The sequence below is a fragment of the Nevskia sp. genome (assembly GCF_051860985.1).
Lineage (GTDB): Bacteria > Pseudomonadota > Gammaproteobacteria > Nevskiales > Nevskiaceae > Nevskia.
Map to the genome: position 1 here is coordinate 56,689 of NZ_JBIMKV010000016.1, position 50,064 is coordinate 106,752.

The 50,064-nt window shown below is 69.4% G+C and carries 52 protein-coding genes; 21 read left to right on the forward strand and 31 right to left on the reverse strand.

The window, feature by feature from the left end; translation table 11 throughout:
- Window positions 1-54: 54 nt before the first annotated feature.
- A complete protein-coding gene (gene tgt / locus ACTIGJ_RS15385; RefSeq protein ID WP_439641211.1) occupies window positions 55-1,245 on the reverse strand; it encodes a tRNA guanosine(34) transglycosylase Tgt in 1,191 nt (396 codons plus the stop codon).
- 90 nt (window positions 1,246-1,335) lie between these two features.
- Between tgt and ACTIGJ_RS15390 the strand changes: the two genes are divergently transcribed.
- From ACTIGJ_RS15390 to ACTIGJ_RS15405, 4 genes are read left to right on the forward strand one after another with little or no spacing between them, the layout of a single operon-like run.
- Complete coding sequence (locus tag ACTIGJ_RS15390) at window positions 1,336-1,950, forward strand: glutathione S-transferase family protein (RefSeq protein WP_439641212.1); 615 nt, start codon at window positions 1,336-1,338, stop codon at window positions 1,948-1,950.
- 4 nt (window positions 1,951-1,954) lie between these two features.
- A complete protein-coding gene (locus tag ACTIGJ_RS15395; RefSeq protein WP_439641213.1) occupies window positions 1,955-2,368 on the forward strand; it encodes a hypothetical protein in 414 nt (137 codons plus the stop codon).
- Entirely contained in the window at window positions 2,365-2,595 is a 231-nt protein-coding gene (locus ACTIGJ_RS15400) for a cysteine-rich CWC family protein (RefSeq protein WP_439641214.1), read from the forward strand. Before ACTIGJ_RS15395 ends, ACTIGJ_RS15400 begins: the two co-directional genes overlap by 4 nt.
- On the forward strand, window positions 2,592-3,026 hold the full coding sequence (locus ACTIGJ_RS15405) for a hypothetical protein (protein ID WP_439641215.1): 435 nt from the start codon (window positions 2,592-2,594) through the stop codon (window positions 3,024-3,026). Before ACTIGJ_RS15400 ends, ACTIGJ_RS15405 begins: the two co-directional genes overlap by 4 nt.
- Here ACTIGJ_RS15405 and ACTIGJ_RS15410 read toward each other — a convergent pair.
- The gene (locus ACTIGJ_RS15410) at window positions 2,993-3,370 is read right to left on the reverse strand and encodes a limonene-1,2-epoxide hydrolase family protein (protein WP_439641216.1); all 378 of its coding nucleotides are present in this window, start codon (window positions 3,368-3,370) and stop codon (window positions 2,993-2,995) included. The two genes, ACTIGJ_RS15405 and ACTIGJ_RS15410, sit on opposite strands and share 34 nt — an antisense overlap.
- A gap of 137 nt (window positions 3,371-3,507) precedes the next feature.
- Between ACTIGJ_RS15410 and ACTIGJ_RS15415 the strand changes: the two genes are divergently transcribed.
- The 3 genes from ACTIGJ_RS15415 (at window position 3,508) to ACTIGJ_RS15425 (ending at window position 4,890) form a co-directional block, all read left to right on the forward strand.
- Window positions 3,508-4,113, forward strand: a complete 606-nt coding sequence (locus ACTIGJ_RS15415) for a DUF6940 family protein (RefSeq protein ID WP_439641217.1) — start codon at window positions 3,508-3,510, stop codon at window positions 4,111-4,113.
- A 73-nt stretch (window positions 4,114-4,186) separates the two neighbouring features.
- Window positions 4,187-4,453: a DUF1272 domain-containing protein gene (locus tag ACTIGJ_RS15420; RefSeq protein ID WP_439641218.1), complete on the forward strand. Its 267-nt coding sequence runs from the start codon at window positions 4,187-4,189 to the stop codon at window positions 4,451-4,453.
- The gene (locus ACTIGJ_RS15425) at window positions 4,450-4,890 is read left to right on the forward strand and encodes a cupin domain-containing protein (protein ID WP_439641219.1); all 441 of its coding nucleotides are present in this window, start codon (window positions 4,450-4,452) and stop codon (window positions 4,888-4,890) included. The genes ACTIGJ_RS15420 and ACTIGJ_RS15425 overlap by 4 nt, the downstream gene beginning before the upstream one ends.
- Window positions 4,891-4,900: 10 nt before the next feature.
- Here the strand turns inward: ACTIGJ_RS15425 and ACTIGJ_RS15430 are convergent, their stop codons facing one another.
- Genes ACTIGJ_RS15430 through ACTIGJ_RS15445 form a run of 4 tightly spaced genes read right to left on the reverse strand, consistent with a single transcriptional unit; the run spans window position 4,901 to window position 9,064 of the window.
- Entirely contained in the window at window positions 4,901-5,635 is a 735-nt protein-coding gene (locus tag ACTIGJ_RS15430; RefSeq protein ID WP_439641220.1) for a type III pantothenate kinase, read from the reverse strand.
- A complete protein-coding gene (locus ACTIGJ_RS15435) occupies window positions 5,632-6,627 on the reverse strand; it encodes a biotin--[acetyl-CoA-carboxylase] ligase (RefSeq protein WP_439641221.1) in 996 nt (331 codons plus the stop codon). Before ACTIGJ_RS15435 ends, ACTIGJ_RS15430 begins: the two co-directional genes overlap by 4 nt.
- On the reverse strand, window positions 6,624-7,283 hold the full coding sequence (gene plsY / locus ACTIGJ_RS15440; RefSeq protein ID WP_439641222.1) for a glycerol-3-phosphate 1-O-acyltransferase PlsY: 660 nt from the start codon (window positions 7,281-7,283) through the stop codon (window positions 6,624-6,626). The genes ACTIGJ_RS15435 and plsY overlap by 4 nt, the downstream gene beginning before the upstream one ends.
- Window positions 7,284-7,285: 2 nt before the next feature.
- Window positions 7,286-9,064, reverse strand: coding sequence for a M61 family metallopeptidase (locus ACTIGJ_RS15445; RefSeq protein WP_439641223.1), 1,779 nt, complete (start codon window positions 9,062-9,064; stop codon window positions 7,286-7,288).
- A 197-nt stretch (window positions 9,065-9,261) separates the two neighbouring features.
- On the opposite strand from ACTIGJ_RS15445, the gene ACTIGJ_RS15450 reads away from it, so the two are divergent.
- Window positions 9,262-11,460 (forward strand): PhoX family protein, encoded by a 2,199-nt coding sequence (locus ACTIGJ_RS15450; RefSeq protein WP_439641224.1) that lies wholly within the window; start codon window positions 9,262-9,264, stop codon window positions 11,458-11,460.
- A 159-nt stretch (window positions 11,461-11,619) separates the two neighbouring features.
- Here the strand turns inward: ACTIGJ_RS15450 and ACTIGJ_RS15455 are convergent, their stop codons facing one another.
- Complete coding sequence (locus tag ACTIGJ_RS15455) at window positions 11,620-12,525, reverse strand: DUF4394 domain-containing protein (protein ID WP_439641225.1); 906 nt, start codon at window positions 12,523-12,525, stop codon at window positions 11,620-11,622.
- Between the two features lie 174 nt (window positions 12,526-12,699).
- On the opposite strand from ACTIGJ_RS15455, the gene ACTIGJ_RS15460 reads away from it, so the two are divergent.
- Window positions 12,700-13,605, forward strand: a complete 906-nt coding sequence (locus ACTIGJ_RS15460; protein WP_439641226.1) for an alpha/beta hydrolase — start codon at window positions 12,700-12,702, stop codon at window positions 13,603-13,605.
- Window positions 13,606-13,609: 4 nt separating this feature from the next.
- On the opposite strand, the gene ACTIGJ_RS15465 is transcribed toward ACTIGJ_RS15460, so the two are convergent.
- The 3 genes from ACTIGJ_RS15465 to zigA all read right to left on the reverse strand — a co-directional run bounded on the left by ACTIGJ_RS15465 (window position 13,610) and on the right by zigA (window position 16,439).
- Entirely contained in the window at window positions 13,610-14,521 is a 912-nt protein-coding gene (locus ACTIGJ_RS15465) for an ROK family protein (protein WP_439641264.1), read from the reverse strand.
- Window positions 14,522-14,580: 59 nt separating this feature from the next.
- Entirely contained in the window at window positions 14,581-15,093 is a 513-nt protein-coding gene (locus ACTIGJ_RS15470) for a Fur family transcriptional regulator (RefSeq protein ID WP_439641227.1), read from the reverse strand.
- 89 nt (window positions 15,094-15,182) lie between these two features.
- A complete protein-coding gene (gene zigA / locus ACTIGJ_RS15475) occupies window positions 15,183-16,439 on the reverse strand; it encodes a zinc metallochaperone GTPase ZigA (protein ID WP_439641228.1) in 1,257 nt (418 codons plus the stop codon).
- A gap of 166 nt (window positions 16,440-16,605) precedes the next feature.
- Between zigA and ACTIGJ_RS15480 the strand changes: the two genes are divergently transcribed.
- The 3 genes from ACTIGJ_RS15480 to ACTIGJ_RS15490 are packed head-to-tail and all read left to right on the forward strand — an operon-like array spanning window position 16,606 to window position 19,519.
- Window positions 16,606-17,265, forward strand: a complete 660-nt coding sequence (locus ACTIGJ_RS15480; RefSeq protein WP_439641229.1) for an ABC transporter ATP-binding protein — start codon at window positions 16,606-16,608, stop codon at window positions 17,263-17,265.
- Entirely contained in the window at window positions 17,262-18,506 is a 1,245-nt protein-coding gene (locus ACTIGJ_RS15485) for an FtsX-like permease family protein (protein ID WP_439641230.1), read from the forward strand. Before ACTIGJ_RS15480 ends, ACTIGJ_RS15485 begins: the two co-directional genes overlap by 4 nt.
- The gene (locus tag ACTIGJ_RS15490) at window positions 18,506-19,519 is read left to right on the forward strand and encodes a DUF3299 domain-containing protein (RefSeq protein ID WP_439641231.1); all 1,014 of its coding nucleotides are present in this window, start codon (window positions 18,506-18,508) and stop codon (window positions 19,517-19,519) included. Before ACTIGJ_RS15485 ends, ACTIGJ_RS15490 begins: the two co-directional genes overlap by 1 nt.
- Here the strand turns inward: ACTIGJ_RS15490 and ACTIGJ_RS15495 are convergent.
- Complete coding sequence (locus ACTIGJ_RS15495) at window positions 19,516-20,406, reverse strand: alpha/beta fold hydrolase (RefSeq protein ID WP_439641232.1); 891 nt, start codon at window positions 20,404-20,406, stop codon at window positions 19,516-19,518. The genes ACTIGJ_RS15490 and ACTIGJ_RS15495 overlap by 4 nt on opposite strands.
- 129 nt (window positions 20,407-20,535) lie before the next feature.
- Between ACTIGJ_RS15495 and ACTIGJ_RS15500 the strand changes: the two genes are divergently transcribed.
- The 7 genes from ACTIGJ_RS15500 (at window position 20,536) to ACTIGJ_RS15530 (ending at window position 27,445) form a co-directional block, all read left to right on the forward strand.
- Window positions 20,536-20,937, forward strand: coding sequence for a DUF2237 family protein (locus ACTIGJ_RS15500; protein ID WP_439641233.1), 402 nt, complete (start codon window positions 20,536-20,538; stop codon window positions 20,935-20,937).
- Between the two features lie 253 nt (window positions 20,938-21,190).
- Window positions 21,191-21,766, forward strand: a complete 576-nt coding sequence (locus tag ACTIGJ_RS15505; RefSeq protein ID WP_439641234.1) for a GspH/FimT family pseudopilin — start codon at window positions 21,191-21,193, stop codon at window positions 21,764-21,766.
- Window positions 21,744-22,196, forward strand: a complete 453-nt coding sequence (gene pilV, locus ACTIGJ_RS15510; RefSeq protein ID WP_439641235.1) for a type IV pilus modification protein PilV — start codon at window positions 21,744-21,746, stop codon at window positions 22,194-22,196. Before ACTIGJ_RS15505 ends, pilV begins: the two co-directional genes overlap by 23 nt.
- Window positions 22,193-23,275 carry a PilW family protein gene (locus ACTIGJ_RS15515; protein WP_439641236.1) on the forward strand — a complete coding sequence of 361 codons (1,083 nt, stop codon included), beginning with the start codon at window positions 22,193-22,195 and terminating at the stop codon, window positions 23,273-23,275. The genes pilV and ACTIGJ_RS15515 overlap by 4 nt, the downstream gene beginning before the upstream one ends.
- Window positions 23,272-23,856: a pilus assembly PilX family protein gene (locus ACTIGJ_RS15520; RefSeq protein ID WP_439641237.1), complete on the forward strand. Its 585-nt coding sequence runs from the start codon at window positions 23,272-23,274 to the stop codon at window positions 23,854-23,856. Before ACTIGJ_RS15515 ends, ACTIGJ_RS15520 begins: the two co-directional genes overlap by 4 nt.
- 23 nt (window positions 23,857-23,879) lie before the next feature.
- Window positions 23,880-27,041 carry a pilus assembly protein gene (locus ACTIGJ_RS15525; protein ID WP_439641238.1) on the forward strand — a complete coding sequence of 1,054 codons (3,162 nt, stop codon included), beginning with the start codon at window positions 23,880-23,882 and terminating at the stop codon, window positions 27,039-27,041.
- A complete protein-coding gene (locus ACTIGJ_RS15530) occupies window positions 27,038-27,445 on the forward strand; it encodes a type IV pilin protein (protein WP_439641239.1) in 408 nt (135 codons plus the stop codon). The genes ACTIGJ_RS15525 and ACTIGJ_RS15530 overlap by 4 nt, the downstream gene beginning before the upstream one ends.
- A gap of 26 nt (window positions 27,446-27,471) precedes the next feature.
- Here the strand turns inward: ACTIGJ_RS15530 and ACTIGJ_RS15535 are convergent, their stop codons facing one another.
- Complete coding sequence (locus ACTIGJ_RS15535) at window positions 27,472-30,816, reverse strand: penicillin acylase family protein (RefSeq protein WP_439641240.1); 3,345 nt, start codon at window positions 30,814-30,816, stop codon at window positions 27,472-27,474.
- A 162-nt stretch (window positions 30,817-30,978) separates the two neighbouring features.
- On the opposite strand from ACTIGJ_RS15535, the gene ACTIGJ_RS15540 reads away from it, so the two are divergent.
- Complete coding sequence (locus ACTIGJ_RS15540; RefSeq protein ID WP_439641241.1) at window positions 30,979-31,479, forward strand: hypothetical protein; 501 nt, start codon at window positions 30,979-30,981, stop codon at window positions 31,477-31,479.
- Between the two features lie 25 nt (window positions 31,480-31,504).
- Here the strand turns inward: ACTIGJ_RS15540 and glmU are convergent, their stop codons facing one another.
- The 18 genes from glmU to ACTIGJ_RS15630 form a co-directional block, all read right to left on the reverse strand.
- Complete coding sequence (gene glmU, locus ACTIGJ_RS15545) at window positions 31,505-32,881, reverse strand: bifunctional UDP-N-acetylglucosamine diphosphorylase/glucosamine-1-phosphate N-acetyltransferase GlmU (protein WP_439641242.1); 1,377 nt, start codon at window positions 32,879-32,881, stop codon at window positions 31,505-31,507.
- Window positions 32,882-33,020: 139 nt separating this feature from the next.
- Window positions 33,021-34,583 carry a SulP family inorganic anion transporter gene (locus ACTIGJ_RS15550; RefSeq protein WP_439641243.1) on the reverse strand — a complete coding sequence of 521 codons (1,563 nt, stop codon included), beginning with the start codon at window positions 34,581-34,583 and terminating at the stop codon, window positions 33,021-33,023.
- Window positions 34,580-35,308, reverse strand: a complete 729-nt coding sequence (locus ACTIGJ_RS15555; RefSeq protein WP_439641244.1) for a carbonic anhydrase — start codon at window positions 35,306-35,308, stop codon at window positions 34,580-34,582. Before ACTIGJ_RS15555 ends, ACTIGJ_RS15550 begins: the two co-directional genes overlap by 4 nt.
- Window positions 35,309-35,485: 177 nt before the next feature.
- Window positions 35,486-35,914: a hypothetical protein gene (locus ACTIGJ_RS15560; protein ID WP_439641245.1), complete on the reverse strand. Its 429-nt coding sequence runs from the start codon at window positions 35,912-35,914 to the stop codon at window positions 35,486-35,488.
- Between the two features lie 301 nt (window positions 35,915-36,215).
- Window positions 36,216-36,635: a F0F1 ATP synthase subunit epsilon gene (locus ACTIGJ_RS15565; protein WP_439641246.1), complete on the reverse strand. Its 420-nt coding sequence runs from the start codon at window positions 36,633-36,635 to the stop codon at window positions 36,216-36,218.
- Window positions 36,636-36,676: 41 nt separating this feature from the next.
- Entirely contained in the window at window positions 36,677-38,074 is a 1,398-nt protein-coding gene (atpD, locus tag ACTIGJ_RS15570; RefSeq protein ID WP_439641247.1) for a F0F1 ATP synthase subunit beta, read from the reverse strand.
- Window positions 38,075-38,124: 50 nt separating this feature from the next.
- Complete coding sequence (gene atpG / locus ACTIGJ_RS15575; RefSeq protein ID WP_439641248.1) at window positions 38,125-38,988, reverse strand: F0F1 ATP synthase subunit gamma; 864 nt, start codon at window positions 38,986-38,988, stop codon at window positions 38,125-38,127.
- Window positions 38,989-39,017: 29 nt separating this feature from the next.
- Window positions 39,018-40,571 (reverse strand): F0F1 ATP synthase subunit alpha, encoded by a 1,554-nt coding sequence (gene atpA / locus ACTIGJ_RS15580; protein WP_439641249.1) that lies wholly within the window; start codon window positions 40,569-40,571, stop codon window positions 39,018-39,020.
- 69 nt (window positions 40,572-40,640) lie between these two features.
- A complete protein-coding gene (locus ACTIGJ_RS15585; RefSeq protein ID WP_439641250.1) occupies window positions 40,641-41,177 on the reverse strand; it encodes a F0F1 ATP synthase subunit delta in 537 nt (178 codons plus the stop codon).
- Window positions 41,177-41,650 carry a F0F1 ATP synthase subunit B gene (locus ACTIGJ_RS15590; protein WP_439641251.1) on the reverse strand — a complete coding sequence of 158 codons (474 nt, stop codon included), beginning with the start codon at window positions 41,648-41,650 and terminating at the stop codon, window positions 41,177-41,179. Before ACTIGJ_RS15590 ends, ACTIGJ_RS15585 begins: the two co-directional genes overlap by 1 nt.
- Window positions 41,651-41,701: 51 nt before the next feature.
- Window positions 41,702-41,977, reverse strand: coding sequence for a F0F1 ATP synthase subunit C (atpE, locus tag ACTIGJ_RS15595; RefSeq protein WP_439641252.1), 276 nt, complete (start codon window positions 41,975-41,977; stop codon window positions 41,702-41,704).
- 85 nt (window positions 41,978-42,062) lie between these two features.
- Window positions 42,063-42,875, reverse strand: a complete 813-nt coding sequence (gene atpB, locus ACTIGJ_RS15600) for a F0F1 ATP synthase subunit A (RefSeq protein WP_439641253.1) — start codon at window positions 42,873-42,875, stop codon at window positions 42,063-42,065.
- Window positions 42,875-43,222, reverse strand: coding sequence for an ATP synthase subunit I (locus ACTIGJ_RS15605; protein WP_439641254.1), 348 nt, complete (start codon window positions 43,220-43,222; stop codon window positions 42,875-42,877). The genes atpB and ACTIGJ_RS15605 overlap by 1 nt, the downstream gene beginning before the upstream one ends.
- Before the next feature lie 403 nt (window positions 43,223-43,625).
- Window positions 43,626-44,411, reverse strand: coding sequence for an SDR family NAD(P)-dependent oxidoreductase (locus ACTIGJ_RS15610; protein WP_439641255.1), 786 nt, complete (start codon window positions 44,409-44,411; stop codon window positions 43,626-43,628).
- 136 nt (window positions 44,412-44,547) lie between these two features.
- Window positions 44,548-45,393 carry a ParB/RepB/Spo0J family partition protein gene (locus ACTIGJ_RS15615; RefSeq protein ID WP_439641256.1) on the reverse strand — a complete coding sequence of 282 codons (846 nt, stop codon included), beginning with the start codon at window positions 45,391-45,393 and terminating at the stop codon, window positions 44,548-44,550.
- Window positions 45,394-46,185 carry a ParA family protein gene (locus ACTIGJ_RS15620; RefSeq protein WP_439641257.1) on the reverse strand — a complete coding sequence of 264 codons (792 nt, stop codon included), beginning with the start codon at window positions 46,183-46,185 and terminating at the stop codon, window positions 45,394-45,396. It lies immediately after the preceding gene.
- 42 nt (window positions 46,186-46,227) lie between these two features.
- A complete protein-coding gene (gene rsmG, locus ACTIGJ_RS15625) occupies window positions 46,228-46,875 on the reverse strand; it encodes a 16S rRNA (guanine(527)-N(7))-methyltransferase RsmG (protein ID WP_439641258.1) in 648 nt (215 codons plus the stop codon).
- Window positions 46,876-46,998: 123 nt separating this feature from the next.
- A complete protein-coding gene (locus ACTIGJ_RS15630; protein ID WP_439641259.1) occupies window positions 46,999-47,454 on the reverse strand; it encodes a CoA-binding protein in 456 nt (151 codons plus the stop codon).
- Between the two features lie 125 nt (window positions 47,455-47,579).
- On the opposite strand from ACTIGJ_RS15630, the gene ACTIGJ_RS15635 reads away from it, so the two are divergent.
- A complete protein-coding gene (locus tag ACTIGJ_RS15635; RefSeq protein WP_439641260.1) occupies window positions 47,580-47,951 on the forward strand; it encodes a VOC family protein in 372 nt (123 codons plus the stop codon).
- Between the two features lie 11 nt (window positions 47,952-47,962).
- Here ACTIGJ_RS15635 and ACTIGJ_RS15640 read toward each other — a convergent pair whose 3' ends face one another.
- Window positions 47,963-49,894, reverse strand: a complete 1,932-nt coding sequence (locus tag ACTIGJ_RS15640; protein WP_439641261.1) for an alpha/beta fold hydrolase — start codon at window positions 49,892-49,894, stop codon at window positions 47,963-47,965.
- Between the last annotated feature and the right edge of the window lie 170 nt (window positions 49,895-50,064).

Here is a 50,064-nt window from a genome sequence, read left to right on the forward strand (position 1 = left end):
GGGTACCTGTTACCGACCCCGATGCAGCCGGCAAAGTTCAGCCCGGCTGCCCGCTCACGGCGCGGCCGCCGCTTCCGCCGCGCGCCGCGACTGGCCTTCCGGCCCGGCGAGAAACGCCGCCGAAAAGGCCGCGAAGCGGCCGGCCTCGATCGCCGCGCGGATCCGCTTCATCAGGTTCAGGTAGTAGTGCAGGTTGTGGATGGTGTTCAGCCGCGCGCCGAGGATCTCGTCGCAGCGGTCGAGATGGTGCAGGTAGGCGCGCGAATACTGCGTGCAGGTCTCGCAGTCGCAGGCCGGATCGAGCGGCCCCGGATCATTGCGGTGCCGGGCGTTGCGCAGCTTGATCACCCCCTCGGAGGTGAACAGGTGGCCGTTGCGGGCGTTGCGGGTCGGCATCACGCAGTCGAACAGGTCGATGCCGCGACCGACCGCCTGCACCAGATCGCGCGGCGTGCCGACGCCCATCAGGTAGTGCGGATGGTTCGCCGGCAGGGTCGGACCGATGGCATCAAGCACCTTCAGGCGCTCCGGTTCCGGCTCGCCGACCGACAGGCCGCCGACCGCATAGCCGTCGAAGCCGATCTCGGTCAGCCGCTGCAAGGATTCGGCGCGCAGGTCGACATGCATGCCGCCCTGGACGATGCCGAACAGCGCGCCGCGCGGCCCGGCTTCCGGCAGCGGCGTGCCGTCCGGCGGTGGCGGTGCGCCCTCCGGCGTCCAGGCCAGATGCTGGGTCTTGCAGCGCGCCGCCCAGCGCGCCGACAGTTCCATCGACTTGCGGGCCTCGTCCGGTGTCGCCGGGTACGGTGTGCATTCGTCGAACTGCATGATGATGTCGCTGCCCAAGCCGTGCTGGATCTCGATCGACTTCTCCGGCGACAGGAACACCTTGTCGCCATTGATCGGCGACGCGAAATGGACGCCCGCCTCGGTCAGCTTGCGCAGCTCGGCCAGGCTCCAGACCTGGAAGCCGCCGGAGTCGGTCAGGATCGGGCCGTTCCAGTTCATGAAGCGGTGCAGGCCGCCGAGCGCGCGGATCGTGTCGTGACCGGGCCTGAGCCACAGGTGGAAGGTGTTGCCGAGGATGATCTGGCTACCTGCCGCGCGCAGTTCGCCCGGCGTCATCGCCTTGACCGTGCCATAGGTGCCGACCGGCATGAACTGCGGCGTCTCGATGCTGCCGCGCGGGAAGTGCACGCGGCCGCGCCGGGCGTGGCCATCGGTGGCAAGGAGTTCGAAGCGCATGAAATCGGTCGGCCGCAGGAAAGACCGCAATTATCCGGTATCCGGCGGCTATGATCCGCGCACTTCCCTGACCGCCCGGAACGCCCTCAGATGATCCGCCTGCACAACCATCCGTTCTCGACCTTCGGCCGCCGAGTCAAGATCGCGCTGCTGGAAAAGAACATTCCGTTCGAGGAAATCGTCGTCGATCTCGCCCGGCGCCAGCAGCGCACGCCGGAGTATCTGGCGCTGAACCCGTACAGCCGGGTGCCGACCCTGGAAGACGATGGCTTCGTGCTCTACGAATCCTCGGCCATCCTGATGTACCTGGAGGACGAGCATCCGGAACCGGCGCTGATCCCGGCCGGCAATCGCGGCCGCGCCGAGGTCGACATGCACCTGCGGCTCTGCGACGCCCAGATGGCGGCGCCGGCCGGCACGGTGATCTTCCAGAAGCGCTTCTTCCCGGAAGCCCGCTGGAACCTGGAGGCGATCGCCAAGGCCTCGGCCGAGATCGCGAAGCATCTGGCCATCCTCGACCGCCAGCTCGACGGCGTCGATTTCCTGGTCCACGACCGCTACACGCTGGCCGACATCGCCTACATCCCGTTCCTGCACTTCCTGCCGCTGATGGTCGACCCGGCCACCGTGCCGGCCAATGTCGCGCGCTGGGCCGCCGAGCTGCTGGCGCGGGCGTCGAGCCTCGAAACCGTGCCGGCGCAGTAAGGCGATGCGCCTGCCAACTACCGATCATGTGCCGGCCGCCACCGTGCGCTTCTGGGCGCTGCTCGACACCGGCGTGCTGTCGCTGGCGCTGCCGTTCACCGCGCCGCTGTTCGTTGGCGCGCTGTACGCACTGAACGGCCTGCTCGGCGGCGCCTCGACACCGCCGCCGCTGGACCCGCTGGCGCTGTTCTTCGTCAACCTCAGCGGCGTCATGGTGCTGGTCTGGATCGCCGCCCGGCTGCTGCATCCGGTCGGCGTGCTGGCGCTGATCGACACCGTCGGCCGGCTGCTGGTGTCGGCGCTGATCGCCTACTACGTGCTCGTCGAAGGCGCGATTCCGGTGCTGTGGCTGTTCGTCGGCACCGAACTGGCCGGCGCCATCGCCCAGGGCCGCGCCGTGCTGCGGCGGCCGTCATGAGCAGCAGCGGCGGCGCACCCGGCATCCCACTGGCGAATCACCAGTGCCCGCTGTGCGGCGGGCCGAACGGCTGCGCGCCGGCCGCCTGCGGTCGTTTCGACGTGGCCTGCTGGTGCAAGGACCTGCAGATTCCGCCGGCCACGCTGGCGCGCGTGCCGGAAGACCAGCGCGGCCTCGCCTGCCTGTGCGCGGCCTGCGCCGGGGCGACGGCAGGGGTCCGCGCATGATCGCCGTCATCGCCGGTCTGCTGTCGGCCGCAGCCCTGATCGCGATCAGCCGTGCGCTGCGCGCCGAACGCTGGCTGTACGCGCTGAGCCTGCTGGTACTGCCGGCGCTGTACGCCGGCTTCGCGCTGCTGGCGGATGCGCCGGACATCGCGGTTCATGAGTTGCGCCTCGGCCTGCCGTACCTGCTCGGCGGCGTGGTGCTGGCGCTGCTCGGCCGGCGGCATCCGGTTGCGGTCACGGCGCTGGTCGCCGCGCTGTGGCTGCTGCACGGCGGCTATGACGCGATCCACCCGCAGTGGTTCGTCAACCCCGGCATGCCGTCCTGGTATCCGCTGTACTGCGCCAGCGTCGATGTCGCGATCGGCGTCTATCTCAGCTGGCTGGCGCTGCGGCTGGCTCAGCCGCCCCGGAACGGCGTGACGTCGAAGTAGTCGCGCCACTCGGCGATCTTGCCGTTGCGGATCTTGAACACGCCCATCAGCGGGATCGTGAACAGGGTGACGCCGGCCGAATTCTTCAGGTAGTCGATGCGCTCGGTCATCACCGTATCGCCGTGAGCGACGACGCCGAGCATGTCGACACCGATGGTCGCTAGATCCATCTGGCTACCCATCGCCGCGAAGAAGGCGACGGCCTCGTCCGGCCCAGTGGTCTTCGACAGGCCGACGTTCTCGTACGCGCAGTCGGCCGCGAACCAGCGATGCACGCAGGTCTTGAAGGTATCGGGCTGCTGCCATTCGGCGATGAAGGCGGTGACGATCTCGGTCGGGGTCATGGCGCGGAATCTCTAGAGCGGTCTGCCGGGCTGGCGCAGCGATCGTAGCGAGCCCGCCGCACCGGCAGCCAGACGGGCCAGCACCCGCCGGCGGATGCGATCATCGCGGCCCCCGCCTTCCCTGCCCGCTGCGACCGATGCCCGCTGTTCTCCACCAGCCGCTGTCCGCCGCGCCCGGCCTCCACCTGCGCATCGTCGATGACCACGGCCGGCCGCTGAGCGTCGACGCCGTGCTGGCGCGCTGGCGCACCGCCGACGATGACAGCCTGCGCCGCCGCTGGACCGACACGCTGAGGGGCCTGCCGTACAAGGCCTGCTTTCTGGAAGTGCCGGCACTGCAGCCGGCAATGCTGGCGCAGCCGTTCGAATGCGTGGCGCTCGATGCCCCGCAGCTGGCGGCCGTGCGCGGCCCGGCCGATCGCGACAGCTTCCGGCGCGCCTTCGTGATCGACGACGGCACGCCGTTCGCGCATTTCGACAACCTCGGCGGCGACGCGCTGCTGATCGCGCCACGCCCGCTGGCCGATGGCCGCGACTACCGCCACCTGCTGGAATTCCTGCGCCGCGCGCCGGCCGCCGATGCCGAGGCGCTGTGGCAGCGCATCGCCGCGCTGTTGCCGGCGCGGCTGGCCGCCGGGCCGGTCTGGCTCAGCACCGCCGGGCTCGGCGTCAACTGGCTGCACGTACGCCTGGACCAGCGGCCGAAGTACTTCCAGCACCGGCCCTACGCGCAGCTCGGCTGAGCCGCCGATTGCCGCGCCGCACGGGCGCTTGCGATGATCGCCAGCCCGATGCGCGCCTGACCGGAGCCTGACCATGCTGAGCCTCAGACCGAACTGCGAATGCTGCGACCGCGACCTGCCGGCGGACACCGCCGACGCCCGCATCTGCTCGTTCGAATGCACCTTCTGCGCCGACTGCGCGACCACGGTGCTGGCCGGCCGCTGCCCGAACTGCGGCGGCGAACTGCTGGCCCGGCCGCGTCGCCCGGCCGATCGGCTGGCGCGCTGGCCGGCGTCGACCGAGCGGGTCTTCAAGCCGGCCGGCTGCGCCGCCGCAGCCGCATCGGGCGTGCAGCCATGAGCGGCGCGCGAATCGCCGCCGTCGCGCTCCTCGCGCTGCCACTGCTGGCCGGGGCCGCCGACGCGCCGCGTCCGCAGCCGATCCTGCCGGCCGAACTGAACTGGACGGCGTCGAAGCTGATTCCCGGCCTGCAGTCAGCCTGGCTGATCGGCACCGAGCAGGGCAACGGCCCGTACTTGATGCGCGTCGAACTGGCCGCCGGCACGCGGATCTTCGCGCACCGCCACCCGGACACCCGGGCCACCACGGTGCTGCGCGGCACGCTGTACGTCGGCTTCGGCGAAGCGGCGAACGACGCGGCGCTGGTAGCGATTCCCGAAGGCGCGGTCTATGTCGCGCCGGCGGAGATGCCGCACTTCCTGTGGGCCAAGGACGGACCGGTGCTGTACCAGGAGAACGGCATCGCGCCGACCGGCACCGTGCCGGTCAAGCGCTGAGCCGACGGCTTCAGGCCGGCCCGGCCGCCGCCAGCGCCGCCAGCCCTTCGAGCACCAGGTCTGGGCGCAGCTGCCAGCCACCGTCGAGATGCGGCGCCAGCGTTTCGGCGTCGCCGCCGATCAGGTAGCGCGGGCCCGGATGGCGTGCCGCCAGCCGGTCGAGCAGGCCGGCGCAAGCATGCAGCGCGCCCTGCCGCACACAGGCGTCGGTGTCGCGGCCAAGCCCGCGAGTGAACTGCTGCGACGGACCCGATGCCGCGAAACGGGTCGCGCCGAGCACGGCGGTCTGGGCCGTGACCAGACCCGGCGCGATCACGCCGCCGAGATGCTGGCCGCGCGCGTCGACGGCATCGAAGGTCAGCGCGGTGCCGGCGCTGGCCACACTACTCGCCGCGCGTTCGCGGCCCCAGATCGCCAGCAGCGCCAGCCAGCGGTCGACACCGAGCCGGCTGGCATCTCCGTAGGCGAGGCGCAGGCCGGCCAGCCCGTCGACCGGCCGCGCGAACTGCGTGGTCAGCCGGTGGCGCACGCCGAGTGCCGCCGCCAGCCGCTCGCCGGCCGCGTCGCCGGTGACGTTGGCGATCCAGGCCTCGTGCAGGCCGTCCGGCAGCGGCAGCCATTCGATCAGCGCCGCCGGATCGCCGCCGTGGGCCAGCGCCTGCACCGGCGCCAGCGCGCCGTCGTCGCCCGCCACGGTCCACTTCAGCCGGGTGTTGCCGACATCGATCAGCAGCCGCGCGCTCATGCGCCCGGCCCGAGCCGGACGCTGACTTCGCCGGCATGCAGGTGCTGGCGGCGGCCATCCGGCGTCTCGACGATCAGCGCGCCATCGTCGTCGATGCCGCAGGCGATACCGTCGATCTCGGTGCTGCCGGCGCCGATGATCCGCACCGGGCGATTGGCGGCGAGGTCGAGCCGGTTCCAGTCCTCGAGGAAGCCGGCGAAGCCGCTGGCCTCGAAGTCGCGAAGTGCTGCGCCCAGCGCCACCAGCAGTTGCATGGCCAGTTCATTGCGGCTGGCGCGCGGCCGGCCGGCGGCATCCTGCGCGGCGTGCACGCTGATCCACGGCTGGCCGAGGTCGGCGGCCTGGGCGGCGGTCATCGACACGTTCAGGCCGAGGCCGATGATGACCCGGCAACTGCCGCCGATCTCGCTGCGGCTTTCGATCAGGATGCCGCCGAGCTTGGCGTCGCCGATGCGCAGGTCATTCGGCCATTTCAGCTGCACGCCGTCGAGGCCGGCAGCCGACAGCGCGCGCGTCGCGGCCACGCCGACCGCCAGCGGCAGGCAGCCGAGCTTCGGCGGCCAGCCGGCGAAGCTCCAGGCCAGCGACAGGTACAGGTTGGCGCCGAACGGCGAGCGCCAGTCGCGCCCGCGCCGACCGCGGCCGGCGGTCTGGGCTTCGGCGAACAGCACCTGCGGATCATCGGCGGGCGGCGCTTCGATCAGCCGCTGGTTGGTCGAGTCGACCCGCAAGGCGACGGCGACCTTGCGCAGCGGCGGCGGCAGGCCGATGCGCGCGGTATCGAGCCGTTCCAGCGGCGCGCCGAGCCGGTAGCCGAGGCCAGGACGCGCCTCGATGTCGAGCCCCCAGGCCTCGATCTGGCTGATCCGCTTGGCCAGCGCCGCGCGGGTGACGCCAGCCGCCTGGGCCAGCGCTTCGCCGGACAGCCAGTCGCCGCCGGCCAGCGCGTCGACCAGCGGCAGCAGTGCGTCGTCGTCGAGCGCGCGGGTCATGCCGCGGGTTTGCGGTCGAACAGGCGGCCGAGCACGCGGGCCTTCTCGAAGCGCGATTCGCGGCCCTGGAACAGGCGCACGATGTTCTGCCGGTGCTTGAACAGGATCAGCGCCAGCATGGCCGCCGTGAACAGGCCCTGCACGCCGAGTGCGCCGGGGCCGAAGCAGGCGACATAGAACAGGGCGACAACGCCGGCACTGATCGAGGCGAGGCTGACATAACCGCTCAGCATCACCACCAGCGCGAACGCAGCGATCAGCCACGGCGCGGCTGCCGGCAGCAGCGCGACGAACACGCCGGCCAGGGTCGCCACGCCCTTGCCGCCCTTGAACTTCTGGAACACCGGGTAGCAGTGGCCGAGGGCCGCGCCGACGCCGCAGAGGTAGGGCAGCACGGCCGGATCGGCCGCCGCGCCCGGCAGCGGCCACGGCAGGCCGGGCAGCGCCAGTGCAGCGAGCACGCCCTTGCCGATGTCGATCGCCAGTACGCCAAGCGCGAACTTGGCACCCCGGGTACGCAGCGCATTGGTGGCGCCGACATTGCCGGAGCCGCTGGCGCGCAGGTCGCTGCCGCCGGCCAGCCGGCGCATGACATCGCCACCCATGACGCCGCCGAGCAGGTAGGCGAGCAGGAACTTCGCGATCAGCTCCGCCATCGTCAGGCGCCCAGCCAGGCCTGGCGGCGCGCCAGCGGCTCACCGTCGACCTCGGCCAGGGTCAGGGTCCAGGTGTCGGCGGCGGGCACGGCCGGCGTGATCGGCGCGCTCATCAGTTCGTCGCCACGGAACCAGCTCAGCGAGACCGGCACGCCGGGATGCAGCGTTTCGAGCCGCAGCGCCCAGTTGCCAGCGGTGATCTTCAGGCCGTCGATGGCGACCAGCTGGTCGCCGCCGGCCAGCCCGGCGGCTTCGGCCGGCGAGCCGCTGAACACCGTGGCGATGGTCACGTCACCGCTGCGCAGGCTCAGACCCAGCGTCGTTGCCGGGCTGCTGCGCGCATCGCTGCGGCCGCCTTCGTCGCTGGCGCCCGCGCTGGGACGCAGGCTGGCGGTGACGCCGAACGCCGCCAGCAGTTCGGCCAGCGGCAGCTCGGTGGTGCCGCGCAGCCAGGCGTCGAACTGCGGCTTGAGATCGAGCCCGGAAATCTCGGCCGCCACCGCTTCCAGCCCGCCTTCGGGCACGCCGATGTCCTGCGCGCCATAGCGCGTCCACAGCGTGCGCATCACGTCGTCCATCGTCACGCGCGCATGCAGGCGCAGCCACAGGTCGAGGCACAGCGTGACCAGCGCGCCCTTGACGTAGTAGTTCACCGCCGCGTTCGGCGTCTGCTCGTCCGGCTGGTAGTACTTGATCCAGGTTTCGAAGCTGGCGTCGGCCAGCGTCTGCACCAGGCGGCCCGGCGTGCGCTGCAGGCGGGTGGCGGCTTCGGCCAGCAGGTCGAGATAGACGGGCGCGTCGATCAGCCCGGCGCGGAGCAGCATCAGGTCGTCGTAGTACGAGGTGACGCCTTCATAGGCCCAGAGGTCCTCGCTGTAGGCCTCGGCCGACAGGTCGTTGTCGGCGAAGCGGGCGGCGGTGATCCGCTTGACGTTCCATAGGTGGAAGTACTCGTGGCTGACCAGCCCGAGGAAGCTCCGATAGCCCTTGCGCAGGCCGCTCTGCCCCGGGCGCGGCAGCGCATCACGGGCGGTGACCAGCGCCGTGGACGTGCGGTGTTCCAGCCCGCCGTAGCCGTTGCCGGTGACCTGGGTCAGGAACAGGTACTGGGCCATTTGCGGTTGCTGTCCGAACAGCTCGCGCTGCACGTGGCAGACCCTGGCGATGTCGGCGGCCAGCCTCGGCAGATCCGGCTCGCAGCGGCCGGACAGGATCAGGCTGTGCGGAATGCCGTCGACATCGAAGACGATGCTCTGGTACGCCGCCATCTCCACCGGGCAGTCGATCAGCTCCTCATAGCTGTCGGCGCGGTAGCGGCCAAAGCCGTCGTCGGCGACGTCCACCGGCGTCAGCGCCGTGGCCAGCTTCCAGCCGGGGCACAGGGTTGAGTCCGGGCGTTCGATCTGCAGTTCGAAGCCTGCAGTCTCGGCGCCGGCCGGGCAGTAGAACAGCGAGCTGCCGTTGAAGAAGCCGCGCCGGGTGTCGAGCCAGGCCTTGCGCACCGAGCTGTCGAGCGCGTGCACCGCGTATTCCAGGCGGATGCGGCCCTGCCCTTCGACCCGGAAGCGGCCCTTGTCGAGCCGGGTGATCGCCGCCGGCCGGTCATCGACGAACGCCTTCAGCCCCTGCACGTGCTTGGCGAAATCGCGCACCAGATAGCTGCCGCGAATCCAGTTCGGCAGCCGCAGCAGCGGCGCGGCACTGGGGCTGTCGAACTGCACGGTGACGTGGTAGCGATGCGCCGCAGGATCGGCGCTGACCTGGTAACGGATGGTGGACAAGACGGGCTCGCGAGAAACCGGCGGCGGGGATGCGTGATGGTAGCGCCGGCCGCTGCGGGCCGGGCTGCCGGCGCGCCGGAGAACTGTCCGCAAACTGACAAGGAAACGAAACATCGGCTGGCTAGCCTCCGGGGCTCTTGACGTTTCAGCGCGCGACGACCTCGCGCCTTTCCATCCGGTCAGCCCAGGAGCCAGCCATGCACGACAGCGACAACAGCGAGCGACCCGCCCATCGTCACGACGATGACATCTGCACCAACGAATCGAACAACCCGACGCTCGAAAGCATGGTCAACGCGCGGCTGTCGCGCCGCGAGATGCTGGTCGGCGGCCTCGGTGCCGCCGCCGCCTTCACCGCCGGCAGCGCCGGCCTGCTGACCAGCGCGGACGCCAAGGCGCTGCCGGCCGGCTTCAGCTTGAGCTTCAACCCGGTCGCCAAGAGCCTGGCCGACGTGGTCAGCGTGCCGGCGGGCTACAGCGTCACCGTGCTGACGCCGACCGGCGAAGCGCTGACGCCGTCGACGCCGGCCTATGTCGGCGACGGCAGCGAAACCGGCGATTCCTACGCCTTCCGCTCCGGCGATCACCACGACGGCATGTACTACTTCGGCCTGAGCGCCGACGGCAGCCGCCCGGACCCGCGCAATTCGCGCCGTGGCCTGCTGTGCGTGAACCACGAGAACATCACCCAGCCGTTCCTGCACCCGAATGGCGCCACCGTGGTCGGCGGCGTGCGCACGGTCGCCGATGAAGTGATCAAGGAAATGAACGCCCACGGCGTCAGCATCACCGAACTGGTGCCGGGCCCGTCGCGCGCCACGCCGGTCGCGTTCAACCGCAACTCGCGCTTCAACCGCCGCATCACCTCGCTGACCGACATGGTCCTCAGCGGCCCGGTGGCCGGCGATCCGCAGCTGGTCACCCGCTACTCGCCGAACGGCACCCGCACGCGCGGCACGGTCAACAACTGCGCCAACGGCTTCACGCCCTGGGGCACCTACCTGACCTGCGAGGAAAACTGGGCGTTCTACTTCCGCCGCTCGGCCACCGACAACGCCAGCCGCAGCGCCGCCGAAGTCGTCGCGCTGAACCGCTACGGCCTGACCCAGGGCGCGGCCGGCAACTACGGCTGGACCACGGTCGTCCCGCAGGACCCGAACGACACCCGCTTCTCGCGCTGGGACGCCACCGTCACCGGCGCCACGGCGGCCGACGACTTCCGCAACGCGCCGAACACTTTCGGCTGGGTGGTCGAAATCGATCCGTACGATCCGCAGTCGACCCCGCGCAAGCGCACCGCGATGGCGCGCTTCTTCCATGAAGGCGCCTGGCCGGCGAACTTCGTGCCGGGCCGTCCGCTGGTCTACTACATGGGCTGCGATTCGCGCGGCGAGTACATCTACAAGTACGTCTCCGAAGCACTGCTCGACCCGCGTGACTTCGCGCGCGGCGACCGTCTCGCGGTCGGCGACAAGTACCTTGACCGCGGCACGCTGTATGTCGCCCGCTTCGATGCCACCGGCACCGGCAGCTGGATTCCGCTGGTGTTCGGCACCAATGGCCTGGACCCGAACAACGCGATCTACCCGTTCAGCTCGCAGGCCGACGTGCTGCTGCACGCCCGCCTGGCGGCCGATTCGGTCGGCGCGACCAAGATGGATCGTCCGGAATGGGGCGCGGTGAACCGCACCAATGGCGAGGTCTATTTCACGCTGACCAACAACTCGCAGCGCGGCGTCGGCACCGGCCCGGTGGTGGATGCGGCGAACCCGCGCTCGTATGCCGACCAGAAGGGCGCGGTCACCCAGCGCGGCAACGTCAACGGCCACATCATCCGGTTCCGCGAGGCCGGCAACAATTCGTCGGCAACCGCGTTCCGCTGGGACATCTTCGGCTTCGGCGCCGAGGCGGGCAGCGATCCGGCCACCGTCAACCTGTCCGGCCTGACCGACGTCAACGACTTCTCCAGCCCGGACGGCCTGTGGTTCGGCCGCGACACCAACGACTCGAACGGTCTGCTTTGGATCCAGACCGACGACGGCGCCTACACCGATGTCACCAACTGCATGCTGCTGGCGGCGGTGCCGGGCAAGGTCGGTGACGGCGGCGCGGTGACGATCAACGGCCAGCAGACCTTCGTCGGTGCCAAAGCCAGCGGCTCACGGCTGCGCCGCTTCCTGGTCGGCCCGAAGGGCTGCGAACTGACCGGCCTCGACACCACGCCGGATGGCCGCGTGCTGTTCGTCAACATCCAGCATCCGGGCGAGAACACGCCGGCTTCGCAGATCGGCAGCCCCGAGCTGTACGAAAGCCACTTCCCGGGCGGTGGCCTGAGCCGTCCGCGCTCCGCGACCCTGGCGATCGTCAAGGACGACTTCGGCATCGTCGGCCTGTAAGCAGCTTCCGCCTCACGGCGGAGACATGTGGAAAAAGCCCGTCGGCGCAAGCCGGCGGGCTTTTTCTTTGGCGGCCCGCCGATCGCTGCCGACGCCATGAAAAACGCCCGCCTTGCGGCGGGCCTTCAGGCGACTTCAACGTCGGTGCAGCGGGCGTGATCAGTACAGGAAGCCGTTGCGCTTGGGTGGCGACGGCGACACTGCCAGCGAGCGAATCTGGCGGTCACCGCCAATCGTGGAGCCGCCGTTGTTCGAGGCGGCGCCCGAGGTATTGCCGTCGGCAAGATCAATCTCGTAAAAGCGCGCCGTGTTGTTGCGCTCGGCAATCGCGACGTAGGCAATGCCCAGGTCTTGCGGCTGGTCACCGCGCTCCCGAACGATGTCGAAACCGGCGGCCGACACGAACTGGCGATCCAGCACGCCGAGCGAGGTCAATACGCCGGCATTGGTAATCCGCACCAGACTCTGGGTCGTGAAGTCGAGCCCATAGAGCGTGGTCGTGGTGGCATCGACATCGTTGTTGGAATGCGCGATCGCTGCGAGCTGGGGAATCTCGCCGTCGTTGGTGTCGCTGTCGTTGTAGCGCAGGACCGTGCCGTCGCTCTGGATCAGCGCACCGGTGTCAGGATTGATCCTGAGAATATTGGTGTCGGTGGTGCTGCCGCCCGGCTGGTAATCGATCACCCGAATGAAATCCTGAGACGGATTGATATCCATCACCGGCTGGTTCAGCACTGCCGGCGCCGTCAGGAACGGCGTCGCGCTGACCAGGGTCGAGAGGCCGGTATCGGCGTCGATGGTGGCAATGCGGCTGCTGCTGGTCAGACCGTACAACAGCCCGTTCTCGGTCCGGAAATCGATCTGCAGCACGGATTCGCCGCTATCGAGCCCGGTGATCGTGACCTCGTTCTCGATCGAACCGGGGTCGTCGGTCTGGAACTTGATCAAGGTGCCGCTATCGGTGACGGCATAGGCATCGCGGCCATTCATGCAGCCGGTGATCGCTGCGGCAGCCGCCAGCAGCAGGCTGGCGCGCAACAGGAAACGGAAGCGGGGCAAGGGCATCGGGGAGTCCTGTTCGGGGCGGGTGCCGGCGGGTCCGGGTCGGCGGCATCATAACGGCCCTTCAGTGACATTTCCGTCGGCCCGCAGTTCAGCGCTGACAGCGCCGGCCATGCCCGTCAGCACAGCGCTTCCGCTACGCTCGCAGCCCGTTCGCCCGCCCCGTTTGCCGATCCGATGACCGACTCCCTCAGCCTGCGCGCCCGCCTGTTCGGCCCCGTTTCCCAGTTCCTGCTGCAGCCCGTGCTGGCGGCACCGGCCGAGCAGATGCGGCCGAAGCTGGAGCGCATCGCCGGGCTGATCACGCGCATCCCGCGCGGCGTGACGGTCGAGCCGATCACGCTGGCTGGCCGGCCGGCCGAAAAGCTGACGCCGAAGGACCGCGCCGGCACCCAGGTCATCTACTACCTGCATGGCGGCGCCTACCTCGGCGGCAGCCCGCGTACCCATCGCGGCATGCTGGCGCACATCGCCAAGGCGGCGGCGGCCACCGTCATCGCGATCGATTACCGGCTGGCGCCGGAGCATCCATACCCGGCGGCGCTCGACGATGCCGTGGCGGGCTGGCAGGCGCTGCTGGCGCAGGGTCTGCAGCCTGCGGATCTGGTCATCGGCGGCGATTCGGCCGGCGGCAACCTGGCGCTGGTCACGGCGATCGCGCTGCGCGATCGCGGCCTGCCGCAGGCCTCCGGCCTGGTGTTGCTGTCGCCGTGGACCGACCTGTCGTCCAGCGGCAGCTCGATGGGCACCCGCGCCGAGCGCGACCGCCTGCTGACCGTACGCGGCATCGACCGCGCCGCCCGCCAGTTCGCCGGCGGGCTGCCGCTGACCGATCCGCGCCTGTCGCCGCTGTTCGCGAAGCTCGACTGCCTGCCGAAAACGCTGATCCAGGTCGGCGACGACGAAGTGCTGCTCGACGATTCGCTGCGCCTGGCCGAGGCAGCCAGCAAGGCCGGCGTCGACGTGACGCTCGAGCATCGGCTCGGGCTCTGGCACGTCTGGCAGGTGATGGCCGGCTGGATGCCGGAAGCCGATCAGTCGATCGCCGCGATCGGCGCCTTCGTGCGCGGGCTGCCGCGCTGAGCGTTCATCCGGGCCACAGCCAGGCGGCACCGCGCACGCCGCTGGCGTCGCCGTGGCGGGCCGGCAGCAGCCGGGTCACGACCCGGTCGCTGAACACCCAGCGGGCCCACAGCGCCGGCACCGTCTCGTAAAGGCGTTCGATCCGGCTCAGACCGCCGCCGAGCACGATGACGTCCGGGTCGAGCAGGTTGATGACGCTGGCCAGCGCGCGGGCCAGCCGCTCCTCGTAACGCGCCAGCGTGGCGTTGCAGGCAATATCGCCGGCCGCCGCTGCCGCGACGATCTGCTCGCCGCTCCAGGCCACGCCGGTCACGTCCCGATGGTCGCGCGCCAGCGCCGGCCCGGACAGCCAGTCCTCGATCGCGCCGAAGCGGCCGTCCCAGCCGAGCGGACCGGGCACCTCGTTCCAGTCGACGCGCGGCCACGGCAGCGGGTTGTGGCCCCATTCGCCGGCGATCGCGTTCGGCCCGCTTCTGAGCCGGCCGTCGATGACGATGCCGCCGCCGACACCGGTGCCGAGGATCACCGCGAACACGCAGGCCGCGTCGGCCGCCGCGCCGTCGTCCTGCGCCTCGCTCAGCGCCAGGCAGTCGGCGTCGTTGGCCATCCGCAGCGCACGCCCCAGCGCGGCTTCCAGATCGGCCTTCAGCGGCCGCTCGTTGAGGCAGGTGGAATTGGCGTTCTTGATCAGGCCGCTGAACGGCGAGATCGCGCCCGGATGGCCGATGCCGACCGGCAGCCGCTGCGCGCCGACCTGACGTTCGAGATCGGCCACCAGTGCCACGACCGCCGCCACGGTGGCCGGGTAATCGCCGGCCGGCGTGGCGATGCGCTGCCGGGCGACGACCTCGGTCGCGCCGCGCAGCACGATGCCTTCGATCTTGGTGCCGCCGAGGTCGATGCCGATCCTGAGCATGCGCGTCATCAAAAATGGCCGGGCCGCAGTGTAGCGGCGGCTTCGCGTCGGAGCGCCGTTCAGCCGCCGGCGCTGCAGCGGGCGCAGATGCCGCTGATCTCGATGACCCGCTGATCGATCGCGAAGCGGTGCGCGTCGGCATGGCGGTTGAGCAGCGCGTTGATGCCGGGATCCACCGCTTCGTCGACCGCCCCGCAGCGGGTGCACAGGAAGTGGATGCCGTCGTGAACCGTGCCCGGCCTGCTGCAGGCGCGGTAGGCATTGGTGCTGGCGATGCGGTGCACCAGCCCGTGCTGGGTGAGCTGGGCGAGCGTGCGGTAGATGGTCTGCGGATAGATGCGCTGGGCCACCTGCGGCTGCAGCGTCTCGATCAGCTCGTACGCGGTGCGCGCCTGCGGCGACGCCTGCAGCTCGGCGTACGCCTGGCGTGCGAGGTCCGGCAGCTCGGCCAGCAGCGCGGCGTCGGCCGGGTGGCCGGGACAGCAGGTCGCCGCCGCCGTGCGGGCTGCGGCGCCCTGCCCGCGCGCCGGCTTCAGCCGGCCGAGAGTCGGGACGGCGGGCGCGACGGGCATGACAGGTTTCGCGGCTCTGGGCATGGCAGGTGATGGCGGCAGGACGCCGGCAGTGTCGCATCGCCTCCGCTGCGGCGTCCCGCCGGGGCTCAGGCGGCCGCGTCTTCCTCGGCAGTCGGCGCCGATGCCAGCGACCACGCCGGGAACGGGTCCGGCAGCGCCTGCCAGCCCTGCGGCCCGAGCGCCATCTCGCGCTCGTCGAGCAGGCAACGGTCCAGACGGGCGCGCAACGCGGCTTCGTTGATGTCGATGCCGATGAACACGATTTCCTGCCGCCGGTCGCCGAACTGCGGATGCCAGTCGCGCATCATCGCGGCACGCATGTCGGCTTCGTCCGGCAGCGCCGCCAGCGGGCTCGCCCACCAGAAACCGGCCGCCTCATGCTGCAGCGCCGCGCCGGCCTGATGCAGCTCGCCGGCCCAGTCCATGCGCGTCGCCAGCCAGAAATGGCCCTTGGCCCGCAGCACGCCTTCCCAGTCGCTGTTCAGGAACTGCATGAAGCGTTCCGGATGCAGCGGCCGCCGGACCCGCCAGACGAAACTGCCGATGCCGTAGGCCTCGGATTCCGGCAGGTGTTCGCCGGCCAGTTCGCGCGCCCAGCGCGGGTTCCGTTCAGCGGCTTCGAAATCGAAGCGGCCGGTGGCGAAGATGTCGGTCATCGGCACCTGGCCGTGATCCGCCGGCACGATCACGGCGCCTGGATTCAGCGCCCGCACCACCGCGATCACGTCACGCCGCCGCGCCTCGCTGACCTCGGAAAACTTGTTGATGACGATGGTGTCGGCGAACTCGATCTGGTCGGTCAGCAGGTCGACCAGCGTGCGCTGGTCGTCGTCGCCCGCAGTGTCGCCGCGATCGCGGAGGAAATCGGTGGATACGTAGTCGCGCAGCAGGTTCACCGCATCGACGACCGTCACCATGGTGTCGAGCCGGGCGACATCGGCAAGCGAGAAACCGGCCTCGTCGCGAACCCGGAACGTCGAGGCGACCGGCAGCGGTTCGGAGATGCCGGTCGATTCGATCAGCAGGTAGTCGTAGCGGCCCTCGGCGGCAAGGCGCGCGACTTCGCGCATCAGGTCTTCGCGCAGCGTGCAGCAGATGCAGCCGTTGGAGAATTCGACCAGGGCTTCCTCGGTCCGGCTGAGCGCCGCGTCGCCGTTGCGGATCAGCGCGCCGTCGATGTTGACCTCGCTCATGTCGTTGACGATCACCGCGACGCGGCGGCCTTCGCGGTTGCGCAGCACGTGGTTCAGCAGCGTGGTCTTGCCGGCGCCGAGAAAGCCGGACAGCACGGTCACCGGCAGCGGAGGTCGCGGTGCAACCGGGTGGGAAACGGGCGCAGTCATGGCGGCAGCAGTCCTGTGATGAGGCGGGTTTTGTTATACAGTAACATCGATTCGACCCGAGTTGTCCCGACCACATCCGCGTAACGCTGTCCGCCGCCGATTCCGGACGGCCGCACCTGCTGGCCGATATCACGCCCCACCCCGCGTTCCGCCCATCCCGCCGCCCGTGACCCTGCGCCTGTCCCTGACCGCCATCCGCCACCGGCCGCCCGGCGCCGGCGAGATCCTGCTCGACACCCTGCAGCTTGCGGCCGGCGAGGCCTGCCTGCTGCTCGGTCCGTCCGGCAGCGGCAAGTCGACCCTGCTGGCGATCGCCGCCGGCCTGCTGGCCCCGCAGCACGGCGAGGTCGCGATCGATGGCCAGCCGCTCGCCGCGCTGTCGCCGGCCGCCAGCGACGCCTGGCGCGGCCGGCGGATCGGCTTCGTGTTCCAGCATCTGCATCTGGTGCCGTCGCTGACCGTCGCGGCACAGCTCGGCGCCGCGCGCCACTTCGCCGGCCTGGCGCCCGATCCGCAGGCGATCGCGGCGACGCTGGCGGCGCTTGATCTCGACCGCCTCGCCGGCCAGCGGCCGGCCGCGCTCAGCGGCGGCGAAGCGCAGCGGGTCGCCATTGCCCGGGCGGTAGTCAACGGGCCGGGGCTGATCCTGGCCGATGAGCCGACCGCGCATCTCGACGACGACAACGCCGCCCGGGTGCTCGACCTGCTGCTCGCGCAGGCGGCGCGCTGCCGCGCGGCGCTGCTGATCGCCACGCACGACCAGCGCGCGCGGGCGCGCATCGACCGGCAGCGGCTGCTGCCGAAGCTCGGCGGAACGCAGCCATGACCCTGCTCGGCCTGGCGCTCGCCGACCTGCGTCACCGCCAGTACGCGCAGGCGCTGCACGTGCTGCTGATGGCGTCCGGGCTGGCGCTGCTCGTGGTGCTGCTCGGCGTCACCACGCAAGTCGGCGACCGGCTTGATCGCAACAGCCGCGGCATCGACGCCGTGGTCGGCGCCAAAGGCAGCCCGCTGCAGCTGATCCTGTCGACGGTCCACCACCTCGACGTTCCCACCGGCACGCTGCCGCTGGACGAGGTCGACCGTCTCGCCCGCGATCCGCGCGTGGCGGAAGCGATTCCGATCGCCCTCGGCGACAACCTGCGCGGCTACCGGATCGTCGGCAGCACGCTGGCGCTGATCACCCACTACGGCGCGCGCCTTGCCGACGGCCGGGCCTGGCAGGCGCCGATGGAAGCGGTGATCGGCGCCGATGTCGCGGCCAGCGGCATCGCGATCGGCGACGCCTTTCACGGCGTGCACGGCCTCGGCAGCGGCCGCGCGCACGGCGGCGCGCCGTACCGCGTGGTCGGCGTGCTGGCGCGCACCGGCAGCGTCGTCGACCGGCTGGTGCTGACCGGACTCGACAGCATCTGGGCGCTGCACGCCGCACCGGCGACGCGCCGGCCGGCTGCGACGGCCGCAACTGCCGCAGCCGATGACGACCACGACGACGACAACGACAACCAGTCCGCCGGCCCTCGCGTGACCGCCGCGCTGATCCGCTACCGCAGCCCGATCGCCGCGCTGTCGTTGCCGCGCGAGATCAACGAGCGCAGCGATCACCTGGCGGCGGTGCCGGCGATCGAGACCGCGCGGCTGCTCGGCCTGATCGGCGTCGGCATCGGCGCGCTGAAGGCACTGGCGGCCTTGCTGCTCGCGGCCTCGGCGCTGTCGCTGCTGGTGGCGATGGTGCAGACGCTCGACGAACGCCAGCACGACCTGGCGCTGTTCCGCAGCCTCGGCGCCCGCCGCAGCGCGATCCTGTGGCTGCTGTGGCTGGCGGCGGCCTTGCCGGCGCTGCTGGCGACCATTATCGGGCTTGCGCTCGGTCACGCCGGGCTCGGCCTGCTCGCGGCCGGCTCGCAGGCGGCCAGTTCGCTGGCGCTGGACCCGCTGCAACCGGCGACTGGTGAAGCGCTGCTCGCCGCGCTGCCGCTGCTGCTGGCGACGCTCGCGGTACTCGGCCCGGCCTGGCGGGTCTACCGCAGCGATGTCGCGGCGACGCTGGCGCGGACCCGCAGCTGATGAGCCACCCGCCGTCCCGAAGTCGTCGGCTTGCCGTTGCGGCGGCGGTCGCCGCCGTCGCCGCCGTCGCCGCTGCCAGTTTCTGGTTCGGCACCGCCCGCCACCGCGCGACGCCCGCCAGCGCCGCACCTGCAACGGACCCGGCGGAGAACGTCGCGATGCCGCCGCAGACCGGGCAGCCGTCTCCGGACGGCGGGCCCGACACCGACCCGGCCGATCCGGCCGCAGCGGCGACCGACAGCAGCGTCGCCGCCAGCCCGCCGCGGCCGATGGTCCGCTACCGGAATGGCAAGCTCGTCGAGGACAGCACGCCGCCGGTGATCCTGCTCAGCTCGGAATTCGGCGAAACGCAGGACGGGCTGCTGACCGTGCCGGCCTATGTCGGCGATGTCAGCTATCTGTCCGCACAGCTGCAGACCGAGGCGCAGCGGCCGATCGCCGGCCAGCCGCTGAGCGTGCAGTCGGCGCGCGGCAATCCGGTGCTGGTGATGACCGACCATACCGACGCCAGCGGCTACATCGACTTCCGCGTGCTGGTGCGTCATCCCGGCCGCGACACGCTGACCGTCACGGCGGCCGGCGTCAGCACGCGGCTGGTGCTGGACGTGCAGCGGCCGCCGAGCCGCGAATGGTTCGGTGAGCTTGACCTGCGCGGCGTCACGCCCTGGGATCTGCTGATCGACACGCCGCTGGACTACGGCCGCGACGGCGTCACGGCGCGGTTCCCGGCGGCGCTGCAGGCGATGGAGGGCCAGCCGGTGCGGCTGGCCGGCTTCATGCTGCCGCTGGAATCAGCGCTGACCCAGCGCCACTTCCTGCTGACCGCGAACCCGCCGGCCTGCCTCTTCCATCCGCCCGGCGGGCCGACATCGGTGGTCGACGTGCAGGCGGGCAACGGCATCGAGACCAGCCTCGACGCGGTGGTCATCGAAGGCCGGCTGCGGCTGGTCGCGCGCAGCGCCGACGGCCTGATCTACCGGCTCGAGAACGCCCGGCTGCTGTCGCGCGGCTAGCGGCCCGGTGCACGCCCCGCGTGCTCGGCGGCCCACTCGCCGATGCAGCTGGCGACCTTGTCCGGATGGCTCAGCAGCAGCCAGTGGCCGGCGTCGATGGCGCGGCGGCGCAGCACCGGCACCCAGCGCGACAGCCCTTCGAACAGTTCCGGGCTGACGAAGCGGTCGCGCATCGGAATGATCAGCTGTACCGGCGCGATCGCGTGGCGCGGCTCCGGCCGCAGCAGGCGCGGCAGCACGTTGGCGCGGTACAGGTTGATGCCATTGCGGCCGTCGGCGGTCTGCGTCGGGCTGGCGTCGACGACCGTGCCTTCCATCGCCCGGACCAGTTTCGACCACGAGCGGCCGACGCCGAATCGCCACGCCGCAGGGGCGAACAGCGGCAGCTGGAAGGCGGCGATGTACCAGCTGCGGGCCAGCTGGCGAAGCAGCTGCTGGCCCTTCCAGCCAGGCCGGGCGTGGGCGCGCAGCCAGTAGCCGACGTGGTCCAGGCTCGGCCCGCTGATGCTGGTGTAGCTGGCGATGCGGTCGCGCATCGGCGACAGGGTGACGCTTTCCCAGCTCTGGATCGAACCCCAGTCGTGGCCGACCAGATGGATCTTGCGACCGGGTGCGACGGCATCGAAGACGGCGGCGAGATCGCCCATCAGTTCCAGGATGCGGTAGTCGCGGACGCGGCTCGGCGCGCTCGACTGGCCGGCGCCGCGCACGTCGTAGCTCACCACATGGAACTGGCCGGCCAGCCGTTCCGCCACGGCATCCCAGACCCGCGCGGAATCCGGATAGCCGTGGACCAGCACGAGGGTGGGCTTGCCGTCGGCGGCGGAGCCCCATTCGTAGACGGCAAGGCGGACATCGCCGCGGGTAACGATTCGGGTGGGCGTCATCGGGATCAGGCAGGTGTACGGCTGTTGCGGGGCGCCATCATCGCCGCAGGCGGCAGCGCAGGGAAGCGGCAGCGGGCCGGGGCTCGCTATCATCGCCGCGCCCTTCGCCCACCCGCTTCCGCAATCCGCATGGCCGACTCCGCTTCCCGTCCCGAACCCGCGCTGAACGTGCTCGGCGGCCTGCTGGCCAGCTGCTGCACCGACCCGATGACCGGCTTCTACCGCGACGGCCACTGCCATACCGGGCCACAGGATGTCGGCCGCCATCTGGTCTGCGCCCGCGTCACGGCCGAGTTCCTGGCCTTCTCGCGCGCGGTCGGCAACGACCTCAGCACGCCGCGGCCGGAATACGATTTCCCGGGCCTGAAGCCGGGCGACCAGTGGTGCCTCTGCGCACGGCGCTGGCAGGAAGCCTGCGATGCCGGCGTGGCGCCGCCGGTGGTGCTGGCGGCGACCAACCAGCGGGCGCTGGAATGGGTCGACCGCGCGCAGCTGTTCGCCCACGGCATCGATCGCCCGGCCACCGGCTGAGCACCGGGCGGGCGCCCCCGACGCGCCGGCTCCGGCACCGCTTCCGGCGCTCGTCATGCGCGGAAAATTCTGAATCGCGTCAGATATTTGACGCCGATCCGGCGACCGGCTCCGGGGCCTGACCTTACGCGCCCCCGGAACGGTCCGCCTGTCGGTCTCGGGCCGACCGGGCTCAAGGGAATGCGCATGGTGCCGACACCCCGATGGCCCGCCACGCCTGCGGGACGGGTCTGTCACCGGAGGAGCCCGCGCCATGTCCCTGCCGTTCGCCTGCCGCGTCGCCGCCATCCGCCGCGCGCGCGGCTTCACGCTGATCGAGATGCTGACCACGGTCGCCGTGGTCGCGGTGACCACCACCGTCGGCGTGCCGGCGCTGAACGGCTTCGTCACCGGCAACCGCGCGGCCGGCCAGGTCAACACGCTGATCGCCGCGCTGAACTACGCCCGCAGCGAGGCCGTCAGCAGCGCCCGCGAGGTGTCGCTGTGTCCCTACCTCGAAAACACCGCCGCCAGCGCGCCGGCCGACCGCTACCGCTGCAGCAGCACCACCACCTGGAGCCAGGGCTGGATCGTGTTCCGCAACGTGCTCGACGAGGCCGGCAACGCCACCGGCAGCCGCGAGGTGCTGCGCGTGTTCGGTCCGCTGGCCAGCGGCGATGCACTGACCGCGACCGTCAGCACCGTCACCTATCTGCCGACCGGCTTTCTCGCCGATGGCGGCAGCAGCCCGCAGTTCTCGCTGGTCCCGCAGGCCTGTGCGGCCAGCCAGCGGCGCAACGTGTCGCTGAGTCTGCAGGGCCAGGCGCATGTCGACTCGGCGCACTGCTGAGCGGCGCCGCAGCGCGCGCGGCCAGCGCGGCGTCAGCCTCATCGAGGTGCTGGTCGCCACCGTGCTGGTGTCGATCGGCCTGCTGACCCTGGCCTCGCTGCAGGCGCTGAGCCTGGGCCGCAGCAGCAGCGCCGCGCTGCGCACCGAGGCGGTCGGCCAGTCCTACGACCTCCTCGACCGGATGCGTGCTAACCGCGCGCAGGCAATCGGCGGGCTCTACAACCTGCCGTTCGCGCAGGCGCCGAGCGGCGGCACGCTGGCCAGCCAGGACCTGACCAGCTGGAAGGCCGCACTCGATGCGGCGCTGCCGGACGGCGACGGCCAGGTGCTGGTCGAAGCGCAGGTGGTGACCATCACCGTGCGCTGGCGCGACATCGGCGTGGCCGATACCGCCGCGCCGGCCACCGTCAGCCTGCGGACGCAGCTGTGACACGCCGGCAGGCCGGCATCTCGCTGGTCGAGGTGATGATCGCGATGGTCATCGGCCTGCTGCTGCTGGCCGGCATCTACCGGGTGTTCCTGTCGACCGCGCGCACCGCGCAGACCACGCAGGCGCTCGGTGATCGGCAGGAAGCGATCCGCTATGTCAGCGCCCGTCTGGCGCAGGACGTGCGGATGGCCGGCTACCGGGGCTGCCTCAGCGACACCGGCGCGGTGCGCAACACCCTGAATCCGAATCCGGCGACCAGCGGCGGCACGCGCACGGCGTTCACCCACACCGATTTCCGCTATCGCTACGAACGCTACGCCGAGGGCTTCGAGGCGGTCAGCGGCGGCTGGTCGCCGGGCCTGCCGAGCGGCTTCCCGGCACCGCGCGCCGGCACCGACGTGCTGACCGTGCGCGGCCCGATCGACAACGAACTGTTCACGGTCCGCAACATGGCCACCACCAGCGCCGACCTGGGCATCAACCTGATCACGCCAGCACCGCTGTCGGCCGGCGATGTGGTGATGGCCAGCGACTGCGGCGGCGCGGCGATCTTCCAGATCAGCGGCACCGGCGTGGCCAGCGTCGCCCTGCCGTCCGGCGGCAGCGCCAGCATCGCTACGCTGGCCCATGCGGCCACCGGCAGCAGCCCCGGCAACTGGAGCAACGATCTCGACCGCGCGTTCGCCGCCGGCGCGCAGCTGTTCCGCATGGGCGTGGTCAGCTTCTACATCGCCGACAGCGCCCAGGGCAGCGGCCCGGCGCTGTGGCGGCGCGTCGACAGCGACAGCCGCGAAATCGCCGCCGGCGTCGAGAACCTGCAGGTGCTCTACGGCGAGGACAGCGACGGCGACGGGGTGGCCGACGCCTACCGCCGCGCCGACCAGTTCGCCGACACCGCCGCCTGGCGGCGCGTGGTCGCCGTGCGGGTGGCGCTACTGTTCTCCGGCACCCGCGACCGCGCCGGCTTCACCGACAGCCGCCGCTTCGATCTGCTCGGCGTCAGCGTCGGGCCGTTCGGCGATGGCCGGATGCGCCGCGTGGTGACCCTGACCCTGGCGCTGCGGAACCGTCTGCCGTGAGCCGCCGTCCGCAACGCCAGCGGGGCGTGGTGCTGCTGGTCGGCCTGGTGGTGCTGCTGGTGCTGTCGCTGCTGGCGCTCGGCTCGATCCGCTCGACGACGCTGGAAGAGCGGATGACCGGCAACAGCCAGGATCAGCAGATCGCCTTCCAGGTCGCCGAAGCGGCGTTGCGCGAGGCCGAGGCGATTCTCGGCCAGCCGATGCTGCCGGCGTTCGTGGCGGTCGGCAGCACCGGCGCCGCCGGCTTCTATCTGGCCGATCCGCCGGACAGCAGCGCAGCGGCCAGCCGCTACCGCCCGCTGTGGCTGCGCACCGCCGCCGACACCCGCAACCCGGTCTGGCGCAGCGCCACGGTGACCACCGATGCGCCGCCGCCGCCGATCGACCGGGCGCGCGGCGAATACCTGATCGAACAGCTCGACAGCAACGAGGAAGCCTCGCCCGGCGAAAGCCTGCAGGCCGATTCGGCCGAGGACCGCCGCGAACGGATCATCTACCGGATCACCGCCCGCGCCTGGGGCGCGGCGACCGCCGACCAGGCGGCCCCGGCGGTGCTGCTGCAATCCACCTTCAAGCGCTGATGCGCCCCGCCCGGAAGCCGACCATGCGCCTGCTCGCCCGCAGTCTCGTCGTTGCCAGCCTGATGGTCGGCCACGCGCAGGCGGCGATCACTGCCTCCACCCAGCCGCTGTTCCTGTCGACCTCGGTGGCGCCGAACGTGATGCTGCTGTTCGACAACTCCGGCAGCACGCTGAACATGACCTGGGCCGATGGCTACGACCCGGCCGTCACCTACGCCGACTGGAGCCCGCGCAACTGCGGCAACAACGGCAGCACGCGCTGCTGGCTGCCGACCGACGGCAATGTCGGCATGGACCTGATCGGCACCGGCAGCTGCTCCAGCGGCCGCCGCGCCGGCCGCCTGAACGGCGGCGGCACCACCAAGTGCCTGCTGCTGCCGACGCCGGAAGGCACCAGCACGCGCTACACCGGCAACTACCTGAACTATCTGTTCCAGACCTACGCGACCAACAGCAACCTGACCACCGGCGCGATCCCGACCGTGACCCGGCTGGCCGCCGCCAAGACGGTGGCGACCAACATCGTCAGCGCCAATCCGACCCTGCGCTGGGGCCTGGCCCGCTTCAATCCGCCGATCTCCGGCGGAGACCAGGGCCCCGGCGGCAAGGTGGTGGCCGCCTGCGGCAGCAGCCAGACCACGGTGACCAACGCGATCAGCGGCCTGAACGCCGACAGCAACACGCCGCTGGCAGAAACCTTCTACGAGGTGACCCGTTACTTCCGGGGCCTGAGTTCCTATTACAACAGCGGCACCAGCTACACGAGCCCGGTGCAGTACCGCTGCCAGAAGAACTTCGTGATCGTGGTCACCGACGGCTTCCCGACCTACGACTCCAGCTTCCCGACCAACGACCCGGACGATCTCGCCAACGGCTTCGTGGCACTGCCGAACTGGGACGCCAAGGCACCGTCGACCACCGCCTCGACCTATCCGTTCTTTCCGCGCTACTCCGATGGCTTTCGCGGCCAGAGCGGCACGACCGAGGCGATGGAAGCCTGGTCGCTGTATCTCGACGACCTCGCCAAGTTCGGCTACGACACCGATCTCAAGACCTCCGGCAACGACCTGACCGGCACCAGCTACCAGGATGCCAACTTCAAGATCCAGCGCATCCAGACCTATTCGATCGGGCTGGCGATCAACAACCAGATGCTGCAGGACGCCGCCGAGTACGGCGCCGGCAAGTCGTACACGGCCAACAACGCCGCGCAGCTGCAGAGCGCGCTGCAGGCGGCGCTGAACGACATCGCCTCGCGCACCAGCGCGGCGGCGTCGATCGCCACCAACTCGACGCGGCTGACCGCCGACACCTCGATCTACCAGGCGCGCTTCGCGACCGGCGACTGGAGCGGCCAGCTGCTGGCGCTGCCGGTCAACCTCGACGGCAGCGTCGGCACGCCACTGTGGGACGCGGCAAACCGCATCCCGGTGCCCGGCAGCCGCAACATCCTGACCTACGACCCGAACCTGGCCTCGCGCAGCCGCGGCCGCAGCTTCGCGTGGTCGCAGCTCAACAGCAGCCAGCAGGCGGCGCTGAACCAGGACGGCAACGGCGTCGTCGACAACCTGGGCAGCACGCGGCTCGCCTGGTTGAGAGGCGACCGCAGCAACGAAGGCGAAGCGGCCGGCAATTTCCGCAAGCGCAGCGCCACCACGGTGCTGGGCGACATCGTCAACTCCGATCCGGCGTTCGCCGGCAGCCAGGACTACGGCTTCGGCCGGCTGCCCGGCAGCGAGGGCAGCAGCTACACCGCGTTCCGCGCCACCAGCAGCTACTTGAATCGGCCACCGATGCTCTACGTCGGCGCCAACGACGGCATGCTGCACGGCTTCAAGGCCGCCAACGGCGACGAGCTGCTGGCCTATGTGCCGAACGCGGTCTTCAGCGGCCTGAGCCCGCTGACCGCGCAGACCTACAACACCAACCACCGCTACCTGGTCGACGGCGCGGTGCGGGTGCTCGACGCGCGCATCGACGGCAACTGGAAAACCGTGCTGCTCGGCACGCTGGGCGGCGGCGGCAAGGGCGTGTTCGCGCTCGACGTCACCGACCCGGCCAACTTCGGCACCAGCCAGGTGCTGTGGGAATTCACGCCGAGCACCGATGCCGACGTCGGCTACTCCTACCCGCAGGCATCGATCGCCCGGATGGCCAACGGCAAGTGGGTGGCGCTGATCGGCAACGGCTACAACTCCACTGCCGGCAAGGCCGTGCTGTACGTCGTCGATCTCGACAACGGCACTGTCATCCGCAAGTTCGACACCTTCGTGGCCGGTGACAACGGCATGTCCTCGCCGATCCCGGTCGACACCGACGGCGACCGGATCACCGACCTGATCTACGCCGGCGACCTCAAGGGCAATCTCTGGAAGATCGACGTGCGCGACGCCAATGCCGCCAACTGGGCCTTCGACTTCGGCACCGCCGCAGCGCCCTTGCCGCTGTTCACCGCCTGCAGCGCCGCGCCCTGCTCGGCGAGCAACCGCCAGCCGATCACCGCGCGGCCGGAAGTGGGCATCGCGCCGGACGGCGGCTACATGGTCTATTTCGGCACCGGCTCCTACTTCACGGCGACCGACAACACCGCCGGCACGATCGGCAACAGCTTCTACGCGATCGTCGACCGTGACGACGGCAGCACCCGGCCGAGCAGCCGCAACAGCCTGCTGCGGCAAACCGTGATCGCCGAGCTGCAGCAGGACTTCGGCAGCCGCACCGAGAAGGTCCGCGTGACCAGCAACAATGCGCGCACGACCGGCGATCTCGGCTGGTACCTGGACCTGCCCTCGTCCGGCGAACGCCAGGTGTCGACACCGATCCTCAGAGGCGGCGCAATCATCTTCACCACCTTGATCCCCAACACCGCCGCCTGCGGCTTCGGCGGCGACAGCTTCCTGATGGAGATCGACGCGATCAGCGGCTCGCGGCGTGCCACGACGCCGTTCGACCTGAACCGCGACACCGCCTTCAACAGCAGCGACGAGGTGCTGGTCGGCGGCGTGCGCTACGTGGTCAGCGGACGGCAGTCGAAGGAGGGCATCATCAAGACGCCGGCGATCATCGCGGCCGGCGCCTTCGAGGTGAAGCTGGCCTCCGGCACCACCGGCGGCATCGACACCACCATCGAGCCGCCGCCCGGTGTCGAGCCGGGAGGGCGCCTGTCATGGCGGCAGATCCGATGAACCACAGGACCCAGCGTGGCGTGACCCTGGTCGAGCTGATGGTGGTGCTGGTGATCGTCGGCATCCTCGCCGCGATCGCCCTGCCCGCCTACCAGAGCAGCGTCCGCAAGGCGCGGCGCAGCGATGCCCGGATTGCGCTGACCGAAACCGCGCAGACCTTGGAGCGCTGCCAGACCCAGTTCGGCCGCTATGACGACCCGGCCTGCCCGGTCGCCGCCAGCTTCGCCAGCGCCGACGGCTACTACACGATCAGCTTGCGGGTCGATGCCGGCAGCTACCGGCTGCGCGCCGACGCATCCGGCGTGCAGGCCGCCGACCGCGCCTGCGCCTCGATGAGCCTCGACAGCCTTGGCGTACGGGCGGCGCTGGATAGCGGCGGCGCAGCGGCCAGCGCCTGCTGGTAGCGGCGCGGCCGGCAGCTGTCCGGCGATCAGGGTCGGCGGTTGCGGATCTCCACCACCTGCTGGAAGGTCGGCCGGTTGATCCAGCGGATCGCCGGAACCGGCAGCAGGCTCAAGCCGATGTGGCGGGTGGCGTCGTAGTCCTCCACCGTCTGGTCGGCGGCCGGATCGCTGCTGTTCGCGCTGTAGACGCCGAGCGTGGTGCCATCCCAGTTGGCGAGGTTGTCGATGCCGCCGAGCCGCGTGAGTGCGGAATCCAGCGCCGTCAGCACCGCCGCGCGGCAGGCCGCCGCATCGCCGCCGCCGGCGCACTGCAGCTGCCGGTACGGCGTGGTGCCGGGCACCGCCAGGGCGGTATCGAGCACGCGCTTCAGGTGCTCGTACCAGCCGGAGATGTAGGCCGAACCCTGGGCGCGCGGCGCATCGTAGCGGCCCTGGGCAACGAAGCCGTCGTGGGCGACCAGCTGTGGCAGCACGGTATCGATCAGGTACGGATACCAGGCGTCCATCAGCACCACCGCCGGGCGGAAGTCGTAGCGGCCATCGTTGTTGCGGTCGCGGCGCAGCGCGCCGAGCGCCAGTGGGTAGCGGCTGCCATTGGCGGCCAGGCCGATCCAGTCGCGCGAGTCCTGGCCGTTCAGCCAGCCCTGCATCAGCGTGACGACGCGCTGCTGCGCCGCGTTCAGCGGCCCGGTCTGCATCAGCGCCAGCAGTTCCGGCAGCACCTCCTGGCCCCGGAGATCGGCGTAGGCGGCGTCGCCCATGATCTCGACCATGTTGGCGAAATCGAAGCGGCGACCGCTGGCCTGGAAAGCCTTCAGGCGCTCGGCCAGCAGGTCGACGCGATGGGTCGGGCCGTAGCTACCATCGAAGTCGGCGGCCCACCAGCCGCCGGCCGGCGAATTGTTCCAGCTGGTGATCAGGCCGCCGGGCGGATTGATGGCATTTGGATGGCCGGCGAACGACATGAAATCCGGCCATTCGAAGAAGCCCTGCAGCGGATCGCCGCTGCCGCGCACCACCGGCACCGAGCGGCTGGTGGAATACGCCGCGCCCGATTCGAAGCGCGCGAAGTAGTCGGCCGGCAGGCTGCGGTGGCTGGCCCACTCGTAGCGGCCATCGCCCCAGACCGGCAGCTCCGGATGCGCTTCGGCGGCGCGCTGCGGATAGAGGCCGGAGTGGATGTAGCCGACGTCATCCTTGTCGACATACAGCCAGTTGAAGCTGCCGGTGACGCCGTTGAACAGCTGCTGGAAGCTGGTCGCGTCATGGACCACGCGGGTCGAGGCCAGTGCGAACGGCGCGATGGTGCCGATCTCGTCGAAGAAGGTGCTGCGCTGCTGGCTGATCACCACCGGCTGGCCGTTGACGGTAGCGGTCGCGAAAACCGGGCCGTAGTGCGTGCGCAGCACATAGCGGCGCACGTCCTGCGGCAGCAGCGGCCCGCCAAGCGCCAGGCTGGCGACGGTCGGCCGGGCGCGCCATTCGTCGACCCGCTTCAGGAACCGGCGGCAGACCATGCCGGCACCGTCGCCACGGTCGTAGAGATAGCCGTCGGCATCGGGGAAGCCGTCGCCATCGGCGTCATCGCGCGAGGCCGGGCGACCGTCGAGGTTGCACATCCGCGACACCCGGGTGTCGATCAGATCCGACGAACCCGAGGTCGCGCTCCACGCGAAATCGAGGCCGCGGCCGATGTTGATGTACGGCAGATCGGCGAACACGATGCCGCGGCCGGCGAAGTCCTGCGGCGTGCCGCCGTTAGAGCGGATCGCGACTTCCCACAGCAGCTGCGGCACGAAGTAGCTGGCCTGCGGGCCCATCACCGCAATCGGATGGCCGCTGGCGGTCTCGCTGCCATTGACCGCGATGAAGTTCGACATCCGCTCCGGCAGCGGGATGCCGGCCGCCGCCAGCGCCAGTCGCGCGGCCTTGCCCGGCGAAAGATCGGCGAACACGGTGCGCTTGGCCGGCGCCGGCAGGTCAGCCCGCAACGGCACCACCGCGAGGCTCGCGGTGCGCGTCGGCGCCAGGCCGAACAAGGACGGGATCATCCGCAGCCGGTCGAGCGGCGTCAGCACCGGCGTGGTCACCGGGAACGGCAGCGGCAGCGCCGGGTTGGCGATCGGCTCGTTGCCGGCGGTCAGCACCACACGCGGCTGCACGCTCCCGACGTCCCAGATCGCGGCACCGGCCGGCAGCGCCTGCGGGCAGGCTTCGTTGACCGAGCCCGGGAACTGGGTGGCGAAGTTCGCCGCGATCGTCCGGTGCGCATCCGGATCGCTGGCGTGGCGCACGTCGCGCCAGAACTCGCAGGCGGCGCGCGGGATGGTGGTGGCGCCGGCCGTGAACGACGGATCGAGCCGCTGCAGCAGCAATTCGGACGTGGCCTCGTTGCCGCCGCCGACGGCGAAGATCGACTGGATAAGGATCGCCGAGGCGACGATGTCGTTGCGCGTCCACGGCCGTGGCGGGAACGGCAGCACGCCATCACCGAGCCCGGGCAGCCGCAGGCTCACGTATTCCGGCGGCCGCTGCAGCAGCGCCGGCCCGCTGAGCGTGGCGATGTAGGCATTGATGCCGGCGACCATGCTGTCGAGATCCGCGATCGCCAGTTCGCCAAGCGCGCCGAAGCGGGTGCGGGCCAGCTCGACCATCGCGGTCAGCTCGTCCTCGGTGTAGCCGGCGACCACGGCGATGTTGCCGTCGAAGTCGAAGGTGTCGGCCGCCGGGCCGAGGAACTCGGAAAACGTGCCGCGGCCGATCGAGCGCAGCACGTCGTGCAGCCACAGACGGTCCTGCGCGGAGGCGTAGCCGAAGCCGTACATCGCTGCCTGGCGGGTGTCGCCAACGATGAACGGCACGCCCCAGCGGTCGCGCCGCAGGGTCACGTTGCCGCCGGCCGGCGCGCTGAGGTTCAGGCTCGAGACCACGCTGCCGTCGGCCGGCTCCAGCCCTTCGGCCTTGAAGTAGTTGCAGGCGAGATTCGATGACGCGGTGTGGGCATCGATGGCCAGCGGCGGATTGCACGGCGTGGCCTGCAGGTTCGGCCGGGCGTAGCTCAGGTCGCCGTACAGCGACAGCTGGTCGACGAAGTTGTCGGGATAGCGCAGCACCGGCAGGCCGGGCACCGGCGCGCCGAGCCCGCCGGCGGAATTGCCGTTGGAGCCGGGCGGCAGCACGTTCAGGAACAGGTCGGCGCCGGGCTGCTGCACGTTGCCGCCGGTGCTGCCGCCGGTCGTGCCACCCGTGGTGCCGCCGGAAGTCCCGCCGCCGTCCGGCGATCCGGAACTGCCGCAGGCTGCGAGCATCAGGCTGGCAGCGCACAGCCACAGCGGGCGCGCACGGCGGCGCCAGAGGTTCGACCGGGTCATCTTCGCTCTCCTCGAAGGCGGGCCGCGACGTCGGCGGCGCGCTGGTATAGGACCCGGAATGTAGCCGATGCCGGCCATCGCCAAGCGCCTGGCGCACTGGCAATGATTGCTCCATCGCCGTACCGCGCTTACCCTCCGGCTCCGCTATTTCGCCTGGCCCGGATGAACGTCACACGCTGCGATGCCCTGCCCGATGGCGCGCTGGCTGCCCTGCTCGGCCGGTCCGGGCTGGAACTGGCCTGGCTCGCCGAGGCCGATGCGATTCCGGGCAGCTACTGGGGCGAGCCGGAAGCCGGGCTGGTCGGGCGGCGGCTGTACGTCCGCCGCGACACGCCGGTGCATTCGGCGCTGCATGAAGCCTGTCACTGGCTGTGCATGGACGAGGCTCGCCGCGCCGGTCTGCACACCGATGCCGGTGGCACCGACACCGAAGAAAACGCCGTCTGCTACCTGCAATGCCTGCTGGCCGAGCAGCTGGCCGGCTACTCGCGCGCGCAGGCATTTGCCGACATGGATGCCTGGGGCTACACGTTCATCCTGGGCTCGGCGGCAGCCTGGTTCGTCGGCGACAGCGACGACGCCATCGGCTGGCTGCGCCAGCACGGCCTGATCGGTGGCGACACAGCGCCGTTCACGCCGACGCTGCCGCCGGCAGCCGGCTGAGCCAGGGCTACGGCCGCGGCGATGGCTAGGCCTTGCGGGGCCGCTTCCAGCCGGGCAGCGAGCGCTGGTCGCGGGCGCGGTTGATGGTCAGCTGATCGTCCGGCGCGTCCTTGGCGATCGTCGAACCGGCGGCGATGTAGGCCCCGCGGCCGATGCGGACCGGCGCCACCAGCTGGCTGTCGGTGCCGATGAAGGCGTCGTCGCCGATGGTGGTGGTGAACTTGTGCGCGCCGTCGTAGTTGCAGGTGATCACGCCGGCGCCGACGTTGACCCGTGCGCCGATCACCGCATCGCCGAGATAGGCCAGATGGTTGGCTTTGGAGCCGTCTCCGACCGTGGTCTTCTTCAGCTCCACGAAGTTGCCGATGTGCACGTCCCGGCCCAGCTCCGTGCCCGGCCGCAGCCGCGCGTACGGGCCGATCACGCAACCCGGGCCGACGCGGCAGTCGTCGAGCAGCGAATGGGCTTCGATGCGGGTGCCGGCCGCCACCTCGACATCGCGCAGGATGCAGTACGGCCCGATCCGCACGTTGTCGCCGAGCGTGACCGTGCCTTCGATGACGCAGCCGATGTCGATCTGCACGTCGCGGCCGATGTGGAGCTGGCCGCGCAGGTCGAAGCGCGCCGGATCGGCCAGGTACAGGCCATCGCGCTGCAGGCGCTCGGCCTGCCGACGCTGGTACAGGCGCTCGGCGCGGGCCAGCTGCAGCGGATCGTTGACCCCTTCCACCTCGGCCGCGCTCGCCGCCTGCAGCGTGCGGATGGCGACGCCGTCACGGGCAGCAAGGCCGACGACATCGGTCAGATAGTACTCGCGGTTGGCGTTGTCGTTGCCGACGTGGGCCAGCCAGCGGCGCAGCCGGCGCGCCGGTGCGGCAATCAGGCCGGTGTTGACCTCGCGGATCTGCCGCTGCGCGTCGCTGGCGTCCTTTTCCTCGACGATGCCGGTCACCCGCCCGGCCGTGTCGCGCAGGATGCGGCCGTAGCCGCGCGGCTCGTCGAGCGTCACGGTCAGCAGCGCCAGGCCGTCCTGCGCCGCCTCGATCAGCGCCTGCACGGTAGCGGCGCTGATCAGCGGCACATCGCCATACAGCACCACCACGAGCGCGGTGTCCGGCACCGCCGGCAGCGCCTGGCCGACCGCATGCGCGGTGCCGAGCTGCTGCGCCTGGATCACCGCCTGCGGCGCAGCGCCGGGCCGCGTTTCAAGCCAGGCGCGCACCTGCTCGGCGCCATGGCCGAGCACCAGATGCGCCTGGCCGATGCCGGCGTCGGTCGCGGCATCGAGCACATGGCCGAGCATCGGCTTGCCGCCCACGGCGTGCAGCACCTTCGGCCGGGCGCTCTTCATGCGCGTGCCCTGCCCGGCGGCAAGGATGATGGCGTGAACGCGGTCGGACATGGCTTCGGCGGCAGCGGGCGGACGCCGATGATAAGGCCCGCCGCCTGCGAAAAGGCCCGCCGGGTTGAGCCGGCGGGCCTTCAGGACAGCGGTCGCGCCGGTCTGCGTGCGTCATGGCGCAGGCCGGGGCGAGCGGGACTCAGGTGGTGACCTGGGCCAGCTCGCGGCGTTCGTTGCCGCCTTCGGAACGGCTCTTGAGCACAGCCCAGTCGACGATCAGCGCCGAGCCGGTCACCGGTGCCATGCGCGCCCAGTCCTGCAGCAGCACCAGCACGGCGTAGTCGACGTGGCGCAGCCGCTCGATGTCGAGCGTCAGCTGGGTGCCCGGCGGAATCTCGTCAAGGATCTTGGCGATCCACGGGATGTTCAGGAACGTCGCGAAGCCGACCAGGCGCAGCGTCCGGGCATTCGCCTCATCGCCCTTCTTCAGGTGCAGGTGCAGCCGTGCCGAGCGCAGCGCCAGCCGCAGCAATGCGAAGCCGATGCCGACCATGACGCCCATCAGCAGATCGGTGGCGATGATGGTCAGCGCGGTCACCGCGTAGACCGACACGTTGCCGCGACCGAACTCGGCCAGTTCCCGGATCTGCGACGGCTTGACCATCTTGAAGCCGGTGTAGACCAGGATGCCGGCCAGCGCCGACACCGGCGCCATCCGCAGCAGCCACGGCAGCAGCAGCACGAAGGCGAGAATCCAGCTGCCGTGCAGGATCGTCGACAGCCGCGTCTTGGCACCGGCCTGGACATTGGCCGCCGAGCGCACGATTACGCCGGTCATCGGCAGTGCGCCCATCAGCCCGCACAGCGCATTGCCGACGCCCTGCGCCGTCAGTTCGCGGCTGTACTGGGTGCGCGCACCGTCGTGCATTCGATCGACCGCCGCCGCCGACAGCAGCGTTTCAGCGCTGGCGATGAACGCGAATGCCGCCGCCGACACCAGCAGCGCCGGTGTCGTGAACAGGCCCAGCAGCTTCGACGGCGTCACCCATTCGATGCCGGCGATCAGGTTGTCCGGCAAGGTCACGCGGTTGACGCCGAGTTGCAGCGATTCGGCGATCAGCGTGGCCAGGATGATCGCGATCAGCACGCCCGGCAGCAGCTTGACCCGCGCCGGCCGGAACTTCTCCCAGGCGACGATCATCGCGATCGTCGCCAGGCCCAGCGCCGCCGCCTGCGCGCCGGCACCGTTGGTCAGCGCGTTGAAGATCAGCTTCGGTGCGGCGAAGAAGTTCAGGAAGCCGGTCGGCAGCGGCTTGGCGTCGAACATCACGTGGAACTGCGAGGCGATGATCAGCACGCCGATGCCGGCCAGCATGCCGTTGACGACCGCTGGCGACACCATCCGGAACCACATGCCGAGGCCGGTCACGCCGGCCACCACCTGGATCAGGCCGGCGATCAGCACCACCGGCCCGAGGGCGATGATGCCGTGTGCCTGCACCAGCTCGAACACCAGCACCGCAAGCCCGGCGGCCGGACCGCTGACCAGCAGCGGGCTGCCGGAGATGCTGCCGACCACGATGCCGCCGATGATGCCGGTGATCAGGCCGGCCGCCGGCGGCACGCCGGAGGCGATCGCGATGCCCATGCACAGCGGCACGGCCACCAGGAACACGACGATCGAGGCCAGGACGTCCGCCATCAGGTTCTGACGGGCGGGCGCCTCGGCCGCCATCGCCGGCTGCGAGGCTGCCGCGCTCATCGCACGTCACCCTTGCGGATCGGCGCCTGCAGCGCGCCCGCACGCGGCGCCGAGGCCGGCCGGCTGGCGACCGGCGCCAGTTCGTCGTCAGCGCCTTCGCTGCCTTCCTCGACCTCGATGGTCCGGAAGCAGCGCTGCTCGGCATCGAAGACGTGGATGTCCGCCGATTCGATGTCGAACACCCAGCCGTGGATGCGCAGCCGGTTGGACGCCAGCCGCGCCGCCACTGACGGATGGGTGCGCAGATGGTCCAACTGGGCGATGACGTTTTCCTCGGTCAGTGCCAGCAGCCGGGAGCGATCGCCGCTCTCGTCGAAGTTCTCCTCGAGCACATGGCGCGCGATCTGCGCGTGCTGCAGCCAGGCGGTGACAGCCGGCATGCCATCGGTGCTGCCGGGCTTGAGCGTCGCCTTCATCGCGCCGCAGTCGGAATGCCCGCAGACCACGATGTCCTTCACCCCGAGCACCACCACTGCGTACTCGATCGCCGCCGACACGCCGCCGACGAACTGCGCGTACGGCGGCACGATGTTGCCGACGTTGCGGACCACGAAGATCTCGCCCGGATCGGACGAGGTGAAGTACTCCGGCACCACGCGCGAATCGGCGCAGGTGATGATCAGGGTGTGCGGGGCCTGGCCACTGGCCAGCTTCTTGAACAGCCGCTGCTTGGTCGGATAGGTGACCTTGCGGAACTGGGCGAAACCTTCGATGAGCTTGTCCACGGGATGCCTCGTATGTCGTATGGCCGCAGCGCCGGCGTCGACGGGACGTCAGCGGCGCTGCAACGGGAAATGGGAAACCTGCTGGCTCGCGCGCACGCCGGGCCGGGGGCCCGAAGTGCTTGCGAGGGATCGCGCCGGCTGACGGGGACCGCCGGTGCTGCCGGCGGCAACGTCGAATCAGGACGCGAGCGAACGCCCGGTCAAACCGATCTGCTGATCGGGCGGGCGGAAGGTTTCCGACGACATGCGGAGGATCGCCGCGAGGTCCCGATTACGAGCCATGCGGGCGACGACCGGCTGGAACAGATGGGTGAACTCGCGCAGGAAGAACAGCTTGACGTCATGCGTCTCGTCCAGCGCCACCAGCGGCACGGACTCGCATTCAGGTTCTTCGGCGCAATCGGCCGGCTGCGCATCCGGCAACGTGTCCGGCGCCGGCGGCAACGCATCGGCGATGGCTGCCAGCGTCACCAGCACCTTGCTGTCCTGCACCGACGACACCGCCTGCGCCACCCAGGTCACCGAGCACATCACGACCATGAACATCGCCACGACACGCGCCCAGCGTGCAGTGGACAGTCGTCGGATGTGGGCAAACAGCGACATGGGGCTTGAAGGAGGTCTCGGGTGTGGTCTGCCAGTGACAGCAGGATGAGCAAAAAGTGCACCGCCATTGACTCTACGCGAAGCGCGGCCGGCAAATGGCAAGGATTCGTCAACGGCACTGCAAAAACGCCAGACGGCTGGCATTCGTTCCAAGCTTATCCCGCTGCCGTTTCAACCCGGCGACATCTCGACATCGGGGCGGCACCGGTGCCGGTGCGATCAGGCCGTCGCCGCTGCCGGGCCCGGACATGAAAACGCCGACACGAGGTCGGCGTTTTCAACGGCCAGCAGGGCGAGTGCGTCAGTGCGTCGACTTCTTGATCTTGGTCAGGAACTCGGCCAGCGCGGCGGCCTGCAGCAGCTCCGCCTGGGCCTTGGCGAGGTCGACGTCGGACTTGGCGTTCGACAGCTTTTCCTCGGCGCGGCGCTTGGCCTCGGTGGCCAATGCCTCGTCGCAATCCTTGGCGCGGATCGCGGTGTCAGCCAGCACGGTGACCAGGTGCGGCTGCACCTCAAGGATGCCGCCGCCGACGAAGAACGCCTGCTCCACGCCGTCCGTGCCCTTGACGCGGACCGCGCCCGGCTTCAGCCGAGCCAGCAGCGGGGCGTGGCGCGGCGCGATGCCGACTTCGCCCAGCTCGGCCGGCGCGAACACCATCGACGCCTGGCCATGATGGATCTGGCCTTCTGCGGAAACGATGTCGATTTCGATGGTTGCCATAGCTTGCTCGGTTGCCTTCGGTACGGATCAGGCGCGCCTGATCAGAGCTTCTTCGACTTCTCGACCGCTTCGTCGATCGAGCCGACCATGTAGAACGCCTGCTCCGGCAACGCATCGTGCTTGCCATCGACGATTTCGCGGAAGCCGCGGATCGTTTCCTTCAGCGACACGTACTTGCCCGGCGAGCCGGTGAACACTTCGGCGACGTGGAACGGCTGCGACAGGAAGCGCTGGATCTTGCGGGCACGGGACACGGCCTGCTTGTCGGCTTCCGACAATTCGTCCATGCCGAGGATCGCGATGATGTCCTTCAGTTCCTTGTAGCGCTGCAGCACGCCCTGCACGTCGCGGGCGGTGTTGTAGTGCTCCGAACCGATGACGTTCGGATCAAGCTGACGCGACGTCGAGTCGAGCGGATCCACGGCCGGGTAGATGCCGAGCGAAGCGATGTCACGCGACAGCACGACGGTGGCGTCGAGATGCGCGAAGGTGGTCGCGGGGCTCGGATCGGTAAGGTCGTCCGCCGGGACGTAGACGGCCTGGATCGAGGTGATCGAGCCGGTCTTGGTCGAGGTGATGCGCTCCTGCAGCGCGCCCATTTCCTCGGCCAGCGTCGGCTGGTAGCCCACTGCCGACGGCATACGGCCGAGCAGTGCCGACACTTCGGTACCGGCCAGCGTGTAGCGGTAGATGTTGTCGACGAAGAACAGCACGTCGCGGCCTTCGTCGCGGAAGTACTCGGCCATCGTCAGGCCGGACAGCGCCACGCGCAGACGGTTGCCGGGCGGCTCGTTCATCTGGCCGTACACCATCGCCACCTTCGATTCCGGCAGGTTGTCGCGGACGATGACCTTGGAATCCGACATCTCGTGGTAGAAGTCGTTGCCTTCGCGGGTACGCTCGCCGACGCCGGCGAACACCGAAAGACCCGAGTGCTCCTTGGCGATGTTGTTGATCAGTTCGAGCATGTTGACGGTCTTGCCGACGCCGGCACCGCCGAACAGACCGACCTTGCCGCCCTTCGCGAACGGGCACAGCAGGTCGATGACCTTGATGCCGGTTTCCAGCAGCTCGGTCGAACCGGACTGGTCTTCGTAGCTCGGCGCGTCGCGGTGGATCGCCCAGTGGTGTTCGGATTCGACCGGACCGACTTCGTCGATCGGCTCGCCGAGCACGTTCATGATGCGGCCCAGGGTGGCCTTGCCGACCGGCACCGAGATCGGGGCGCCGGTATTGGAAGCGACGAGGCCGCGCTTCAGGCCGTCCGACGAACCGAGCGCGATGCAGCGCACGATGCCGTCGCCCAGCTGCTGCTGCACTTCGAGCGTCAGCTCGGTGCCGGTCACCTTCAGCGCGTCGTAGACCTTCGGGATCGCATCACGCGGGAATTCGACGTCGATGACCGCGCCGATAATTTGAACGATCTTGCCGTTGCTCATCGCTGTTTCTCTATCCGGAATTCTTGGGGTACCGCTCTAAAAATGCGCGCTCAGACCGCTGCCGCGCCGCCGACAATTTCCGCCAGTTCCTTGGTGATGCTGGCCTGGCGAGCCTTGTTGTAGGCGAGCTGCAAGCCATTGATGATCTTGCCGGCGTTGTCGGTGGCCGCCTTCATCGCGACCATGCGGGCGCTCTGTTCGCTGGCGACGTTCTCGACCACGGCCTGGTAGACCTGCGACTCCACGTATCGCTGCAGCACGGTATCGAGCAGCTCGGAAGCGCTCGGCTCGTACAGGTAGTCCCAGTTGTCGGCGAGCTTCTGCACGCCGGCATCCGGCTGCACCGGCAGCACCTGGCGAACGCCCGGACGCTGGGTCATGGTGTTCACGAACTGCGTCGAGGCCAGGTACAGGCGATCGATGCGGCCTTCGCGGTAGGCGTCGGTCAGCACCTTGATGGCGCCGAGCAGCTGGTCGAGGTGCGGCTTGTCGCCGAGGTTCGCGTTCTGCGCGACGACCTTGCCGCCGACCCGGCGGAAGAACGACAGGCCCTTGTTGCCGATCACGGCGTACTCGGCCTCGATGCCGGCGTCACGCCATTCGCGGATCGAACGGGTCAGCTGGCGGAACAGGTTGGTGTTCAGACCGCCGCAGAGGCCACGGTCGGTCGACACCACCAGCACGCCCACGCGCTTCACCGGCCGGTCGGCCATGAACGGATGGGTGACTTCGGTGTTCGCCTGCGACAGATGCGCGATGGTGCGGCGGATCTTCTCGGCGTACGGACGCGCTTCGGTCATCCGGACCTGGGCGCGGCGCATCTTCGAGATCGCCACCTTTTCCATCGCGCGCGTGATCTTCTGCGTGTTCTTCACGCTCTTGATCTTGCTGCGGATTTCTTTGGCGCCTGCCACTGTATTTCTCGGTCGTGCTCAGGAATCGCTTAGATCGCGGACTGCTTCTTGAACGCGGTGATCGCGGCCTTCAGCTCGCCTTCGATCGCGTCGTTCCAGTCGCCCTTGACGTTGATCTTGTCGAGCAGCGGCTTCTGGTTGGTGACGAGGTACTGCTGCAGCGCGGCCTCGAACGCACCGATCTTGTCGACCGCGACGTCGTCAAGGAAGCCCTTTTCGGCGGCGTAGATCGACGCCGCCATCTCGGCGACCGACATCGGTGCGTACTGCTTCTGCTTCATCAGCTCGGTGACGCGCTGGCCGCGCTCGAGCTGCTTGCGGGTGGCTTCGTCAAGATCTGACGCGAACTGGGCAAACGCTGCCAGCTCACGGTACTGGGCGAGCGCCAGCTTGATGCCGCCCGACAGCTTCTTGATGACTTTGGTCTGGGCCGCACCACCGACGCGCGACACCGAGATACCGGCATTCATGGCCGGACGGATACCGGCGTTGAACAGATCGGTTTCCAGGAAGATCTGGCCGTCGGTGATCGAGATCACGTTGGTCGGCACGAAGGCCGAGACGTCGCCGGCCTGGGTTTCGATGATCGGCAGCGCGGTCAGCGAACCGGTCTTGCCCTTCACCGCACCGTTGGTGAACTTCTCGACGTAGTCGGCGTTGACGCGCGCGGCGCGCTCCAGCAGACGCGAGTGGAGATAGAAGACGTCGCCCGGATAGGCTTCGCGGCCCGGCGGGCGCTTCAGCAGCAGCGACACCTGACGGTAGGCGACGGCCTGCTTGGACAGATCGTCATAGACGATCAGCGCGTCTTCGCCGCGATCGCGGAAGTACTCGCCCATCGTGCAGCCCGAGTACGGGGCGACGAATTGCAGCGCGGCGGCGTCGGAGGCCGACGCGGCAACGACGATGGTGTGCGCCAGCGCGTTGTTCTCTTCGAGCTTGCGCACGACGTTGGCGATCGAGGACGCCTTCTGGCCGATGGCCACGTAGACGCACTTAATGCCAGTGTTCTTCTGGTTGATGATCGCGTCGATCGCCATCGCGGTCTTGCCGGTCTGACGGTCGCCGATGATCAGTTCGCGCTGGCCGCGGCCGATCGGGATCATCGCGTCGACGGCCTTGTAGCCGGTCTGCACCGGCTCGTCGACCGACTGGCGGGCGATGACGCCCGGGGCGATCTTTTCGATCGGGCTGGTGCCTTCGGCGGCGATCGGGCCCTTGCCGTCGATCGGGCGGCCGAGCGCGTCGACGACGCGACCGAGCAGCGCACGGCCGATCGGCACTTCGAGAATGCGGCCGGTGGTCTTCACCGTGTCGCCTTCGGTCAGGTGCTTGTAGTCGCCGAGCACGACGGCGCCCACCGAGTCGCGTTCCAGGTTCAGCGCCAGGCCGTAGGTCGGCTCGCCGTCGACACCCGGGAATTCGAGCATTTCGCCCTGCAGCGCGTCGGACAGACCGTGGATGCGGACGATGCCGTCGGCCAGCGACACGATGGTGCCGGTGTTCCGGGCTTCGGTCGCGGCCGCGAAATTCTGGATGCGGCCCTTGATCAGGTCGCTGATTTCGGAGGGATTCAGTTGCATGTCATGTGCTCGGTGCTAGCTCGCCGCGACAGGCCGCGGCAGCCGGGAATTGGCCGGATGGGAATAAGGTCAGGCAACCAGTTGCAGGCGCAGCCGCTCAAGCTCGCCCACCGACGAGCCGTCGATCACCAGGTCGCCAGCGCGGATCACCGCACCGCCGATCAGGCTTTCGTCGACCTTCGTGGTGACGTTCAGCTTGCGCGCCAGCCGGCGGGCAATGGCATCGACAAGCGCAGCCAGCTGCTCGGGAGCTGCCGGCGACGCCGTGGTGATCTCGACATCGATCGTGGCTTCGGCTTCGGCGCGCAGCGCTTCGTACTCGGCCGCGATCGCCGGAGCCAGCTTGAGGCGGCCGTTGTCGATCAGCAGGCGCAGCAGGTTCGCGCCTTCGGCACCGATCTGGCTGCCGAGGGCATCGATCAGAGCCTGCGACAGCTGGCCCTTGCCCACCGCCGGATGACCGATCGCGGCAGCGACGGCCGGATCGCTGACGGCGTCAGCGAGGCCGCGCAACACGTTGGACCAGTCGCCGAAACGGGACGTGTCGCGCGCCAGCTCGAACACCGCTTTCGCGTACGGCCGCGCCAGTGTGCTCAGCTCGGCCATCAGACTTTCGCCGCCAGCTCGGAAATCAGCTCGGCATGGGCACCGCCGTTGATTTCGCGCTTGAGGATCTTGGCAGCGCCGGCGACGGCCAGCTCACCGACCTGGCGACGCAGCGCGTCCTTGGCCTGGGTGATTTCGCGAACCACTTCGGCATGGCCGGCGGCGACGATGCGCGCCTTCTCGGACTCGGCATCGGCGCGTGCCTGCTCGACCATCTGGGTGGCCTGCTTGTTGGCGGCGGCGACGATTTCCTGCGCCTGGGCCCGGGCGGCCTTCAGCGCTTCGTCGCCACTCTTCGACGCTTCGGCAAGCGCCTTCTGACCCTTCTCCGCCGCAGCCAGACCATCGGCGATGCGCTTCTGACGCTCGTCGAGGGCCTTCGTGATCGGCGGCCACACGAACTTCATCGTGAACCAGACGAAGATCGCGAACACGATCATCTGGCCGACGATGGATGGAATACTGGCCTGCATCGCTTAGGCTCCGAAAAAAAGGATCAACCGACGTGTCTTGCGACGATGTGCTTACTGCGCGGCAGCCTGGACAACGGCCAGCAGCGGGTTCGCGAACATCATCAGCAGGCCCATGGCGACGCCGATGATCGCGACGGCGTCAAGCAGGCCGGCGATGATGAACATCTTGGTCTGCAGCATGTTGGCGAGTTCCGGCTGACGCGCGGCGCCTTCCAGGAACTTGCCGCCGAGCAGGCCGAAGCCGATGGCGGTACCGAGGGCGGCCAGACCGAAGATCAGACCGATGGTCAGCGCGGTGTTGGCTTGGATTTGGGCGACGAGTTCCATGAAGTGCTCCGTTGGGGTTCTGCGTTGAAAAGCGTTTGAGGGATTGCTGCGACAGCGGAATCGGACGCTGCGGAATGGCGACTGCTTAATGATGCTCGGCGTCGTCGTGATTCTCGTTGGCCATGCTGAGATACACGATGGTCAGCGTCATGAAGATGAACGCCTGCAGGGTCACGACGAGAATGTGGAAGATCATCCAGCCCATGCCGGGGATGACCTGCGCCCACCAGGGCAGCAGCGCGATCAGGATGAAGATCAGCTCGCCTGCATAGAGGTTGCCGAACAGTCGCAGCGCCAGCGACAGCGGCTTGGCGAGATATTCGACGGTGTTCAGGATGATGTTGAACGGCAGCAGCTTGGCGCCGAACGGATGGGTCAGGAATTCCTTGGCGAAGCCGCCGACACCCTTGGACTTGAAGCTGTACCAGAAGATGAAGAAGAACACCGACAGCGACAGCGCGAAGGTTGCGCTCATGTCGGCCGACGGCACCACGCGCAGCGCATGCAGGCCAAGCACGTGCTCACCGAACAGCGGCAGCAGGTCGACCGGCACCAGATCCATGCAGTTCCACAGGAACACCCAGCAGAAGATGGTCAGCGCAAACGGGGCGATGAAGCTGCGGTCGCCCTTGAACGAATCCTTCACCGAGTTGTCGACAAACTCGATGATGATCTCGACGAAATTCTGCAGCTTGCCCGGCACGCCGCTGGTGGCGCGCACGGCAGCCAGCCGGAACAGGGTCAGGAAAATCAACCCGAGAACGGTCGAAAAGAATAGGGTATCGATGTGCCAGTTCGTCATGGAGACGAAACCGGCGTCGTGATTGGACGTCATGTGCATCAGATGATGCGAGACGTATTCCGCTGGAGTCTTGGCCGCGCCGCTTTCTGCTGACATCACGAATCCCAGGTCAGAGCCCACCAGTAAACCAAAAGCGCAACGGCAAACGTTGTGATCAACGGTGCGAAGTTGCTGCCGAAAACTTTTACTGCCACTGCAAACAACACCACTGCCAATGCGAACTTGCGCATCTGCGCCCGGTAGAAATTCGCGACCACCTGATTGGGGTCATCGGAATGTCGTCCGAACGTCTTGAGCGCCGCGTAAAACGTGAGCGTTGCCGCGATTGCGCCGCCTGCTAGCGCTGCACCCCCTGCCTGGATATCCCGTATCCATACCCAGAGTGCCGCACCCAGCAATCCGATAAGCAGCTGCCGTAGTGCGATGCGATTGGCTGTTTTCATGCGAGCTTTGTAGCGTCGCGATGAGCGCCGGGGGCGTCAAAGCGCGCGGAGTATACGCATCTACGGTGTCGATCTTCAACTATCTCGCTCGGAAATCCCTGCAATCTCCGCGCTTTGCGTCATCCATCGGCTGCGTTCTGCATATGTCACCTGTCACCCCGACGACGCGATGACGGCCATATTCCGGACCGATTTCCGGCGCTTCCGGGTCGCCGTTCTGTCCGGGTGATGTCGCCAATTCGTCAGCGGCATAACGCGCAATCAAGGCCTTGGCAGCGCTGCGGATCCTGGCGATCGGGAGATGTCGACCGTCACGCAGGCGGGACAATCCCGATTGTTGCGCCGCCACAAAATCGGCACGGGACAGCCGTCAGCGCCGGCCATCGGCGCTAACGGCTGCGCATCAGCCGCGCATGATCCGGCCGACCAGCCGCGTCACCACGCCGCGCGGCGCGACTGCCGTCGCCAGCGCCGCGATCTTGGTCATGCCGCCCGGCACCACCACCCGGCTGCGGCTGGCGAGGCCGGCCAGCGAGGCATCGACGATGTACTGCGCCGACACCATCGAGCCCTTGGGCACCTTCTTGCGCAGGTTGTGGGCGCCGGTGGCTTCGAAGAACGCGGTGTCGACCGGGCCCGGGCAGACCGACATCACATGGACGCCGCGGCCGCGCAGTTCCTCGTTCAGGGCGTCGCTGAACGAATAGACGAAGGCCTTGGTCGCGGCATAGACCGCGAAGAACGGCATCGGCTGGAAGGCCGCCGACGACGCGATGTTGATGATCGCGCCGTGCCTGGCTTCCAGCATCGGCGGCAGGAAGGCATGCGACAGATCGACGACAGCCGACGCGTTCAGGCGGATTTCCTCCGCCTCGCGGGCGGCATCCTGCTGCTCGAACGCACCCTGGGTGCCGAAGCCGGCGTTGTTGATCAGCAGGTCGACCGACATTTCCAGCGCGTCGACCTGCTTCCTGAGCCTGGCGCCGCAGTCCGGCTTCGACAGGTCGGCGGCGATCACCTGAATGTTGCGGCCGGTCTCGCGCGTCAGTTCGCCGGCCAGTTGGCGCAGCTTGTCCTCGGAGCGGGCCACCAGGATCAGATCGCTGCCGGCGCGGGCCAAGGTCGCGGCGAAGGCGGCGCCGATACCGCTGGAAGCCCCGGTGATCAGGGCAGTCTTGTACGCATTCATGGGCAAGTCTCGAGTCGAACACGCAGCACGATGCTGCACTGCGGCAGTGTACGCAGCAGGTTTCGAAATTCGGGATTACCTCAAGCCATCGCCTGCGCCGGCGGATCGGGACCGGGCGACAGGCTTGCCGCCGGCCTCAGCGCAGCAGCTTCAGCACTTGCTGCAACTGGGCGTTGTTGTCGAACGAGATCACCAGCTTGCCCTTGCCGCGCGGCGTCTGGTTCAGGCTCACCGGCACGCCGAGGCGTTCGCTGAGTTCGACCGCCACCGGCGATGGCGGCGCGGGTGCCGGTCCCGGCGGAAGCGGCCGCAGCGAGGCCGCCAGCAGCGCCTCGGTCTGGCGCACGGTCAGATCCCGCTCGATCACCTGCCGCGCCAGTTCGGCCTGCTTCGACGGACTGGCGCCGAGCAGCACCTTGGCATGGCCCAAGGTCAGCGCGCCGCTGCGGACCAGCGCCTGTACGCCTGGATCGAGATCGATCAGCCGCAGCAGATTGGAGATCGCGGCGCGCGACTTGCCCACCGCTTCCGCCGCCTGCTCGTGGGTCAGGCCGCATTCGTCGATCAGCCGGCGCAGCGCCTCGGCTTCTTCCAGCGGGTTCAGGTCGGCACGCTGGATGTTCTCGACCAGCGCGACCGCCATCGCGGTGCGGTCTTCCATCTTGCGCACCACGGCCGGAATCACGCTGAGCCCGGCCAGCTTCGAGGCCCGCCAGCGGCGTTCGCCGGCGACGATCTCGTAGGCCGCCTCGCCGACTTCGCGGACGATGATCGGCTGCACCACGCCCTGGGCGCGGATCGATTCGGCCAGCGCTTCGAGCTGGGCCGGGTCGAAAACGCGACGCGGCTGGTGACGGCCGGCACTCAGCTGGTGCACCGGCAGCTCGCGCAGCTCATCCCCCGCCGCCTCGACGCTCTGCGGCTGCGAGCTGCCGAGCAGGGCATCGAGCCCGCGACCGAGTCCACGCTTCTTCACAGACACTTATTCGCTCCCCAGACGCAGCTGGCCGCCATCGTGGCGACGCAGCAATTCACCGGCCAGCGCCAGATAGGCCTTGGCCCCGGCGGAGGCGGCATCGTAGGCCATCACCGGAATGCCGTGGCTGGGCGCCTCGGCCAGCCGCACGTTGCGCGGCACCAGCGTGCGGTAGACCTTGTCGCCGAAATGCTCGATCAGCTGCGCCGACACCTCGTTCGACAGGTTGTTGCGCGGATCGAACATGGTCCGCAGCAGGCCGTCGATCTCCAGCCGCGGATTGATCACCCGCTGGATCTTCTTGATGGTGTCGACCAGCGCCGTCAGCCCTTCCAGCGCGTAGTACTCGCACTGCATCGGGATCAGCACGCCGTCGGCGGCAACGAAGGCGTTGACGGTCAGCTTGGAGAGCGCCGGCGGGCAGTCGATCAGGATGTAGTCGTAGTCCGCCGCCACCGTTTCCAGCGCCAGCTTCAGCGCGAAATCGCCGGCCGGCATGTCGCGCAGCTTGATTTCGGCTTCCGTCATGTCGGCATTGGCCGGCAGCACGTTGAAGCCCAGGCCTTCGCTGGTGGTGGTCGTGTCGCGCGCCGATGCCGCTTCCAGCAGCACGTCGCGGACGCTCCACTGGAGCCGGTACTTGTCGACGCCGCAGCCCATCGTCGCGTTGCCCTGGGCATCGAGATCGACCAGCAGCACGCGCCGCCGGGTCGCCGCCAGCGAGGCCGCAAGGTTGATCGTCGTCGTGGTCTTGCCGACGCCGCCTTTCTGGTTGGCGATGGCGATGATGCGGGTCATGGGCCTGGGTCCGGGGAACGGGAGACTGGAAACGGGCGCAGCTTACGCGGCGCGCAGCACGAGCAACTGCCGCATCTCGTCGAGCCCCGGCACCGGCAGCCGGATGGTCGACTCGATCCGCCAGCGTGCCGGCAGCGCGGCGCGCTCGGCATCGTCGACATGCGCCTTCATCGCCAGCCAGCAGCTGTCCGGGCCGGCCAGGTGCTCGGTCACGGTGACGAAGTCGGCAAGGCTGGCAAACGCGCGGCTGATGATGAAATCGTAGGTGTCCTCCGGCACGTGATCCTCGGCGCGGCCTTCGAACACCTCGGCGTTCGTAAGATTCAGCGCCCGGATCGCATGACGCATGAAGCGCGCCTTCTTGCCCGCCGAATCCAGCGTGGTGACCCGCAGGCCAGGCCGGGCAATGGCCAGGATCAGGCCGGGAATGCCGGCGCCGCTGCCGACGTCGATCAGCCGCGCGCCGTCAGCGAGCTGCGGCAGCGCCGGCAATACGGTCAGCGAATCGAGCAGGTGGCGCAGCACCATGTCGTCGACGATCTTGATGCCGGAAAGGTTGTAGGTGGCGTTCCACTTTTCCAGTTCGGCCAGATAGCGCATCAGCGGCGCGGTCAGCTCGACATCGAGGCCGAGCCGTTCGAGGCCGAGGCGCAGGCGCCGCTCGCTGTGCGGATGGCGGGACTCGCTCATCGCGGCTCGGCCGCTGCAACGACGGTGGAAACGGGCTGGGCCAGCATGATCGCGACGAGTGAAAGGGCCGCGAAGTATATGCCGGCGCTCCGCCGGCTCATCGCCAGGCCGGTCCGGCGGCGGTCAGGGCAGCGCCGGCCGCGCGCCGCGCCGCTGCTGCTCGACCATCAGGCAGCGGTCCTGCACCACGGCGATGCCGGCCCGGGCCAGCGCCTCGGCGAAGCCATCGTGGCGGATGCCGGACTGCAGCCAGACCGCCTTCGGCCGCGCCGCCAGCAGGTCATCGAGATGGCCGGCCAGCGCCGACGGCAGCCGGAACACGTCGACCAGATCGAGCGTCCCCGGCACCTCCGCCAGCTTCCGGAACACCGGCTGGCCGAGGATGGTGGTGACCTCCGGGAAATAGGCCGGCACCGGCACGATCGCGTAGCCGGCCCGCGCCAGCGCCGCCGGCACGTAGTGCGCCGGCTGGTCGGCATGCGATTCCGGCTTGATGCCGAGCACGGCGATCCGCCGGGTCGCGGCCAGCAGCGCGGTGATGCCGTCGGCATCGGTGATCAGGTTCTGCTGCCAGGACATGCCGATGAGCTTCCGTCGCAAGGGGCAAACATCGTAGCAACGGGCCGTCCGCTGCCGGCAAGGCTTGCCGAACGCGCCGCCGGCCGTGCAGGCTGCGCCGCCCTGCCCGCCTGCGGAAAACGACCATGGATCTCGGAGCGTTCTCGATCAGCCTCGCCGTCAAGGATCTGGAGGCCTCCCGGCTGTTCTACGAAAAGCTCGGCTTCACCGTGGCCCACGGCCAGCAGTCGCAGGGCTGGCTGATCATGAAGAATGGCGACCACGTGATCGGCCTGTTCCAGGGCATGTTCCCGACCAACATCATGACCTTCAATCCGGGCTGGACCGCCGATGCGAAGACGCTCGACGCCTACACCGATGTCCGCGACCTGCAGCGGCAGCTGAAGGCGCGCGGCCTTGCCCTGATGACCGAGGTCGACGAGGCCGGCAGCGGCCCCGGCAGCTTCATGCTGGCCGACCCGGACGGCAACGTGATCCTGGTCGACCAGCACATCTGAAGCCGCGCGCCTCAGCGGCGCAGCGACGAACCCGGGTACTCGCCCGGCCGCAGGATCGGCAGCGCCACGTCGGTCACGGTCGCCTCGTACGGATTCGGTGCCGCCAGCAGGCTGCCGTCGAGCGCCGAGCCGATCGGCGGAATCGCGGTGCCGAGCGCGAAGTTCACGACATTGGTCAGATTCGGCAGGCTCAGCGCGCTGACCACGGCCGCGTACTGCACCTGCTGCTCGTAGAACAGCAGGCCAACTTCATCGCCGGCCTCCAGCAGCTCGCCGACCGCCGGCAGCTCGACCACGCCGTTCTGCTGGCTGCGGTTGCTGTCGTGAATGCCTTCGACGAAAGGCGTCAGCTGGTCGTCGACCAGGATCAGGCTGCCGTTGCGCCGAATGCCGACACCGACGAAGGCGATCGCCGGGCGCGGCAGCAGGTTCGGCCCCGGCGTCACCTCGATGCGGCCCAGGCGCGGCACGCCGGCCAGCGCGTAGCCGGCGTCGGCCACGGTCAGCACCGGCACGAAGCTCGGCGCACTGCCGAGCAGCTGGCCGACGCTGGCGGTGCCGCTGGCCAGCGTTGCCGGCAGCGCCCCGGCGCCGGTGAGGCTGCCGGCCGGCATCCGCTCCAGCGCCAGGCCCGCCGGCGTGCCGCCCGGCTGGCCCTCGACGGTGGCGGCGACGCTGAGGCAGACCTTCGGAATCCCGTCGACGCCGCTGGCCGGGCCATCCTTCAGCCAGCGCTCGTACCAGGCCAGCACCGCGTCGATGCCGTTCACCGTGCCGCAGCTCGCCGTGCCTTCCACCTGGTTGGCGAGCGGGTTCATGTGCCCGCCCTCGGTGCTCAGCAGCCGCACGTCGGCGCCGGCGGCGCCGAAGTACTCGGCGTTGTGCACGCCTTCGGTCAGGTTGAACAGCACGTCGCGGTTGCCTTGCAGGAACAGCGCCGGTACCGGGCGCAGTCGCGCCTCCGCCTCGCCGAAGCCCCAGGGCGCGCTGGCGGCCTGCCGGGTTTCGAAGTAGCGCATGCCATGCGTGAAGAAGAACGGGTCGATCTCCTCCGCCGTCACCGTCCGCGGCTGGGTGGTCGGCCGGCCGAGCGCGGTGACCAGGTCGTCGCGGGTGCGGATCGTCGAGGCCAGCAGGTTGCCGGGGCCGACCTGGTTGCACAGCGCGGCAACCACCGGCGTGTTGACCACGCCGCCGGTGGCGCCGAGCAGGCACAGCAGGCCGTCGAAGCCGAGCTTCACGGCATCGCCCGGCAGCAGGCTGTACAGCAGGTTGTTCCAGGTGCCGTTCGGCACGATCGCGTCGATGCGCGGATCCAGCGCTGCCAGGGTCATCTGGAAGCCGCCGCCGTAGCTGACGCCAAGCGTGCCGACCTTCAGATCCTTGGCGATGCCGGTGCCGGTCTGGCGCTCGAAGTTGAAGGTGTCGGCATTGTCGTAGGCCCAGTCGAGCAGCCGGCGGCTGTCCTGGGTTTCCAGCAGCGGGTCGATGATCCGGGCGTTGCTGCTGGCGGCGGAATCGCCGTGGCCGCGCTGGTCGAAGCTGATCACCGCGTAGCCGTGGAACGGTAGCGCCGCCGCCAGCTGCTCGATCGACGGAAAATGCGGCGCATTGCGCACCGCCGACAGATCACCGCTGGCCGCCAGTGCCTTCAGCCGCGAACCGCCGTAGCCGTGGCTGTGCAGCACCACCGGGAAGCGGTCTCCCGGGCAGCGCGCCGGCAGCAGCACGGTGTAGTGAAGCGTCGAGGTCGGCGTCGGATCGGTCGACGGATCGCTGTCCGACGGCAGGTCGACCACCAGGCTGCGGTCGATCGCCTGGGCCGGCGTCGGGCTGGCGCAGGCCGCCGTCGGTGGCCGGGGCGTGGCCAGGTTGTCGCTGCTGCCGCAGCCGGCGAGGATCAGCGCGAGCGCGCAGGGAATCGAGCGAAGAAAACGATGCATGGCCGGTCGGCCCTCAGGAAAATTGGAAGGCCGGAGTATGCCGTCGCGCCGACGCCGCGTTAACGGACCCTAGGGCCTGTCATCAATTGCTTTGCTCGTTGCGGCGGAGGTCGTTTTTGCCCAGTGCAACGAACGAGGAGCGGCCAATGGTTGTTCCATTGGCGCGACGA

What these genes read in the sequence shown, in the direction of transcription:
- tgt (WP_439641211.1), bottom strand. Translation starts at nt 1,245, where the DNA reads ATGCGCTTCGAACTCCTTGCCACCGATGGCCACGCCCGGCGCGGCCGC.
- ACTIGJ_RS15390 (WP_439641212.1), top strand. Translation starts at nt 1,336, where the DNA reads ATGATCCGCCTGCACAACCATCCGTTCTCGACCTTCGGCCGCCGAGTC.
- ACTIGJ_RS15395 (WP_439641213.1), top strand. Translation starts at nt 1,955, where the DNA reads ATGCGCCTGCCAACTACCGATCATGTGCCGGCCGCCACCGTGCGCTTC.
- ACTIGJ_RS15400 (WP_439641214.1), top strand. Translation starts at nt 2,365, where the DNA reads ATGAGCAGCAGCGGCGGCGCACCCGGCATCCCACTGGCGAATCACCAG.
- ACTIGJ_RS15405 (WP_439641215.1), top strand. Translation starts at nt 2,592, where the DNA reads ATGATCGCCGTCATCGCCGGTCTGCTGTCGGCCGCAGCCCTGATCGCG.
- ACTIGJ_RS15410 (WP_439641216.1), bottom strand. Translation starts at nt 3,370, where the DNA reads ATGACCCCGACCGAGATCGTCACCGCCTTCATCGCCGAATGGCAGCAG.
- ACTIGJ_RS15415 (WP_439641217.1), top strand. Translation starts at nt 3,508, where the DNA reads ATGCCCGCTGTTCTCCACCAGCCGCTGTCCGCCGCGCCCGGCCTCCAC.
- ACTIGJ_RS15420 (WP_439641218.1), top strand. Translation starts at nt 4,187, where the DNA reads ATGCTGAGCCTCAGACCGAACTGCGAATGCTGCGACCGCGACCTGCCG.
- ACTIGJ_RS15425 (WP_439641219.1), top strand. Translation starts at nt 4,450, where the DNA reads ATGAGCGGCGCGCGAATCGCCGCCGTCGCGCTCCTCGCGCTGCCACTG.
- ACTIGJ_RS15430 (WP_439641220.1), bottom strand. Translation starts at nt 5,635, where the DNA reads ATGAGCGCGCGGCTGCTGATCGATGTCGGCAACACCCGGCTGAAGTGG.
- ACTIGJ_RS15435 (WP_439641221.1), bottom strand. Translation starts at nt 6,627, where the DNA reads ATGACCCGCGCGCTCGACGACGACGCACTGCTGCCGCTGGTCGACGCG.
- plsY (WP_439641222.1), bottom strand. Translation starts at nt 7,283, where the DNA reads ATGGCGGAGCTGATCGCGAAGTTCCTGCTCGCCTACCTGCTCGGCGGC.
- ACTIGJ_RS15450 (WP_439641224.1), top strand. Translation starts at nt 9,262, where the DNA reads ATGCACGACAGCGACAACAGCGAGCGACCCGCCCATCGTCACGACGAT.
- ACTIGJ_RS15455 (WP_439641225.1), bottom strand. Translation starts at nt 12,525, where the DNA reads ATGCCCTTGCCCCGCTTCCGTTTCCTGTTGCGCGCCAGCCTGCTGCTG.
- ACTIGJ_RS15460 (WP_439641226.1), top strand. Translation starts at nt 12,700, where the DNA reads ATGACCGACTCCCTCAGCCTGCGCGCCCGCCTGTTCGGCCCCGTTTCC.
- ACTIGJ_RS15465 (WP_439641264.1), bottom strand. Translation starts at nt 14,521, where the DNA reads ATGCTCAGGATCGGCATCGACCTCGGCGGCACCAAGATCGAAGGCATC.
- ACTIGJ_RS15470 (WP_439641227.1), bottom strand. Translation starts at nt 15,093, where the DNA reads ATGCCCGTCGCGCCCGCCGTCCCGACTCTCGGCCGGCTGAAGCCGGCG.
- zigA (WP_439641228.1), bottom strand. Translation starts at nt 16,439, where the DNA reads ATGACTGCGCCCGTTTCCCACCCGGTTGCACCGCGACCTCCGCTGCCG.
- ACTIGJ_RS15485 (WP_439641230.1), top strand. Translation starts at nt 17,262, where the DNA reads ATGACCCTGCTCGGCCTGGCGCTCGCCGACCTGCGTCACCGCCAGTAC.
- ACTIGJ_RS15490 (WP_439641231.1), top strand. Translation starts at nt 18,506, where the DNA reads ATGAGCCACCCGCCGTCCCGAAGTCGTCGGCTTGCCGTTGCGGCGGCG.
- ACTIGJ_RS15495 (WP_439641232.1), bottom strand. Translation starts at nt 20,406, where the DNA reads ATGACGCCCACCCGAATCGTTACCCGCGGCGATGTCCGCCTTGCCGTC.
- ACTIGJ_RS15500 (WP_439641233.1), top strand. Translation starts at nt 20,536, where the DNA reads ATGGCCGACTCCGCTTCCCGTCCCGAACCCGCGCTGAACGTGCTCGGC.
- ACTIGJ_RS15505 (WP_439641234.1), top strand. Translation starts at nt 21,191, where the DNA reads ATGTCCCTGCCGTTCGCCTGCCGCGTCGCCGCCATCCGCCGCGCGCGC.
- pilV (WP_439641235.1), top strand. Translation starts at nt 21,744, where the DNA reads ATGTCGACTCGGCGCACTGCTGAGCGGCGCCGCAGCGCGCGCGGCCAG.
- ACTIGJ_RS15525 (WP_439641238.1), top strand. Translation starts at nt 23,880, where the DNA reads ATGCGCCTGCTCGCCCGCAGTCTCGTCGTTGCCAGCCTGATGGTCGGC.
- ACTIGJ_RS15530 (WP_439641239.1), top strand. Translation starts at nt 27,038, where the DNA reads ATGAACCACAGGACCCAGCGTGGCGTGACCCTGGTCGAGCTGATGGTG.
- ACTIGJ_RS15535 (WP_439641240.1), bottom strand. Translation starts at nt 30,816, where the DNA reads ATGACCCGGTCGAACCTCTGGCGCCGCCGTGCGCGCCCGCTGTGGCTG.
- ACTIGJ_RS15540 (WP_439641241.1), top strand. Translation starts at nt 30,979, where the DNA reads ATGAACGTCACACGCTGCGATGCCCTGCCCGATGGCGCGCTGGCTGCC.
- glmU (WP_439641242.1), bottom strand. Translation starts at nt 32,881, where the DNA reads ATGTCCGACCGCGTTCACGCCATCATCCTTGCCGCCGGGCAGGGCACG.
- ACTIGJ_RS15550 (WP_439641243.1), bottom strand. Translation starts at nt 34,583, where the DNA reads ATGAGCGCGGCAGCCTCGCAGCCGGCGATGGCGGCCGAGGCGCCCGCC.
- ACTIGJ_RS15560 (WP_439641245.1), bottom strand. Translation starts at nt 35,914, where the DNA reads ATGTCGCTGTTTGCCCACATCCGACGACTGTCCACTGCACGCTGGGCG.
- ACTIGJ_RS15565 (WP_439641246.1), bottom strand. Translation starts at nt 36,635, where the DNA reads ATGGCAACCATCGAAATCGACATCGTTTCCGCAGAAGGCCAGATCCAT.
- atpD (WP_439641247.1), bottom strand. Translation starts at nt 38,074, where the DNA reads ATGAGCAACGGCAAGATCGTTCAAATTATCGGCGCGGTCATCGACGTC.
- atpA (WP_439641249.1), bottom strand. Translation starts at nt 40,571, where the DNA reads ATGCAACTGAATCCCTCCGAAATCAGCGACCTGATCAAGGGCCGCATC.
- ACTIGJ_RS15585 (WP_439641250.1), bottom strand. Translation starts at nt 41,177, where the DNA reads ATGGCCGAGCTGAGCACACTGGCGCGGCCGTACGCGAAAGCGGTGTTC.
- ACTIGJ_RS15590 (WP_439641251.1), bottom strand. Translation starts at nt 41,650, where the DNA reads ATGCAGGCCAGTATTCCATCCATCGTCGGCCAGATGATCGTGTTCGCG.
- atpE (WP_439641252.1), bottom strand. Translation starts at nt 41,977, where the DNA reads ATGGAACTCGTCGCCCAAATCCAAGCCAACACCGCGCTGACCATCGGT.
- atpB (WP_439641253.1), bottom strand. Translation starts at nt 42,875, where the DNA reads ATGTCAGCAGAAAGCGGCGCGGCCAAGACTCCAGCGGAATACGTCTCG.
- ACTIGJ_RS15605 (WP_439641254.1), bottom strand. Translation starts at nt 43,222, where the DNA reads ATGAAAACAGCCAATCGCATCGCACTACGGCAGCTGCTTATCGGATTG.
- ACTIGJ_RS15610 (WP_439641255.1), bottom strand. Translation starts at nt 44,411, where the DNA reads ATGAATGCGTACAAGACTGCCCTGATCACCGGGGCTTCCAGCGGTATC.
- ACTIGJ_RS15620 (WP_439641257.1), bottom strand. Translation starts at nt 46,185, where the DNA reads ATGACCCGCATCATCGCCATCGCCAACCAGAAAGGCGGCGTCGGCAAG.
- rsmG (WP_439641258.1), bottom strand. Translation starts at nt 46,875, where the DNA reads ATGAGCGAGTCCCGCCATCCGCACAGCGAGCGGCGCCTGCGCCTCGGC.
- ACTIGJ_RS15630 (WP_439641259.1), bottom strand. Translation starts at nt 47,454, where the DNA reads ATGTCCTGGCAGCAGAACCTGATCACCGATGCCGACGGCATCACCGCG.
- ACTIGJ_RS15635 (WP_439641260.1), top strand. Translation starts at nt 47,580, where the DNA reads ATGGATCTCGGAGCGTTCTCGATCAGCCTCGCCGTCAAGGATCTGGAG.
- ACTIGJ_RS15640 (WP_439641261.1), bottom strand. Translation starts at nt 49,894, where the DNA reads ATGCATCGTTTTCTTCGCTCGATTCCCTGCGCGCTCGCGCTGATCCTC.